This is a genomic window from Virgibacillus oceani, from assembly GCF_041521345.1.
Taxonomy (GTDB): Bacteria; Bacillota; Bacilli; order Bacillales; family Amphibacillaceae; genus Virgibacillus_N; species Virgibacillus_N oceani_A.
Genome location: NZ_JBGOHB010000031.1, coordinates 1 through 56,135 on the forward strand (window position 1 = coordinate 1; position 56,135 = coordinate 56,135).

At 37.5% G+C, this 56,135-nt stretch carries 58 protein-coding genes and 4 pseudogenes; 10 read left to right on the forward strand and 52 right to left on the reverse strand.

The features are described 5' to 3' along the window. Window positions 1–194 precede the first annotated feature (194 nt). Window positions 195–1,310: an ATP-binding protein gene (locus ACDX78_RS18555; protein ID WP_486029682.1), complete on the reverse strand. Its 1,116-nt coding sequence runs from the start codon at window positions 1,308–1,310 to the stop codon at window positions 195–197. A gap of 247 nt (window positions 1,311–1,557) precedes the next feature. Between ACDX78_RS18555 and ACDX78_RS18560 the strand changes: the two genes are divergently transcribed. Then, a complete protein-coding gene (locus ACDX78_RS18560; protein ID WP_486029684.1) occupies window positions 1,558–2,049 on the forward strand; it encodes a DUF2621 family protein in 492 nt (163 codons plus the stop codon). 33 nt (window positions 2,050–2,082) lie between these two features. Here ACDX78_RS18560 and ACDX78_RS18565 read toward each other — a convergent pair whose 3' ends face one another. The 8 genes and pseudogenes from ACDX78_RS18565 to ACDX78_RS18600 all read right to left on the reverse strand — a co-directional run bounded on the left by ACDX78_RS18565 (window position 2,083) and on the right by ACDX78_RS18600 (window position 8,366). Further along, entirely contained in the window at window positions 2,083–2,556 is a 474-nt protein-coding gene (locus ACDX78_RS18565) for a CcdC family protein (protein WP_486029686.1), read from the reverse strand. Between the two features lie 100 nt (window positions 2,557–2,656). Further along, window positions 2,657–3,018, reverse strand: a pseudogene (locus ACDX78_RS18570) (response regulator). A gap of 148 nt (window positions 3,019–3,166) precedes the next feature. After that, the gene (locus tag ACDX78_RS18575) at window positions 3,167–3,871 is read right to left on the reverse strand and encodes a cytochrome c biogenesis CcdA family protein (protein ID WP_486029688.1); all 705 of its coding nucleotides are present in this window, start codon (window positions 3,869–3,871) and stop codon (window positions 3,167–3,169) included. A 192-nt stretch (window positions 3,872–4,063) separates the two neighbouring features. Then, window positions 4,064–4,285, reverse strand: coding sequence for a YneF family protein (locus tag ACDX78_RS18580; RefSeq protein WP_486029690.1), 222 nt, complete (start codon window positions 4,283–4,285; stop codon window positions 4,064–4,066). Window positions 4,286–4,344: 59 nt separating this feature from the next. Then, the gene (sirA, locus tag ACDX78_RS18585) at window positions 4,345–4,800 is read right to left on the reverse strand and encodes a sporulation inhibitor of replication protein SirA (RefSeq protein WP_486029692.1); all 456 of its coding nucleotides are present in this window, start codon (window positions 4,798–4,800) and stop codon (window positions 4,345–4,347) included. 407 nt (window positions 4,801–5,207) lie between these two features. Then, entirely contained in the window at window positions 5,208–7,211 is a 2,004-nt protein-coding gene (gene tkt, locus ACDX78_RS18590) for a transketolase (RefSeq protein WP_486029694.1), read from the reverse strand. Window positions 7,212–7,364: 153 nt separating this feature from the next. Continuing rightward, window positions 7,365–7,598, reverse strand: a complete 234-nt coding sequence (locus ACDX78_RS18595; protein ID WP_486029696.1) for a DUF896 domain-containing protein — start codon at window positions 7,596–7,598, stop codon at window positions 7,365–7,367. A 129-nt stretch (window positions 7,599–7,727) separates the two neighbouring features. Then, on the reverse strand, window positions 7,728–8,366 hold the full coding sequence (locus tag ACDX78_RS18600) for a YneB family resolvase-like protein (protein ID WP_486029698.1): 639 nt from the start codon (window positions 8,364–8,366) through the stop codon (window positions 7,728–7,730). Window positions 8,367–8,638: 272 nt separating this feature from the next. Between ACDX78_RS18600 and lexA the strand changes: the two genes are divergently transcribed. Next, window positions 8,639–9,262 (forward strand): transcriptional repressor LexA, encoded by a 624-nt coding sequence (gene lexA / locus ACDX78_RS18605; protein ID WP_486029782.1) that lies wholly within the window; start codon window positions 8,639–8,641, stop codon window positions 9,260–9,262. Between the two features lie 107 nt (window positions 9,263–9,369). On the opposite strand, the gene glnA is transcribed toward lexA, so the two are convergent. The 5 genes from glnA to spoVK all read right to left on the reverse strand — a co-directional run bounded on the left by glnA (window position 9,370) and on the right by spoVK (window position 15,029). Further along, window positions 9,370–10,707 (reverse strand): type I glutamate--ammonia ligase, encoded by a 1,338-nt coding sequence (glnA, locus tag ACDX78_RS18610; RefSeq protein WP_486029700.1) that lies wholly within the window; start codon window positions 10,705–10,707, stop codon window positions 9,370–9,372. 148 nt (window positions 10,708–10,855) lie between these two features. Further along, the gene (locus ACDX78_RS18615) at window positions 10,856–11,239 is read right to left on the reverse strand and encodes a MerR family transcriptional regulator (protein WP_486029702.1); all 384 of its coding nucleotides are present in this window, start codon (window positions 11,237–11,239) and stop codon (window positions 10,856–10,858) included. A 207-nt stretch (window positions 11,240–11,446) separates the two neighbouring features. Then, entirely contained in the window at window positions 11,447–12,685 is a 1,239-nt protein-coding gene (locus ACDX78_RS18620) for a methionine gamma-lyase family protein (RefSeq protein ID WP_486029784.1), read from the reverse strand. Between the two features lie 12 nt (window positions 12,686–12,697). Continuing rightward, on the reverse strand, window positions 12,698–13,933 hold the full coding sequence (gene hflX, locus ACDX78_RS18625; protein WP_486029704.1) for a GTPase HflX: 1,236 nt from the start codon (window positions 13,931–13,933) through the stop codon (window positions 12,698–12,700). Window positions 13,934–14,105: 172 nt separating this feature from the next. After that, entirely contained in the window at window positions 14,106–15,029 is a 924-nt protein-coding gene (spoVK, locus tag ACDX78_RS18630; RefSeq protein ID WP_486029706.1) for a stage V sporulation protein K, read from the reverse strand. Window positions 15,030–15,244: 215 nt separating this feature from the next. On the opposite strand from spoVK, the gene ACDX78_RS18635 reads away from it, so the two are divergent. The 4 genes from ACDX78_RS18635 to ACDX78_RS18650 all read left to right on the forward strand — a co-directional run bounded on the left by ACDX78_RS18635 (window position 15,245) and on the right by ACDX78_RS18650 (window position 17,439). Next, complete coding sequence (locus ACDX78_RS18635; protein ID WP_486029708.1) at window positions 15,245–15,421, forward strand: cation transporter; 177 nt, start codon at window positions 15,245–15,247, stop codon at window positions 15,419–15,421. Between the two features lie 188 nt (window positions 15,422–15,609). After that, window positions 15,610–16,176, forward strand: a complete 567-nt coding sequence (locus tag ACDX78_RS18640; RefSeq protein ID WP_486029710.1) for a hypothetical protein — start codon at window positions 15,610–15,612, stop codon at window positions 16,174–16,176. Window positions 16,177–16,341: 165 nt separating this feature from the next. Then, a complete protein-coding gene (locus ACDX78_RS18645; protein WP_486029712.1) occupies window positions 16,342–16,719 on the forward strand; it encodes a cupredoxin domain-containing protein in 378 nt (125 codons plus the stop codon). Window positions 16,720–16,992: 273 nt separating this feature from the next. Next, a complete protein-coding gene (locus tag ACDX78_RS18650) occupies window positions 16,993–17,439 on the forward strand; it encodes a hypothetical protein (RefSeq protein WP_486029714.1) in 447 nt (148 codons plus the stop codon). A gap of 71 nt (window positions 17,440–17,510) precedes the next feature. Here the strand turns inward: ACDX78_RS18650 and ACDX78_RS18655 are convergent, their stop codons facing one another. The 3 genes from ACDX78_RS18655 to ACDX78_RS18665 form a co-directional block, all read right to left on the reverse strand. Continuing rightward, a complete protein-coding gene (locus ACDX78_RS18655) occupies window positions 17,511–18,215 on the reverse strand; it encodes a cytochrome c biogenesis CcdA family protein (protein ID WP_486029716.1) in 705 nt (234 codons plus the stop codon). Window positions 18,216–18,234: 19 nt separating this feature from the next. Continuing rightward, window positions 18,235–18,810: a thiol-disulfide oxidoreductase ResA gene (gene resA, locus ACDX78_RS18660; protein WP_486029717.1), complete on the reverse strand. Its 576-nt coding sequence runs from the start codon at window positions 18,808–18,810 to the stop codon at window positions 18,235–18,237. Window positions 18,811–19,057: 247 nt separating this feature from the next. Continuing rightward, the gene (locus ACDX78_RS18665) at window positions 19,058–20,401 is read right to left on the reverse strand and encodes a peptidoglycan DD-metalloendopeptidase family protein (protein WP_486029719.1); all 1,344 of its coding nucleotides are present in this window, start codon (window positions 20,399–20,401) and stop codon (window positions 19,058–19,060) included. Between the two features lie 397 nt (window positions 20,402–20,798). On the opposite strand from ACDX78_RS18665, the gene ACDX78_RS18670 reads away from it, so the two are divergent. Beyond that, window positions 20,799–20,942, forward strand: a complete 144-nt coding sequence (locus ACDX78_RS18670; protein WP_486029721.1) for a hypothetical protein — start codon at window positions 20,799–20,801, stop codon at window positions 20,940–20,942. Window positions 20,943–21,269: 327 nt separating this feature from the next. Here the strand turns inward: ACDX78_RS18670 and ACDX78_RS18675 are convergent, their stop codons facing one another. The 10 genes from ACDX78_RS18675 to ACDX78_RS18720 all read right to left on the reverse strand — a co-directional run bounded on the left by ACDX78_RS18675 (window position 21,270) and on the right by ACDX78_RS18720 (window position 28,758). After that, window positions 21,270–21,470, reverse strand: a complete 201-nt coding sequence (locus ACDX78_RS18675) for a thioredoxin family protein (protein ID WP_486029722.1) — start codon at window positions 21,468–21,470, stop codon at window positions 21,270–21,272. A 42-nt stretch (window positions 21,471–21,512) separates the two neighbouring features. Beyond that, window positions 21,513–22,451, reverse strand: a complete 939-nt coding sequence (gene trxB, locus ACDX78_RS18680; RefSeq protein WP_486029723.1) for a thioredoxin-disulfide reductase — start codon at window positions 22,449–22,451, stop codon at window positions 21,513–21,515. A 371-nt stretch (window positions 22,452–22,822) separates the two neighbouring features. Further along, window positions 22,823–23,101, reverse strand: a complete 279-nt coding sequence (locus ACDX78_RS18685) for a glutaredoxin family protein (RefSeq protein WP_486029725.1) — start codon at window positions 23,099–23,101, stop codon at window positions 22,823–22,825. A gap of 20 nt (window positions 23,102–23,121) precedes the next feature. Further along, the gene (locus tag ACDX78_RS18690) at window positions 23,122–24,033 is read right to left on the reverse strand and encodes a hypothetical protein (RefSeq protein WP_486029727.1); all 912 of its coding nucleotides are present in this window, start codon (window positions 24,031–24,033) and stop codon (window positions 23,122–23,124) included. A gap of 4 nt (window positions 24,034–24,037) precedes the next feature. Then, window positions 24,038–26,464: a heavy metal translocating P-type ATPase gene (locus ACDX78_RS18695; RefSeq protein ID WP_486029729.1), complete on the reverse strand. Its 2,427-nt coding sequence runs from the start codon at window positions 26,462–26,464 to the stop codon at window positions 24,038–24,040. Window positions 26,465–26,590: 126 nt separating this feature from the next. Continuing rightward, window positions 26,591–26,797, reverse strand: coding sequence for a copper chaperone CopZ (gene copZ, locus ACDX78_RS18700; RefSeq protein WP_486029730.1), 207 nt, complete (start codon window positions 26,795–26,797; stop codon window positions 26,591–26,593). A 68-nt stretch (window positions 26,798–26,865) separates the two neighbouring features. Beyond that, complete coding sequence (locus ACDX78_RS18705; RefSeq protein ID WP_486029732.1) at window positions 26,866–27,129, reverse strand: metal-sensitive transcriptional regulator; 264 nt, start codon at window positions 27,127–27,129, stop codon at window positions 26,866–26,868. A 268-nt stretch (window positions 27,130–27,397) separates the two neighbouring features. After that, window positions 27,398–27,724, reverse strand: a complete 327-nt coding sequence (locus tag ACDX78_RS18710) for a metal-sensitive transcriptional regulator (RefSeq protein ID WP_486029734.1) — start codon at window positions 27,722–27,724, stop codon at window positions 27,398–27,400. Between the two features lie 170 nt (window positions 27,725–27,894). Further along, window positions 27,895–28,434 carry a CueP family metal-binding protein gene (locus tag ACDX78_RS18715; RefSeq protein WP_486029786.1) on the reverse strand — a complete coding sequence of 180 codons (540 nt, stop codon included), beginning with the start codon at window positions 28,432–28,434 and terminating at the stop codon, window positions 27,895–27,897. Window positions 28,435–28,617: 183 nt separating this feature from the next. Beyond that, a complete protein-coding gene (locus ACDX78_RS18720; RefSeq protein WP_486029736.1) occupies window positions 28,618–28,758 on the reverse strand; it encodes a DUF2933 domain-containing protein in 141 nt (46 codons plus the stop codon). Window positions 28,759–28,857: 99 nt separating this feature from the next. Here ACDX78_RS18720 and ACDX78_RS18725 point away from each other — a divergent pair, with 99 nt between their 5' ends. Then, on the forward strand, window positions 28,858–28,995 hold the full coding sequence (locus ACDX78_RS18725) for a hypothetical protein (protein ID WP_486029738.1): 138 nt from the start codon (window positions 28,858–28,860) through the stop codon (window positions 28,993–28,995). A gap of 128 nt (window positions 28,996–29,123) precedes the next feature. Here ACDX78_RS18725 and ACDX78_RS18730 read toward each other — a convergent pair whose 3' ends face one another. The 4 genes and pseudogenes from ACDX78_RS18730 to ACDX78_RS18745 all read right to left on the reverse strand — a co-directional run bounded on the left by ACDX78_RS18730 (window position 29,124) and on the right by ACDX78_RS18745 (window position 33,686). Next, a complete protein-coding gene (locus ACDX78_RS18730; protein WP_486029740.1) occupies window positions 29,124–29,756 on the reverse strand; it encodes a nitrite reductase in 633 nt (210 codons plus the stop codon). Window positions 29,757–29,910: 154 nt separating this feature from the next. Further along, a pseudogene (locus ACDX78_RS18735) lies at window positions 29,911–30,981 on the reverse strand (IS630 family transposase). Window positions 30,982–31,114: 133 nt separating this feature from the next. Next, entirely contained in the window at window positions 31,115–33,253 is a 2,139-nt protein-coding gene (locus ACDX78_RS18740) for a heavy metal translocating P-type ATPase (protein WP_486029742.1), read from the reverse strand. Between the two features lie 205 nt (window positions 33,254–33,458). Next, on the reverse strand, window positions 33,459–33,686 hold the full coding sequence (locus tag ACDX78_RS18745; protein ID WP_486029744.1) for a hypothetical protein: 228 nt from the start codon (window positions 33,684–33,686) through the stop codon (window positions 33,459–33,461). A gap of 244 nt (window positions 33,687–33,930) precedes the next feature. Between ACDX78_RS18745 and ACDX78_RS18750 the strand changes: the two genes are divergently transcribed. Beyond that, a complete protein-coding gene (locus tag ACDX78_RS18750; protein WP_486029746.1) occupies window positions 33,931–34,257 on the forward strand; it encodes a four-helix bundle copper-binding protein in 327 nt (108 codons plus the stop codon). A gap of 57 nt (window positions 34,258–34,314) precedes the next feature. Here the strand turns inward: ACDX78_RS18750 and ACDX78_RS18755 are convergent, their stop codons facing one another. The 4 genes from ACDX78_RS18755 to ACDX78_RS18770 all read right to left on the reverse strand — a co-directional run bounded on the left by ACDX78_RS18755 (window position 34,315) and on the right by ACDX78_RS18770 (window position 37,550). Continuing rightward, window positions 34,315–35,010: a response regulator transcription factor gene (locus ACDX78_RS18755; RefSeq protein WP_486029747.1), complete on the reverse strand. Its 696-nt coding sequence runs from the start codon at window positions 35,008–35,010 to the stop codon at window positions 34,315–34,317. Then, on the reverse strand, window positions 34,988–36,391 hold the full coding sequence (locus ACDX78_RS18760; RefSeq protein WP_486029749.1) for a sensor histidine kinase: 1,404 nt from the start codon (window positions 36,389–36,391) through the stop codon (window positions 34,988–34,990). Before ACDX78_RS18760 ends, ACDX78_RS18755 begins: the two co-directional genes overlap by 23 nt. An 11-nt stretch (window positions 36,392–36,402) precedes the next feature. Then, the gene (locus ACDX78_RS18765) at window positions 36,403–37,131 is read right to left on the reverse strand and encodes a cytochrome c biogenesis CcdA family protein (RefSeq protein WP_486029750.1); all 729 of its coding nucleotides are present in this window, start codon (window positions 37,129–37,131) and stop codon (window positions 36,403–36,405) included. 206 nt (window positions 37,132–37,337) lie between these two features. Continuing rightward, the gene (locus ACDX78_RS18770) at window positions 37,338–37,550 is read right to left on the reverse strand and encodes an SHOCT domain-containing protein (protein WP_486029752.1); all 213 of its coding nucleotides are present in this window, start codon (window positions 37,548–37,550) and stop codon (window positions 37,338–37,340) included. Between the two features lie 195 nt (window positions 37,551–37,745). Here ACDX78_RS18770 and ACDX78_RS18775 point away from each other — a divergent pair, with 195 nt between their 5' ends. Continuing rightward, the gene (locus ACDX78_RS18775) at window positions 37,746–38,369 is read left to right on the forward strand and encodes a YdhK family protein (RefSeq protein WP_486029754.1); all 624 of its coding nucleotides are present in this window, start codon (window positions 37,746–37,748) and stop codon (window positions 38,367–38,369) included. Window positions 38,370–38,520: 151 nt separating this feature from the next. On the opposite strand, the pseudogene ACDX78_RS18780 reads toward ACDX78_RS18775, so the two are convergent. The 17 genes and pseudogenes from ACDX78_RS18780 to pgsA all read right to left on the reverse strand — a co-directional run. After that, window positions 38,521–38,649 (reverse strand): annotated as a pseudogene (locus ACDX78_RS18780) (FAD-dependent oxidoreductase); the annotation flags it as partial. Between the two features lie 44 nt (window positions 38,650–38,693). Then, window positions 38,694–39,140, reverse strand: a complete 447-nt coding sequence (locus ACDX78_RS18785) for an AraC family transcriptional regulator (RefSeq protein ID WP_486029755.1) — start codon at window positions 39,138–39,140, stop codon at window positions 38,694–38,696. 35 nt (window positions 39,141–39,175) lie between these two features. Further along, window positions 39,176–39,685: pseudogene (locus ACDX78_RS18790) on the reverse strand (AAA family ATPase); the annotation flags it as partial. A gap of 129 nt (window positions 39,686–39,814) precedes the next feature. Further along, the gene (gene hfq / locus ACDX78_RS18795; protein WP_486029757.1) at window positions 39,815–40,039 is read right to left on the reverse strand and encodes an RNA chaperone Hfq; all 225 of its coding nucleotides are present in this window, start codon (window positions 40,037–40,039) and stop codon (window positions 39,815–39,817) included. A gap of 37 nt (window positions 40,040–40,076) precedes the next feature. Then, complete coding sequence (miaA, locus tag ACDX78_RS18800) at window positions 40,077–41,009, reverse strand: tRNA (adenosine(37)-N6)-dimethylallyltransferase MiaA (protein WP_486029759.1); 933 nt, start codon at window positions 41,007–41,009, stop codon at window positions 40,077–40,079. Between the two features lie 24 nt (window positions 41,010–41,033). After that, window positions 41,034–41,483 carry a Dps family protein gene (locus ACDX78_RS18805; protein WP_486029761.1) on the reverse strand — a complete coding sequence of 150 codons (450 nt, stop codon included), beginning with the start codon at window positions 41,481–41,483 and terminating at the stop codon, window positions 41,034–41,036. 64 nt (window positions 41,484–41,547) lie between these two features. Further along, a complete protein-coding gene (mutL, locus tag ACDX78_RS18810) occupies window positions 41,548–43,398 on the reverse strand; it encodes a DNA mismatch repair endonuclease MutL (protein ID WP_486029762.1) in 1,851 nt (616 codons plus the stop codon). 22 nt (window positions 43,399–43,420) lie between these two features. Next, complete coding sequence (gene mutS / locus ACDX78_RS18815; protein WP_486029764.1) at window positions 43,421–45,997, reverse strand: DNA mismatch repair protein MutS; 2,577 nt, start codon at window positions 45,995–45,997, stop codon at window positions 43,421–43,423. Between the two features lie 113 nt (window positions 45,998–46,110). Further along, on the reverse strand, window positions 46,111–46,683 hold the full coding sequence (locus tag ACDX78_RS18820; RefSeq protein WP_486029766.1) for an outer spore coat protein CotE: 573 nt from the start codon (window positions 46,681–46,683) through the stop codon (window positions 46,111–46,113). Window positions 46,684–47,018: 335 nt separating this feature from the next. Next, window positions 47,019–47,447, reverse strand: a complete 429-nt coding sequence (locus tag ACDX78_RS18825; protein ID WP_486029767.1) for a YlbF/YmcA family competence regulator — start codon at window positions 47,445–47,447, stop codon at window positions 47,019–47,021. A gap of 2 nt (window positions 47,448–47,449) precedes the next feature. Then, entirely contained in the window at window positions 47,450–49,015 is a 1,566-nt protein-coding gene (gene miaB / locus ACDX78_RS18830) for a tRNA (N6-isopentenyl adenosine(37)-C2)-methylthiotransferase MiaB (RefSeq protein WP_486029769.1), read from the reverse strand. A gap of 460 nt (window positions 49,016–49,475) precedes the next feature. Next, complete coding sequence (locus tag ACDX78_RS18835; RefSeq protein WP_486029771.1) at window positions 49,476–49,736, reverse strand: stage V sporulation protein S; 261 nt, start codon at window positions 49,734–49,736, stop codon at window positions 49,476–49,478. A gap of 106 nt (window positions 49,737–49,842) precedes the next feature. Continuing rightward, a complete protein-coding gene (locus ACDX78_RS18840; RefSeq protein ID WP_486029773.1) occupies window positions 49,843–50,640 on the reverse strand; it encodes a TIGR00282 family metallophosphoesterase in 798 nt (265 codons plus the stop codon). Window positions 50,641–50,929: 289 nt separating this feature from the next. After that, a complete protein-coding gene (gene rny, locus ACDX78_RS18845; protein WP_486029774.1) occupies window positions 50,930–52,495 on the reverse strand; it encodes a ribonuclease Y in 1,566 nt (521 codons plus the stop codon). A 365-nt stretch (window positions 52,496–52,860) separates the two neighbouring features. Beyond that, window positions 52,861–53,898, reverse strand: coding sequence for a recombinase RecA (gene recA / locus ACDX78_RS18850; protein WP_486029776.1), 1,038 nt, complete (start codon window positions 53,896–53,898; stop codon window positions 52,861–52,863). A gap of 162 nt (window positions 53,899–54,060) precedes the next feature. Continuing rightward, window positions 54,061–55,332, reverse strand: a complete 1,272-nt coding sequence (locus ACDX78_RS18855) for a competence/damage-inducible protein A (protein ID WP_486029778.1) — start codon at window positions 55,330–55,332, stop codon at window positions 54,061–54,063. Beyond that, the gene (pgsA, locus tag ACDX78_RS18860; protein WP_486029780.1) at window positions 55,329–55,910 is read right to left on the reverse strand and encodes a CDP-diacylglycerol--glycerol-3-phosphate 3-phosphatidyltransferase; all 582 of its coding nucleotides are present in this window, start codon (window positions 55,908–55,910) and stop codon (window positions 55,329–55,331) included. Before pgsA ends, ACDX78_RS18855 begins: the two co-directional genes overlap by 4 nt. Window positions 55,911–56,135: the final 225 nt, after the last annotated feature.

Consider the following 56,135-nt stretch of genomic DNA (forward strand, 5'->3'; position numbering starts at 1 on the left):
TCTCAAAAAATCAAATTTGAGAGAGCTGCTTTCCTGTTGTCTTTTTAGAGCAATTTTCATAAGTGTTTTCATACAAATGTTAGTTGAACGAATCGGGCCGTTACTGGCTGTTAGATCTCCCACTTAGAATTTTCATGTTTCCTTCATTCTTGAAGTGGGAGTCTTACAGCCAGTTACACTGCGATAAACTTTATTTACATATTAGCAGGAAAGCGAATGAGAAATGTGCTCCCTTTCCCTGTGTTTTGCTTGATATCCAGCATAGCGCCATGCTGTTCCAATATTTGTTTGGAAATCATAATTCCGAGGCCTGTTCCGCTCTGTTTCGTAGTGAAAAAAGGTTCTCCTAATTTATGTATAATTTCTTGAGGTATACCGGAACCTTCATCAATAATGCTTAAGCTTATAGCGGAATCATCAATTACAGCTTTTAATTGAATCATACCCCCTTCATCCATAGCTTCTATCGCATTCTTTACCAGATTAATTAAAACCTGCTTAATTTGAGAGCGGTCACAATAAACCATAATACTCTCGGGGATGTCATATTGTATGTCAATTCCTTTCAGCTCTGCCTGGGGCTTTAACAGCACAGTAATATCCTGCAGCATGGTCTCTAATGATTCTTCCTTTTTATGATCTGTCAATGGCTTCGAAACAAAAAGTAATTCTGAGGTAATGTTCTCCATTTTTTCAATCTCTTCAATCATAATTTTATAATAGGCTTCTTTACGGTTTACCCCTGCCTGAAGCAACTGAATAAATCCCTTTAAGGAAGTTAACGGGTTGCGAATTTCATGGGCTACCCCTGCAGCAAGCTGTCCTGCAATCGACATTTTTTCCGAACGTATCATCATTTCTTCTGCTTCTTTTTTATCTGATATATCTTTAAGGGTTGCAATATAATAATGTTTCTCATTTTTTTCATCATATAACTTTGCCGCAGTGCACTCTGTCCAAATATACTTTCCATCTTTATTAATCAGATGGATTGAAAAGGTCTGGCTTTTGCTGCTGTGATAATTAAATTTGCTTTTGATATATTGTTTATCATCTTTAGAAATTTTCTCGTACCATTTTGTACCTGCAAGATCCGCTTTTTTGTAACCCAGCAATTCCTCTACGGTTTTGGATATGAATATGACTCTGCCTTCACGATCCCAAACCGCTATCAAATCATGATGATGATTTTCAATCCAGGAAAGCATAAATGCAGGCAGATCCTGAAGTTCAGAAAAATTATCTGCCCATTGCTCAGAAACAATTGAATTATTGTCCCTCTCTCTGCTATTACCGTGATTCAACCCCATAACATCTCCCCCTTTATTTACAAAATCTAACATCCTTTTCCCTCTAATTTATAGTTATGACACATTCTGCTCATATATGACGCTTGTTTCCATAACTAATAATTACTATAATAGTATTAAATGATGTAAAATAAATAGCCAATTATTAGTTATATTACTATAACTATTTCAAAAAATAAATTAATTATGCAAAAATAATGTCATCTCTTGTAATTTTTTAATACAAAAACGAGAAAAAGGTGAGATCATGTCGATAATTGTAGATTACTTAATTGTTATATGGGGTCTCCTTATGATTGGTTTTATGGCAATCGGCGGATACTTTATGTTCAGGAAATTCCTCAAGCAAATTCCAAAAGAAGACGGCAAATCGGATATGGACTGGGAAAATTTTTATTTGGAAAAAACAAAACATATGTGGGATGATAAAGAGAAAGAATTGCTCGAAGAATTAGTCTCGCCAGTACCGGAGTTATTTAGAGACGTGGCCAGAAATAAAATTGCCGGTAAAATCGGAGAAGTGGCGCTGGAAAAAAACATAAATACCATCTCTCAAGAGATTCTCATTGAAGGATACATTGTTGCAACACCAAAAAAGGACCACCGGTTTTTAAGAAAAAAATTGAAACAAAAAAATATCGATGTGGCACCATATGAGCCTTACTTCAAGCAATCGCGGGAAGATTATAGAAAGAATTGGAAAATAAAATATAATGATCCCAAAAGAGATAGTTCTTAATATAAAATGCGTCCCTTAAAAAAGAGACGCATTTTATGTCTTTAAACCCAATTTACTTTCAAGCTGGAGGAATTTATAAAGCATGGAAATTCTCCATGTGATAATCATGCCAAAAGCTAATACAAAAAACATTCCACTCGTTTCTCCAAACGAAATAGTGTTGCCGATCAAAAGCTTAAGGATAATCCGGAAAACCAGAAGCCCAATTAGTATAAATGTAAATGCCTTTGAAGGTATTAAATAGATGGCGTGATCCCGAATTTCAAATTTGGATGTTTTTATTAAAAATACTGAGCAAATAACTCCAACCGTAATCGCTTCAAAAAATTGTAACCAAGTAATTTGAAATACAGGAAATAAAAACATAAATGCACCAGTACTCATAAATAAGGGTGGTAAAATAATTCTTTTTGCGTTGGTTGGTTTTTTTGCAGCTTTTAAACGAACAATAATCATTGCCAGCGCCATCACTCCAGCAACAACTGTACTGGCTGCTAGCCAAAACATGCCGATCACACTTTCTGAATTGCTTTCCAGTAGTTTAAGATACTCAAAGAATAAATATGTATACGCCGTTAAAATCTAATTTTCTAATGCCGCAGGATGATTATTTTTGTAATACTCGATCAACGGTATCAAGTATCCTGCTTTCTTCAAAAGGCTTCACAATAAAATCCTTTCCACCTGCTTCAATGGCCTGAAGAACCACCTTTTGCTGCTCAATCGCTGAACAGACGATGATCTTTGCTTCATCGTCTATTTTCATTATCTCTGTCATTGCATCAATACCATTCATTTCTGGCATAGTAAGATCCATGATAACCAAGTCCGGGCGTAATTCATTGTACAATGTAATGCTTCCTTACCACTCTCAGCTTCACTAATGATTTCATGCTGATGTTCCTCTACTATATTTTTCAGTATTACTCTCATAAACTTAGCATCATCGACTACAAGGATTGTTGCCATTTCTAACCCCCCTATTGACACCTATACTATTTATAATAAGGGAAGACGACGTTAATTACCAGAAAGCATCTAAGTTGCTCGTTAATCCTCCCTCCCTGCACATTATTATTATAAGAACGGTGCAGAGGGGGAGAAGGAAATAATGTAATCAGAATCCGTAAAATCCAAACCAGCCGGCCAAAAATGATGTTAATTGCGTCATCCAGTCAAAGAACAAGGCAATTCCTACAAATATCATTAAGTAGCCGCCTATTTTAACAATTTTCATGCTGTGCTTTTTTATCCAGTTCATGCGGCCAATAAAGAATGCCATCACTAAAAACGGAATGGAAAAACCTAAAACATAACTGATCATCATCACCATTCCGATTTGCGGTTCATTAGCAGCCAGTGTAAATACAACGGCTAATATAGGACCGGTACAAGGTGTCCAGCCCAGAGAAAAAGCGAGTCCGATAATAAATGAGCCAAAAAATCCAGCAGGCCTATTTTTAATAGAAATTGATCTGTTTTTGATTAAAAATTTAAAGTTAAGTACGCCGACAATAACCAAACCAAAGAAAATAATGACAATTGCTCCTACTTGTCTGATCAGATCCTGGTAAGTGAGCAGGAAATCAGAAATAAATGAAGCGGTAAAACCGATCATAACAAACACAGCTGAAAAACCAAGCAAGAAGAAGATTGTGTGTAATAGTGCCTTCTTATTCATTTTGTTGTTCTCTTCTTTTAGTTCGTTAACACTCATCCCTGTTATATAAGATAAAAATGCAGGGTAAAGCGGCAGTACACAGGGTGAAATAAAAGATAAAAATCCTGCTCCGAAAGCAAGGAATATATTAATTTCAGGCATTGCAGACCCCCCCTTAGAGACCTTATTATCTCTATTGTAGCAGAATTCGATTGCTATAAATGGAATGAATTTGACAATAAACTGAAACTTGTATGGTATTCATTGTTTTAAACGTGTAATAAATATATTTTTACCCCTTACATGAAACTGTAAGGGGTGTTTCACCGCCATTTTCATCGTATAGCGACAAACTTATTTGTCTTGTTGATTGTTCATTGACCGCATCATTTGATTGATTTTCTTTTGAGACGGCTTCTGTCCCATTTGCATCATTAACGTTCGAAGCATTTGCTCATTAATAGGCGGATTCTTTTTTAAGTAATTCATCATATATTTTCTTGCAATAAAAAATCCAAGAGCAACACCAGCCAGTAACGCTGTGATAGCAATTAAAACAACCCAAATCGTGCTCATGCCCTGCTCTCCTCCTTCGTGTTGTCTCTTTTTCAGTAATCCCTATATAGTATAGTAAATCATGGATTAGAATACAATAGGTGATTTATTTCATCTTTATTTGCATACAAAACGGGGGAAATCCAGCCAAAATCATTGACTCCAGTTATAAAAAGCAATGGCTGATACCTGCGTAGCATGGGGAAGATCAGTTCTTCCGCTTCCTGTAATGTATTACAACGAAATTCTATATCTTTTTCTTTTATAAGTAAAGAAATACAGTCTCCATTCTGGCTAATAGTTATATATGAACCATTAATATGTAATTTTGTATTAGTGTTGAAATAATACTTTTCCATATGACTGATCAGCTTCTCATAGGAGAAATAATGGGTTATATAGTTAAATTGCATTTGCAGATCTTTTCTTGCCTTATTAATTTGATAGCTTAAAATAAAACGATATAATATATCACTTTTGTGAAAGTAGTGGTTTGCAAACTCCTCTTTTATACAATAAATAGAATACGTATACATAAAGAATTCCTCCTTTACCCTCTATTATACGTACTCTATTTCAGAATAATGTCACTTTACATTGAAAATACATACTATTTTTGTCGAGATTTTAGAAAGAGGCTGGGACAGAACCATTGAAGTAAACAAAAATCCGAATATCACTAACTGGCATTTAAAAACCGCTCCGGAAATATACTACGCTTTCACCACGGGCACAAGTGCGACATCACTTCAAACTTCCTATGGTCGGTTTCAGCGTGTCTTCTTTGCCGCGGGCGGCTGGTGAGCCCCTTCGTGCTGCCGCACTCCCGGGGTCTCACCGATGCCTTTCCTCCCACAGGAGTCTACGTATATTTCCGGAACTACCATAGTAGAACACTCGTCTTTTCAATGTTTCCTCAGGTTCTGTCCCAGGCTCTTTTCAGTTAATTCAGGAGAGACTCAACGTGCTTTACCACATTTTCAACTGTAAAACCATATTCCTCTACTACTTTATCCCCTTTTGCAGAAGCACCAAAAGTATCAATGCCAAGTACGCCGCCTTCATCACCCACATAGCGTTCCCAGCCAAATGGAGAAGCCATTTCAATAGCTAGACGTTTTTTAATGTGAGGAGGCAGTACCTTATTTTTATATGCCTCATCCTGCGCTTTGAAACGATCCCAGGAAGGCATGCTGATCACATTGACTTCTATGCCTTTTTCACTTAATTCTTTTTGTGCAGTTATTGCCAACTGGACCTCGGATCCTGTGGCAAGCAATAATGCATCCGGGTTCTCTTTGTGAGATTTACTGATGACGTATGCTCCCTTTTTAACACCTTCATAGGCCATTTGTTTTGTACCTTCAAGTGTTGGCAGGTTTTGTCTTGTTAACACCAGTGCTGTTGGCTGTTTTTCGGATTCAAGAGACAAGCGCCAAGCTGCCTGTGTTTCATTTGCATCAGCTGGACGAATGAGCGATAAACCCGGTATTGCCCGCAGTGCTGCCAAGTGTTCTACAGGCTCATGTGTAGGCCCATCTTCACCTACAGCAATGGAATCATGTGTAAATACATATGTGACAGGCGTCTGCATGATCGATGACAAACGAACAGCCGGTCTTAAATAATCACTGAATACAAAGAAAGTACCTGCATATACTTTCAAGCCTCCGTGTAATGCCATCCCATTCAAAGCTGCTCCCATAGCATGTTCACGTACGCCAAACCAGATATTTCTTCCTTCATAGTTTTTACGAGTGAAATCTTCTTCTTCATTTATCGTTGTTTTATTAGAACCAGCTAAATCCGCACTTCCGCCAAATAAGTTTGGAACCGACCCTGCTATAGCATTTAACACTTTCCCTGAGGCTGCCCTTGTTGCAAGTTTATCTTCACCCGGTTCAAATACCGGAAGATCTTTTTCCCAGCCTTCAGGGAGTTTGCCACTAAGCGCAAGTCCAAAATCATTTGCAGCTGGAGTATGGCTCTCTTTATAGGATTTAAGGAGCTCATTCCAGTCATTTTCAGCCTTTTCACCACGGACTCCGATTTTTTCTTTAAAATCAGCATATACTTCATCAGGTACATGAAAATCCTCATGTGTCCATTTGTAGTATTCCTTTGTCAATGTAACTTCATCGCCACCAAGCGGGGCTCCATGGGAAGCTGCTGAAGCGGACTTGTTTGGTGAACCATATCCGATCACAGTCTTTACTTCAATCAGTGTCGGCTGGTCTGTATTTTCTTTTGCTTTTTTTATTGCATTTCTTATTTCTTCAATGTTATTTCCGTCTTCTACTCGAATTACCTGCCAGCCATATGCCAGGAATCGGTCCTCTACATTTTCTGAAAAGGAACGGTTTAAATCACCGTCTAAAGAAATATCATTAGAGTCATATAAAGCAATTAATTTCCCTAAACCAAGATGACCGGCGAGTGATGCGGCTTCATGAGAAATACCTTCCATGACGTCCCCATCACTAATAAGTGCATACGTATGATGGTCCACGATAGATATATCATCTTTATTAAATTTCCCGGCAAGGTGAGCTTCAGCCATTGCCATACCTACTGACATGGCAATCCCTTGTCCTAATGGGCCAGTAGTTGCTTCAACTCCATCTGTATGATGTACTTCCGGGTGACCGGGAGTTTTTGAATCCCACTGCCGGAATCCTTTTATATCATCCATCGTTACATTATATCCAGACAAATGCAGTAAACTATACAGCAGCATGGAACCATGACCAGCCGAAAGCACAAAACGGTCTCTATTAAACCATTTGGAATTACCTGGATTATGATTCATAAACTCTGTCCACAGCGTATAAGCCATTGGTGCGGCGCCCATAGGCAAACCGGGATGGCCTGAATTTGCATTTTCAATTGCATCAATGGACAATGTGCGTATCGTATTAATGGATAACTGTTCAATATTTTTTGACATGTTTATTTCTCCTTTCGTTAAACAGAAAATGATAACCTTCTTCATTCTATAACGAATACTAGCTTGTCACAAGTAAAGACACAGACGGTTGCATGGGAATTCGGATAAAGAAAATACATTTCGATATTTTTTTCATACTGCTACCAGCAGTGTCTAATCTTTCTTATTTCTTTTTTGCATATCCTTTACTTTTTGCGGTGTTACATCATTTCCCTTAGGGTCAACTACCTTCATGGTTTTAAACTGATTCTTAAATGAACTGCGGACATTTTGTAAATAGGCTTCCCTTAGTTCTTTCTGTTCATTTTTTTCTTTCTCAGTCAACCCTTCTTCCTTTGCTTTTCTAGCCAGATGATTAATCCGTTCTAATTTATCTTTTGACAGCATGGGAAAACCTCCATTGGATGTAATATAAAACGCTTTAAAGCTATTGAGCCTATATATAACCTCAGCATGTAAAAAAACAGGAGTAAGATACTTCCTGTTTTCTAATGGTAGCGTGCTTATTCAACTGAATCAAGTATTTTGGGTTTCTCTATATCTTCTATGTACGGTGGCCTTTGACACATTGTAGCCCATTCCATTTAATATATTTGCTATTTCCTCAAAAGTCATATTATTATCCCGCAGCCGTATGACTTCGTTAATTGGGAATGAAACCCGTTCCCTGCCTGGCGCTTTTGTCAAATTGGATAAATTTCTGCCCGGATCATAACCTTCTTTTATAGCTTTTTTCATACCCCTTTTGATCTTTGCGTTATGCAGTTTGCGCTGGTATTCTTCCACTACTGATATTATTTGCAATACCATCGAATCTGATTCTGATACTTCCAGTTCATCTTCAGTGACAGCTGTATAAATAGGAACCTTCAGCTTTTTCAAATGATGAAACAAGGCAATTTTTGCATTGCCTCTTCCAAGCCTTGTTTCATCCTGGATCAGCAGGCAATCTGCCTGATTATCTGAGAACATATCAAGCATCTTAAGTATTCCTTCCCGTTCAATCTCATAACCGCTCTTTCGCTCCTGGATATTTGCAGCAATAGTGAAATGATATTTTTCTGCTAGCTTTGTCAATTCGGCTTTTTGTCTAAATAGGGAAGTTTCCTGCTGCGATTTATCGGTACTCACGCGACAATAAATAATAGCCCTCATCCTGAACACCTCTATTAACTTGTAATCATTGCAATATATAAGAATAACAGAGACAGCCCAAAAATTGTGATATAAAATAAATCCACCTTTGAAACTCTATTAAACATCATCATTTCCCCCCTTACGGTTCGAGAACCTTTGTTCGTATATTCATTATTTCACGAACATACGGTCTTGTCAAGCTTTTTTTAGAACGAACGTTTGCTTATATTTCAAAAAAATGCTAGACTAGTATTAACAATTAATATGTGCGAGGGGTTAACGACATGACAATTATAAAGCTATCCAAAAGACAGCAAGCAATTATGGATTTTATTAAAGATCAAGTGGAAGAAAAAGGGTATCCGCCTTCTGTAAGAGAAATTGCACTGGCTGTAGGTCTTGCATCCAGTTCCACAGTACACGGGCACCTTTCCAGATTGGAAGAAAAAGGTTACATCAGAAGGGATCCTACTAAACCAAGAGCAATTGAAATTTTAGGCATCATTGGAGAAGGTGATATCCCAAGGGAAAAAGCCCGTTATGCCCCGTTAATCGGTAAAGTTACTGCGGGGCTTCCGATCACTGCGGTGGAAAACATTGAAGAGTTCCTCCCTATACCAGATCATACGAGCAATCCGGATGATAATATATTCGTTTTGGTTATCGAAGGGGAAAGTATGATTGAAGCTGGGATATTAGACGGGGACATGGTCATTGTAAAGCAGCAAAACACAGCTCACAATAATGATATTGTCGTTGCTATGACAGATGAGGATGAAGCCACAGTTAAACGGTTCTTTAAAGACAAGAATCAAATTCGTCTGGAACCTGAAAATGCAACAATGGAACCACTGATTTATGATAATGTAACTATACTTGGAAAAGTAATCGGTTTATACCGTACCATTGATTAAAATAACGTATGTATACTGCTATAATCAATAATACATATAAAAAACACTCCTGTACCACATTAGTAGTGAGTACAGGAGTGTTTTTTTATAAAATTTACAGGTTTTTCTTAGTAACTTGTTAAATACTGTTCTCTTTCCCATGGGTGAACAGTCGTTCTAAACATATCCCATTCTATCTCTTTTGCTTCTACGAAATGTTCATATAAGTGCTCACCCATTGCATTTATAATTAGTTCATCCTTTTCTAATTCTTCTAAAGCAAGCATGAGCGTAGGAGGAAGGTTTTTAATACCATTTTCTTCACGTTCTTTTTTCGTCATGACATATATATTTTGGTCCACAGACTCAGGCGGTGTTAATTTATTTTCAATGCCATCAAGGCCTGCCGCAAGCAGTACTGCTAAGGCTAAGTACGGGTTAGCGGAAGGATCCACACTGCGTACTTCAATCCGGGTGCTCACCCCTCTTGAATAAGGAATCCTGACAAGCGGACTGCGGTTTGCAGTCGACCATGCTACATAGGAAGGTGCCTCATAGCCCGGTACGAGTCGTTTATATGAATTCACAGTAGGGTTCGTTACTGCTGTATAATTTGTTGCATGCTTAATCACGCCGGCTGTAAACTGATAGGCCGTTTCGCTTAATTGCTCGACCCCATTCTCATCAAAAAATTTATTATCTCCATCTTTGAAAAGAGACATGTTTACGTGCATACCGGAACCATTCACTCCGAAAAGGGGCTTGGGCATAAATGTAGCATGCAGATTATGCTTTCTGGCGATAGTCTTTACAACCAGTTTGAACGTTTGTATATCATCAGCATGTTTTACGGCATCAGCATATTTAAAATCTATTTCATGCTGACCTGGTGCAACCTCATGATGGGATGCTTCAATTTCAAATCCCATTTCTTCCAATTCAAGAACAATATCCCTGCGGCAATTTTCACCAAGATCTGTAGGAGCCAAATCGAAATATCCGCCGTGATCATTCAGCTCAAGTGATGGGTCTCCCTTTTCATCGAGTTTGAATAAAAAGAATTCAGGTTCTGTACCAATATTAAATGAATCAAAACCAAGCTCTTCCATTTTTTTAAGATTTCTTTTTAGATTATAGCGCGGACAGCCCTCAAATGGTGTGCCGTCCGGATTATAGATATCACAGATAAATCTGGCTACTTTTCCTTTATCCGAGGTCCATGGAAATACAACGAACGAATCCAGGTCAGGATATAAATACATATCGGATTCCTCGATACGCACAAATCCTTCAATCGATGACCCGTCAAACATCATTTTGTTATCCAGAGCCTTATCCAGCTGGCTGAGCGGAATTTCCACATTTTTAATTGTACCAAGCATATCCGTAAATTGGAGACGTATAAATCTCACATTCTCTTCCTCGATCTGTTTGAATATCTCTTCTCTTGAAAGGCTTTTTCCCATCTGAACTCCTCCTGTTTAATTGTTTATATGAATGGAAAATGAATCACACTATCGCACCCATTCCCCAATTCTAATGATTAATTTGAAAATTCAAGCCAATATCTGTGCTACAGTTATGTATACAGAGACAATGGTTATATATATTTTCTCAGTTGAAAAACCGTGAAAGCTCTCCCTGTCTTAAGCTTGTTTTCCCGTATCTACCTGATTCATTAAGTTCTTGTTTCAAGAACTCCTTCAGTTCCTGTCTGGTTATCTTTGTTTTCTTTTTATTTTCCCTGGTTTTCTGCTCTTCTTCCGATATCATGAGCTTTATACCTGCAATATTCAGTCCTTTATCCAACAGGTTTTTAATTTCCAGTAACCTGTCCACATCCTTAAATGAAAATAACCGCTGATTGCCGCTTGTCCGCTCCGGATCAATTAAATCATGTTTTTCATAATACCTTATTTGCCTGGCAGTTAATTCTGTCAGCTTGATTACAATACCAATCCCAAAAAGAGGCATGGAACGCCGTTCTTGATCATTCAATTCATAACCTCCCTTTTTTAAGATATATCTAATTATAATGTTAGGTTACTTGACATGTCAAGAGTTATGTTAGGTTACTTGACATGTTTTGTTCAATTAATTTTATAGATGGTTATTTTCAGTTTTAAATACTGCTCGTAATGATAAATATGAAGGGAAAGGAGCCAATTAAAAAAGAATGGAATAACCTACCTTTTGTATACTCAGTTAACGGTTAGCATAATCACTTTTTATTAGCGTTTTTACTGCTTCTGTTAAAGCGATTTTGACATGTTCATACGTTAAGCCGCCTTGTACAAAGGCTATGTATGGGGGGCGTAATGGCCCATCAGCAGATAATTCAATACTGGAACCTTGGATAAAGGCACCTGCAGCCATAATAACTTCATCTTCATATCCGGGCATTGGACTTGGATATGGCTTTACAAATGAATTAACTGGGGAGTTTTTTTGAATAGCCTGGCAAAAAGCAATCATTTCTTCTGGATTATGAAAAGTGACTGACTGAATTAAATCCGTTCTTTTTTCCTGGTAGTGCGGGCTCGTTTCATAACCAAGCAACGCTAATAACCTTGAAGTAAAGACTGCCCCTTTCCAAGCTTGCCCTACTATATGGGGTGCCAGAAAAAAACCCTGATACATCTCTTGCAGTGTATCCAATGTTGCACCGGCTTCCTTCCCTAAGCCCGGAGCAGTCAGCCTGTTTGCACATGAGTGAACAAGCTCCTCGTTGCCGCAAATATAACCGCCGGAACGCACAATCCCGCCACCGGGGTTTTTTATAAGTGACCCGGCCATAATATCTGCTCCCACATGCAATGGTTCTTTATCCTCCACAAATTCCCCATAGCAATTATCCACAAAAATAATAATATCTTTATTTATGTTTTTAATAAATTGCACCATTTCCTTTATATCATCAATTGTAAATGATGGTCTGTCATCATAACCTTTGGACCGCTGTATACCAATAACCTTCGTTTTTTCCGTGATCGCATTTTTAACAGAAGAAAAATCCACGGAACCATCATCTTTTAACCCTACTTCTTTATAATCAATATGATAGTCTTTCAGTGAGCCTTCATAGCTTCCAGACTTCCCTATAACGCCAGTTAATGTATCATATGGTTCCCCTGTAATATAAATCAGTTCATCCTCTGGCCTTAATAAGCCAAATAAAGCAATCGTTATGGCATGTGTGCCAGAAACGATTTGAGGCCTGACAAGTGCATCTTCCCCGCCGAAAACTTCTGCATACACCGCTTCCAGCGCTTCCCTGCCCATATCATCATAACCATACCCAGTCGTTGAGTAAAAATGGCTTTCGCTAATCCGATGATTCCTGAATGCCTGCAAAACTCTCCTTTGGTTTATTTCTGTCATTTTTTGAATTTCCTTATGAGGAACAAAGCAATCTTCCTCTGCTCGTATGATGATTTCTTCCAGCTTCAATGATAACTACCTCTCTAATAACATTTTTAATGGATGATCGCTCCGCATATAACCCTTGAAAATATATTGATTTTTGTCTTCAGCAAAGTCCTTGTCTATGACAATCGTTTCCTGTTCCAGCCTTTGCAGTAATTTTCCATCATCCGGATTTAAATGAACAGTATATTCATCCCAATTCTCCTTTAATAAATCCTGTATCTTTTGAAGCAATGTTTGGATGTCTTCCTGCTGATAAGCGCTGATGCGTAAATAAGGATGCTGCAATGGTATGAAATCTTCAGAAAACGCGTCCCTCTTATTATATACGGTTAACATCGGAATTCTGTGGGCATCCAGTTCTTCAAGCAATTCCATGACCGTATGCTGCTGCTGCTCCATATCCGGATTTGAACCATCTACCACATGGATTAAAAAGTCAGCTACCGTCACTTCCTCAAGCGTAGAGCGGAAAGCTGCGATTAGCGAAGTAGGCAAATCCTGAAGAAATCCAACGGTATCTGTAATAAGTGTCTGAAAGCCCGATGGTAATTTAATCTCCCTAGTTAATGGGTCCAGCGTTGCAAACAACTGATTTTCCTCTAAGGATGTACTGTTGGTAATCCGGTTGAATATAGTAGATTTCCCTGCATTTGTATAACCGACAATGGCAATTTGAAAAACTTCATTATTTTTTCGTCGTTGTCTGTACTGGTCACGTTGTCGAATAGCTGTTTCCAGCCTCCGCTTTATATCATAAATCCGTCTTCTTATATGGCGCTGGTCGGTCTCTAATTTTGTTTCACCAGGCCCTCTGGTACCTATACCAGCACCAAGCCGGGACATTTCTACACCCTGTCCTCGAAGTCTTGGCAGTAAATATTCCAATTGGGCAAGCTCCACCTGCAGCTTGCCTTCCTTTGTCTTTGCACGCTGGGCAAATATATCCAGTATAAGCTGACTCCGGTCTATAATGCTTACTCCGAGTATATTGCCGAGGTTTCTTAATTGGCCGGCAGACAGTTCATCATTGGAAATGACAAGATCTATATCCAAGTTCACAATTTCTTCTTTCATTTCCTCTACTTTTCCGGAACCAATATAATTAGCAGGGTGAATATGCTTCCTTGTTTGTGTCATAATCTTTATTACAGCCCCTCCTGCCGTTTCACTTAAGGAAATCAATTCTTTCAGAGAGGATTGAAACTTTTCATTTTTTTGTTCAGGATTTTTTACTGCAATGATAAGTATTTTTTCTTCTTCCATATATTTAAACCTTTCTTTAACATATAATTAAAAATCCAGTCTTTACAAAATTTATTAGTGAAAACCTGAGATTTTTGCTCAGCTGAGGGTTTTTCATTTAACAATGTAGACAATTCAAAAACGATTCATGTTAATCATAGCAAATAAAACTTTGATATTAAAACAGAATCACTTACAGGTGATCTGTCACTACATCCTGTTTTGTCAGCTTGAGTAAATCTTCGGCAGAAAATCGGGATGTACTGAGTAATCTGACTGCTTGTTTTCGAATGGCATTTTCGATAATGTTTCTCACATAGCGGGCATTTGAAAAATTGCTTGATTGCTGGTATTTCTTTATATACAAGTGGGATTGTAAATGAGATATCGCCTCTTTTGTAAAATGGTATTCCTTCTCTGTTGCCATTTGTACAGCAATTTCCATTAATTGAGTTACTTCATAGTCCTGAAAGTCCATAATGAAAGGAAATCTTGACTGAAGACCAGGATTTAGAGATAAAAACCATTCCATTTCATTTGGATAGCCCGCCAGGATCAGTACAAAATCGTTGTGGTGGTCCTCCATATGTTTTACAATACTGTCTATCGATTCCTTTCCAAAGTCTTTCTCTCCGCCACGGGCTAAAGAGTATGCTTCATCAATAAATAATACCCCGCCCATTGCTTTTTGAATCATCGCTCTTGTTTTTTGAGCGGTTTGCCCAATATACTCACCAACTAAATCGGCTCTTTCCGCTTCTATGAAATGACCTTTTGATAACAACCCCATATCAAAATATAATTTGGCTAACTTTCGGGCTACCGTCGTTTTGCCTGTACCCGGATTCCCTTTAAACAACATATGGAGTACCTGCTTCGGAGCTTTCAAACCGAATTGCTCCCTTTTTTCATTGATCAAAACGGTTGCATAGATTTCCTTTATTTTATCTTTTAATTCCTTCATGCCAATAAAAGAAGAAAATTCTTCATCAATATGAGAAAAAGGTCTATTGTCAATGGTGTACAATGAATGATTTGTTTTTGGCTGTTCATTATTTTTTTCACTTAAGACAATGTTTATTTGACCATTCCTGTTTCGCTTCAATTGGGTCTCCATGTCATCACTCCTTCATCAATGTATTATACGTTCTTATAAAAAAGGTGTGACATATGCCCATGGGGATCTGTTTTTCTTCCGACTATTTAAATAGCTGGAAATATTTTCTCACGAAATGCCGGTTGCATGTCGGTGCGTAGATAAAACCTGCTTAATTGCAAAATACAGACGCGATGGCTAAGTTTTGACTTTTAATTTAACAAGCGAGGAAATACATGTCAAAAACATTTAATGTAAATGGTATGTCTTGTGGACACTGTGTTAGCTCAGTTGAGGGTGCTCTTAAAGAATTAAATGGTGTAAAAGATGTTCAAGTTAGTCTTGAAAATGGAAAGGTTACCCTAGATTATGATGAAAACCTAGTTAATGATAATCAGATTACAGCAATTTGAAGGTTAAAATATGTAAGTTAATTGAATTAGTTACACCATAAGGAATATAGTTGTAATTGCTAACTTATTCTGCAGGAAAAAAGTATCCATTTGCTATGCATTATATATCTCAATATTTTCAATAGAATATTACTATTATAAAGCACATATAGTTAATTATAATGGACAAGACATGGAGGAGGGAAATAGTGGAAACACCTCTGCTTTTCATATTTATAACGATTTTCATACTCTCAGTGTTGATTATTTTTAAATCAATCATCTTCAGAAGTAAAATTACAAATATGGTTGGCATGATGATCGCTATGTCAATCGGCATGAGTGCCGGTCTAACTGTAGGGGTTATTTTTGGAATATTAATTCCAGATAATTTTTTCATTGCAACGGTTTTGGGAATTATTGTTGGAATGTCTATTGGATTTATCGCTGGTATCCCAGTCAGTATTATGGCAGTATTGGATGGATTGTTGGCGGGAGTTATGGGAGGAATGATGGGAGCCATGCTCGGAAATATGGTTGAAATAGAATATCAAAATGCAATCATAAAAATAATGTTCTTTTTATTCCTTACCGCTTTACTAATGTTGCTTTATATGATCCAAAAAGAAGTAAATAAAAGCAAGCCAATATTCTACACCAACCCTTTGTTCATCGTGTTCATTTTTGGATTATTTTTTATTTTATTTAATCAAATGGGACCTATTATTACCCATGAGGAGTCCCCAAATAATAATCATGTAGAAGATCATCATTAAAATGGATGGTACCATATCAATCACCGTTAGGTTCTTTTAATTAATGTACCCAGCTAAAATGTTCATATATTTGTCTCTTTGTCTTCATAAAAAATGCATATTTACCAAGTAATATAATTGTTGAAAGTAAAATGATTAAAAGAAATAGGATTGGAGTTTTTATTTTTGAAAAAAGCTTTATTAGCAGCAATCTTTTTAGGTGTCGTGTTATTTCTCGCTGCTTGTGGCGGGGATGACACAGAGGAAACAGGAGACACTGGTTCTTCTGATGATTCATCTGCCACTACTCAGATTGATATTACAGCATCCAACTTTGCACTTGATCCGGCCGAACACACCGTAAATGCAGGTGAAGAAGTTAAAATATCTTTAACAAATGATGAGGGAATGCACGGGATTGCAATAGATGAGTTAGATGTGAATATTGAGGGTGAGGGTGAAGCAACATTTACGCCGGAAGAACCAGGAGAATACACAATTTATTGTAACATTCCTTGTGGTCAGGGACATGATGATATGATATCAACATTGATTGTACAATAGTATAGAGAGCCATTGCTCAATAAAACGTCTGGATTTTTTTAATTATCCAGACGTTTTATTGTTTCACTTGAAAAAAATCTTTCTTTAAGTGAGGAACCAAATGAACCCCTTATTTACTTTTGGACCGACAATTTATTTTTAAAAATAGGGTTCAAGGGTAATCAGCAAACTGCCAAACCATTTATAAACACTAATTATTCACCAAAAATGCACAGGACCTGCAAAAATATAAATCATAATAATAAATAGCCCCACCAAGGAAGAGATTAAGATATGCGAAAAATAGGAATTGGAATAGGATCTACAGTTATTATTGTCTTAACACTTTTTATATTCATTGGAAATTCCGGTAATTCCCAAAGTGCAGATCAAGATGCAGGCAAGATGTTGGAAAATGAGGATGTTGGCTTATCCCAGGAAGAAATTGAAAAAGGGTTGGACCTTCATGAAAACGGTGCTAATGGTACGTATGTTGTCAATCTGTTATCTGGTAATTTTAAAGGAGAAGTTGAAGGAACAGTACTCACAGATACGGACTGTGTAGCTGACGATGAAGGAATAAGCCGTTGCAATAATGAAATAGAACTTGATGATCAAGAGAAAGTAACCCTCATCAAACCGCATAACATGCAAAACTATCGCTGTTTAAGCCCTGGTGAAAAAGTCCTTTTATCCAGAAATGAAAAAGGTAAAGTCATCGTTCAGTTATTGGAAGTATAGAATAAGGAAACTATCACTAAGATATACGAGGTGATAGTTTCCTTTTTTAATAGACGATATCCAGAAAAATTTTAAAAACCGGAAAAGCCAAACCATGCTACTAAGAAGGACGTTAATTTAGTGATCCAGTCAAAGAATAGGGCAATTCCCATGAAAATCATGATATACCCACCGATTTTGATAAGTCGTATACTATGTTTTCTAATCCACTTTAATTTACCGATAAAGAATGATAGTAATAGAAATGGAATCGAAAATCCTAATATATAACTAATCATCATAATCATTCCAATATCCGGATTGGTTGCGGCTAGTGACAGTACAATTGCAAGTATAGGACCCATACAAGGTGTCCACCCTAATGAAAATGCCATTCCTATAATAAAGGAACCAAAAAATCCAGATGGCCTGTTCTTAAATGTAACCTTTCTATCTTTCATAAGGAAATTAAAATTCAATACGCCTACAATTACAAGACCAAAGAAAACAATGAGGACCGCACCTATCTGTCTTATAATATCCTGGTAAGTTAATAAGAGCTCTGAGACTGCAGACGTGGTAAAACCTATCATGATGAAAATACTTGAAAATCCTATAAGAAAGAAGATGGTATGTAATAATGCCTTTTTATTCATTTTTGTGTTTTCTTCTTTTATTTCACTGACACTCATCCCTGTAATATAAGATAAAAATGCCGGATATAGTGGTAAAACACAAGGTGAAATAAAAGATAAAAAACCGGCGCCAAATGCTATAAATATATTTATTTCAGCCAACATTTATCCCTCCGTATTTCTATTGTTCCGGCACTATTTCCTGTAAATATTCCTCCAGTCTTTCTAAACTGAGACCCCCGGCTACTACCCTTTCAATTATTCCATCAGAACGAATAAAATAGCTGCTCGGAAGTGGTCCCACTTTATATAGATCCTGAACTTCTCCAGTCTTATCATGCGGAATGGGAAAAGTTAAATCATATTTATCAATAAAGCGTTCCACCACAAATTCGGTACTATCTAAACTGACTGCAATAATTTCAATGCCTTTTTCTTTATACTTTGGATATAATTCTTCCATATAAGGCATTTCCTCCTCACATGGTTTGCACCAGGTCCCCCAAAAATTCAGCATTATTCCTTTCCCTTCATAATCGCTTAGCTGTATCGTTTCTAATTCGTTATTGTGGTTAATTTGCTTTAATTTAAAGTCAGGTGCCACATCTCCTTCTCCGTATACTGCATTATCTGCCTGTAAATTGGAGACAAGTGCAAATATAATAGCGCCTAATAATACAGCTAAAATTGATGTTCTAAAGATTAAACGATTTCTTTTTTTGTTTTTCTTATTTTTTTTGGCTTGTTCCAAACTCATATATGTCACTCCTACAAAAATATTTTAATATATCGTTTATCTAAAATTTGCAACCTACCTTTAAATATAAAACAATTATGTGCAGAATTTGTGTAGATTGAATAACCTAACAAAATGGACACAATATTTTCAAACATTGTACACAAACAATCTATCAGCAATTAACGGCTTACAGGCACGCATAAAAAAAGAAGACATTATCCCATGAAAAGGGTAATGCCTTTCTATTTATTACTGTGATCATTTATTAAGGTAAATATTGAAGTGGATTCTGCGGATTTTTATATCCACCAGGATGAACTTCAAAGTGTAAGTGCGGTCCTGTAGACACGCCAGTATTTCCCATTTCACCAATATTTTGTCCCTGGCTAACAGTTTGACCAGCAGATACAGAAATACTGTTTAAATGTGCATATAACGTTGTATACGTTTGTCCACCAATCGTATGTGTAATCAAAATTGCATTTCCAAAGCCGCCCATAGTACCTGCAGAACTCACTACACCGGATGCGGCTGCTTTTACCGGCGTTCCTATAGGAGCCGCTATATCAACGCCACCATGCAATCTTTGTGTTCCGTAAACCGGATGTGTACGATTTCCAAAATCAGATGTGAAAGTTCCGGATGCAGGCCAAATAAAGATCGCATCCCCGCCGCCTGAACCTACATTTGGTGTATTACCGGAACCGCCTGTGCTAGTGGCTTGTACCTGCTGCTCAGTTTCTTCTTTCGCCTTTTGTTCCAAATTACCTTTTTCCGATTCAGCAAGCTGTTTTGATCTTTCTACTGCTTCAGCTTGTGCAGCAATAAGTTCCTGCTCTTCATTTAAAGTAAGCATTTCCTCTTCCAGACTTTCATATTCTTCCTGAAGCTGTGCCATTAATGATTCTTTTTCTGCCATTTGCTCATCAAGCTGCTCCACTAATACAACCAGCTCATCTTTTTGCTCTTCCAGAACAAGCTTTTTCTCTTCTACTTCTTGTTTGCTTTCTTCTACTTCTCTTTTATTTTCTTCCAGTTCTTGTTTATCCCTGGTCTGCGCTTCCATGATTGATTTGTCTTGGTCCATGATGGTGTTAACTGCAGTAGCTCTGCTGATAAAATCACCAAAACTTTGAGAGCCTAGGATTACTTCTATGTAGTTCATGTTCCCGCCACTTTTTTGAATGGAGCGAAGCCTGTCTTTCAGTAATTCATCCCGCTTTTCAATTCTTTCCTCAAGAACCGTGATTTGATCATTCAATTCTTCTATTATATCTGCTAATTCTTGCAGTCTATTATTCGTGTCTGTAATTTCATTTTCCTTTTCTTCTATGTTTTTTGTTGTTTCTTGAAGACTATGATTAATGTCATTAATCTCTTTTTCAACGTTACTCTGTTCACTTAAATTTTCATCAATATTCTCTTGGATATCATCCCTGCTGCTATTTAAGTTACCTCTTTGATTCTCCAATTCCTGTCTTTCTTTTTCCAATTCACTAATCTTTTGTTGTAAACTGTCAATGGACTCTGCCTTCACCGTATCTGTTTGAAATGCTCCTATAGTAATTACAAGAACTACGGCAAGCATAACTGGAATAAATCTCTTCATTAACCCGCATTCCCCTTTCCCTGGATAACTTTTTTCTCTAATATGTTTTGGTTCTAGTGAGTTTGAAAGGACAAAGGATCTAAACTGTGTCCTGTTTTTTTTTTAAGTAAGAAAGTAAAGCCTTCTTACCTCAATATAATTTTTAATTTTCCACTTTGTGGTTTCCTATAATTCAACTAAACTTTTAAAAACTTGCGGACGTTCATAACACTTCCCAAATGCAAATAATGTTGTAAATCTGAAATATCAGTTCCTTTCTATGTATTTTGAAAAAACAACGCAGACTCTCACATTCAAGCTCCCTAAATAATTCTTTATCATTATAACAATAAAATTGTCGATTTTTTGCTGAATTTACATTACGTTTATGTTTCAAAGTAGAGGATATTGAAATATTATGTCATATTACGATTATGTTCCACATCTTACCATCGATTTAAATGGTGTTGCACGAATGGCCGGGGATATGGAGTCATTAAAACTGAGGGATGGACAGAAGAAGGATGAAGAAGATACAACAGTAGCTAAACGGCCACAATAAATGTTTTAAAGTAAGCATAAAAAGGAAGATATATGCCTCGAATGGCTCTATCTTCCTTTAATTTATTCAACATTATGATTTGCGAGATTGCTGATGTATTACTCCAAATATAATTAAAGTTAAAACACATTTATTATACATCGCTACATCTATAGCCATTACAGTAAAACCAATAAACAATGAAACAATTCTGCAATCTGGTTCCTAACTCATCTACTGCATAGCAAAAGAAATAATCGCATCCTCACTCGCTTCCGGAGCGGTTACTCGATCAACCTCTTCTCCATTTTTAAAAAGAATTAAGGTGGGAATGCTCATCACGCCATATTACTGCTGTGCAAACTCTAAGTTGTTATCCACATCAACATTATAAAATATCACATCCTGCAATTCTTTTGCTACAGCTTCAACAACAGGAGCCACTTGTTGACAGCCCGGGCACCAGTCCGCAGTAAATTTCAGTACAACTGGTTTTTCTTCCTCTTTTACCAATGTTTCAAAATTACTGGCCACTAATTCCTTTAGCATATTAAATTCCTCCCTTCGATTCTCAACAATGACAATAACTTCTCAAGGTAATACAATCAGCGGATTGATTTCAATAAATTTTTCTGCATCCATGGCAGCCATACAACCTGTTCCAGCTGCTGTCACAGCCTGCCTATATCTCTGGTCTTGGACATCACCTGCCGCAAATACACCAGGTACATTGGTATTTGTCGTTCCAGAATCAACCTTAATATACCCATTCGGATAAATATCAACTGCCTTATTCAGAAAATCGGTGTTTGGAATATGCCCAATCGCCAAAAAGACGCCATCCACTTCGATAAGCTGTTCTTCATTCGTAAGCTTATTCTTCACTTTAAGACCTGTTACCTGTTTGTCATCAGAGATAATTTCAATCGGTATACTGTCAAAATTCCAGTATATTTTCTTATTTCCCCTAGCTCGTTCCTGCATGATTTTGGAAGCCCGCAATTGATTTCTGCGGTGAATCACATGCACTTCTTTGGCAAATTTGGTAAGAAACAATGCTTCCTCCATGGCGGAATCTCCTCCACCAACCACAATAACTTTCTTGTCACGGAAAAAGAATCCATCACACGTGGCACAAGTGCTTACACCTCGGCCGAGGTTTTCTGACTCACCGGGAATTTCCAACATTTTGGCTCTGGCACCAGTAGAAATAATCACTGATTCTGCTTGAATTTCTCCAAGACTGTCGACCTTAAAACGAAAGGGGCGTCCGGAAAAATCTACATTCTTCACCAATCCAGTTTCAAACACAGCGCCAAATCGTTTGGCTTGTTGGCGCATTGTCTCTATCAGTTCGGGACCCATAATGGGATCAGAAAATCCAGGATAGTTTTCCACAGCTGTAGTTAGTGTTAATTGTCCCCCTGGTTCAGGACCTTCAAGAACAAGTGGTTTCATATTCGCTCTAGCTAAATAAATAGCAGAAGTCAAACCAGCAGGACCCGTTCCTAAAATGACCGTTTTATACATAGTTCACCTCTTTTTTCCCAACTACTTTGAGTATAATAAACTGAAATGTCATTCAGTGGGGGATGAGAACTTTCCCCCACTGGTGTTAGTAAACCCTATTTCCCCGTCTAAACAGATTTATTTTCGTATTTTTTTAGAGTGGAAATCTTGTGGATCTTTTACCCGTGAAGTGTTTCTTTGTTTTACTTTTTATGCATTATTTCTTGGAAGATTCTTTTTGTTGACCTGCTTTCAAATCATCAGACTTATTGGACTGTTTTGGTGTACAGCAAGAACATGTTGGTTTTGTCATCATCATCACCTCCTCGTGAAATGATATATCAAAAAACCCTTACATTTTACAAAACTGAGATTACAAGGCTTAACATAAACTATCCAACTTCTAAAAGCTTTTTGATTTCTTCTTTATTCTGCTCAAATCCGGTCATGCTTTTTTTCTTTTTCCATAAGCCTAAAACGGGGGGCTCCGAGAAGACAATTCCGGGAACAATTCGGTTACCTGTCAGCTTTTTCATTTCTTTTTCTTTAGCTGGCTGCTTCTCTAAGTCATATTGCTTATGCGGGATTTGATACTTGTTCAAGAATTTTTTCAAGTCTTGGCAATCCGAGCAAGTAGGTCTTGTATAGATTTCAAGCTGATAATTACCCATTGGACCTGCCTGCCTCCTTTCTATGATTCTTTCACTTCCAAGATAAACGAATAGACATGAATCCGGTCATCAAATTTAAACTCCGCCCATATTTTATACATGCCTGGGTAAGTGAAATGGGCATTAAATGTCGTTGTATCCTCGGAAGCTGGGTGAACGTGAATATATTCTTCCACTGCTTCATCGACAATCACTACATGACCTAAAGCTCCGAGATGTGTCTCTGGCTGTTCTCCATGCGTATCAAAAACTAAAGGTACTTCCTCTCCAACTATTGCCTCCACTTCCTCTAAGGTGACTGTCATGCCGTCGATTTCTATTGTCCAATCCTCTTCAGCATTTAAACTTGTTTTTGCTGTTTCTCCTGCCCCAATTTGTACTAGATTAGGAGTAGCTTGATACTCTTTGTTTATTGGAACAATATCAACAAATGCTTGATACGTTCCTTCATTTAAATCTTGACTCGCCCTAAATATTCCCTCTTTTTCCTTTTCAGGGTGTAAATGATAATACTCCTCTAGATCATTGGAAATCACGATTAAATGCATCTCTTTTTCATGTTCGACAGCCAGTTCTGGTGCTGCTCCTGTATCATCTTCTAATGCAATGAAAAATTCTTCGTTTTCATAGGTGATGTTAGTTTTAATTTCAGATTCGACTTCGTGATCATGCTCGTGATCCATGGATTCGACCTCCTTTTGATTATCTTCGGTATCGTGATCATCCTGTTCCGTTGTTTCTGCTTTTGAAGCTTCTTCGTTATTGTGTTCATCATGACCCAATGTTTCTTCTTCCTGTGTGTCTTCGCTAGTATGTTCATCATGATCCATTTGACCGCTCGCTAAAGGATTTTCACCTGTAAACAAACTATATCCTGCGACAACCACTACCACATAAAGAATACCTATAGAAACCCATTTCTTTATTGACATGACGCTACTGACCTCCTTTTAGCTTCAAGCGCTGTAATCGTAAAGCGTTAAGCACAACAGAGACAGAACTGAACGCCATCGCTGCCCCGGCAACCCATGGTGCAAGTAAACCAATAGCGGCAATCGGAATGGATGCTGTATTATAAACAAAGGCAAAGAATAGGTTTTGCTTAATGTTACGCATAGTCTTGGCACTTAATTGCACACTATCTGCTACACTATGCAAATCTCCTCGCATAAGAGTAATATCTGCTGCTTCAATGGCAACATCTGTCCCTGTACCAATGGCCATCCCAATATCTGCTACAGCTAGTGCAGGGGCATCATTCACGCCATCGCCTACCATCGCTACTTTTTTATCCATTTGTTGTAATAACTTAATCTGATCTGCTTTTTGTTCCGGAACCACTTCAGCGATAACATGATCAATCCCGACTTGTTTCCCGATCGCTTCTGCTGTCCGCTGGTTATCCCCAGTCAGCATAATCACTTCCAAGCCAAGTTTATGCATTCGGCGTATTGCTGCTTTTGATGTTTCTTTAACTGTATCAGCAACTGCAATTACACCTGCTAACTGTTTCTCTACACCGATAAGCATCGCTGTTTTTCCTTCTGATTCTAGTTTTGCCATCTTGTTTTCTACGGAAGAGACATCAATATTCTGTTGTTGCATCAGTTTTCTGGTGCCGACAAAAATCGTTCTCCCTTCAATAGAGGATCGAATACCGTATCCCGGTATTGCCTCAAAAGAATCAGCTTCTTTTATCTCAATTCCCATTGCTTTTGCACCTTTTACAATCGCTTCTGCAAGCGGGTGTTCTGAACTATTTTCAGCGGAAGCTACTAAAGCAAGTACTTCTTCCTCTGAAAACCCATGTTCTGTGAGAACGTCTGTTAATTCTGGTTCCCCTTTTGTTACCGTTCCAGTTTTATCTAATACAATGGTTGTTATAGAACGTGTATTTTCTAAATGCTCTCCGCCTTTAAATAAAACGCCTAATTCTGCAGATCGTCCTGAACCAGCCATGATAGATGTTGGTGTCGCCAACCCAAGTGCACATGGGCAAGCAATGACCAGGATGGTAATCAAAGGGACAAGTGCGGAACGCAATTCACCAGGATCGACAATGAAATACCACACAAGGAAGGTTACACTCGCTATCCCTACCACAATGGGAACAAATATACCCGATACACGGTCAGCCACTCGCTGAATATCTGCTTTGCTGCCCTGTGCTTCCTCAACAACTTTGACAATTTGCGAAAGTGCTGTATCTTTTCCAACTTTGGTCGCCTCGATGGTTAAGAGACCATTTTTATTAATTGTTGAGCCGATGGCAACATCACCTGTTTTTTTATCAACTGGGATACTTTCACCTGTAATCATCGATTCATCTACTGCGGATTCCCCTTTGATAATTTGCCCGTCAACAGGGATTTTTTCACCTGGTCTTACAATAATCGTGTCACCAACAATTACTTCTTCAATTGCTATTTCTTGCTCGTTCCCATTACGTATGACACGTGCTGTTTTCGCCTGCATGCCAAGCAATTTCTGAATCGCTTGGCCAGTGCGCCCTTTGGCACGTACTTCAAAGAGCTTTCCAAGAATAACTAACGTAATAATCACCGCTGCTGCTTCAAAATACAGCTCTGGCATCCCTGGTTGACCTGATGTTTGCCATTCAATTCCCAGAAAAATACTATAAAAGAAGGCTGCAGAAGTACCAAGAGCAATCAGTACATCCATATTTGCGCTCTTATTGCGCAATGCTTTATATGCACCTCTATAGAATTGTGCTCCGACAATAAATTGTACCGGAATGGCTAAAGCTAACTGTACCCATGGGTTCATTAACATATCCGGAGAGTAAATAAAAGACGTAAATTCAAAGTGTGTCACCATCGTCCATAATAATGGAAACGTTAGAATCGCTGAAAAGATAAACTTTCCCGTCTGATGGCGTACTTCTTTCTCTTTACTATTTGTTGTTTCTTCCTTGGATGTTTTTGTTTTAAGTGAATACCCCAGCTTTTTTACCGCTTCAATCATATCGCCAGTTGTCACTTGACCTGCATCATAGTCAACCATGACATTCTCTAAAGCGAAATTTACTGTAGCGTTAGAAACACCATCCATTTTGGAAAGTCGTTTTTCAATTTTAGTTGCACAAGCGGCACACGTCATACCTGAAATATCAAATGTTTGTTTATCATGTGCCACGTGATAGCCTAATTTCTCAATTTTATTTTCAAAATCTTGTACTTTTGTTTTCTCGGGATCGTAAACTACCTTAGTTTTTTCGATTGCAAAGTTGACATTTGCCTCAACCACGCCGTCTAGCTTATTTAATCCTTTTTCAATTTTATTGGCGCAAGCGGCACAAGTCATACCCTGAATTTGCAAGCTTACTTCTTTTTGTGCTTCCATAGCTTTTCCCTCCCTCATACCTAGTGGGGGTATATTAATAGTTAAAAGGAAATCGTGCTAATAAAGCACGATTATCCTGATTGCTTAGCAAGAAATGATTAACTTATGTGCTCTAAACATTTTTTCTTAAGCAACGTCGTAGCCATGTTCTTCAATCGCTTCTGTAATATCTTTCAAGTCGATCTTTTCTCCATCAAAGGTTAAATCAACTGTTCCCTCTTGTAAATGAACTTTTACGGTTTCCACACCGTTCAATTCTCCTACGCTGCCTTCAATAGAATTGACGCAATTTCCACAGGACATGCCTTGTACGTTCAATGTTTTATTGGTCATCTATAATCCCTCCTTTCTTATTGCTCTTACATATTACTATACCCCGGTTGGGTATGTCAAGTAAAAATTTATTTCAATATTTTAGAGATCGTCGTCATGAACTCAGAAACAATTTCTGGATCTCTTTTTTCCAACTTTTCGATAACACATGTATTAATATGACTCTCTAACAATAATCGTGAAACGGAATGTAATGCTGATTGTACCGAGGCCATTTGATTCAAAATATCATCGCAATATACATTTCGACCAATCATTCGTTTGACACCGTTAACTTGTCCTTCAATCCGATTCATTCGATTCATGAGTTGTCTTTGAAGTTGATCTGACATATCAGATACCTCCGTTTGAGAGCAGCACTTTTCCACCTGTTCTATTGGTTTTGTCTAGTTGGCTTATCTCCTTCATGTAATGCTCCTTTCTAAAAGAATAATGTAAAATCTTTTCTTACACCACTATACCATACCCCCATATGGTATGTAAATATTTTTTTATTGCAACTTACGAAAAGAAGAAAATAAAAAAGCTTATAGAGAGTAAAGCATATTGTCTCTATAAGCCAATTACAATGAGGCGATGATCCCCTATTCCGTTAAATTCTTACTTTGAATATTGTTGAATAACTTCTAATAATTCATCAATGACTTCTTCTTCATATCCATTCTTAATGGATTCTGTCATACATGTTTTTGCATGACGTTCCATCACTGAAAATCCAACTTTTTTTAACGCAGACTGTACTGCTGACAGTTGAATAAGAATATCCATACAATACCGATCATTTTCAATCATATTTTGGAGTCCTCGAACTTGCCCCTCTACTCTTTTCAAGCGATTGATCACTCGTTCCTTTTCTTGATCCGTCCTCGGTTCCAATGTCTTCTTGTCGCCCGTTACAGTTTGTTTAACTTCCTTCGATTCCGTCATGCTAATTGCCCCTTTTATTCATCCTTTATACGTTATTATATAGCATTTGCCTACCTTTACTCAATTCTTATATGGTAGGGTAGCTAAATTGTAAGATACACTTAACAACTAGCCTTATTACGAAATAAGTTCGTAAGCGTGGATGTAACACCTTAGGTAAGCACGTTTTTTTAAGCACTAACTTCATCTGTTAATTGAATCGTAGTAATACAAGTATTATCTCCTTCAAATGTGGAAAACGTGGATTCTGCAGTTTTTTCTGCATTTGAAATTGTAACGTTATAATTTCTGTTACGTGGCAGCCATAGATCTATAAAACCGTTCGCTTGAGATGTCATAGTTTCATCCACAACGATATTGCCTTCTTCATCTTCAATATAGACTTCAAAATCTTCTTCTACCATTTCGCCCTGGCAGCCTGTTAAGCTATGATCCGCACAAGGATGTGTTTGCTCTATGTATGGTGCAATAGATACAAAAAATTCATCTTCAGGCATTTCATAGACTGACTCGCTGCCATCGCTTTCCGTTACTATCAGTTCCTCGGATGTAGTAGAAGCGTTTTGGGCTTGGATGTTACCTAAGGTATAATCATCTACCAACTTTTTAATATCTTGTACTTCCTCTATATCTTGATTAGCAGTATTATTTCTATCAGTCAATACAAATAATGCTATAAGTGCAACAACAACGATTCCTGTAATCATCATAATTTTTTTATTCAATTATATCAGCTCCTATATAATACTTAGGTTTTCATATTGTATTATACCATTGAATCTCAGTTAAAATTCAATCTGTCACATAAAATTCATGGTACAGTTTAAGAAAAGCAGTATTCCCCCCTTATCCAACAGCATTAATCAAAATAATATGTTTTCTTATATTCCTTATTAAATTCTTTTCGTTCTTTCAAGGTAATTGTCGTTGTGTTGTGAACCATGACTATGATGCCCTCCATGATTATGTCCTTTCATCATAACTAGCATCAAAATTGGACAAATAAGCAGTAATAACAGTAATCCCCATTCCATAAGTAAGCACCTCCAAACGATATATTAAGATTAATACAATCGTTCATTAAATAATAACCTGTAATTTTCAAGAAAGTATGCATATATGATGTTATTTTTATGAACATCCATATTGTGCATACTAAAATGCTTCGTTCTGAACAAATACCTTCATTGTCGTATAACCTGCCTGCCTTGATTGAAAGAGGTATTTTACTATCTACTTTATCTGCTTTTCCTACTATTGATCTGGATTAATGGCTGCAATTGAATACGATAAACAATAATACTAAACTTTAAACAAAGAACAATGCCTGCCATTATTGTAAAGTCAGGCACTATTTCTCAATTCCCGGAATAAAACTATACCAGTGCAATTTATAATATCAAATAATCCCAATCTCTTCTTTTATTTGTTCAAAACCAAACCGGTCTACAAATCGATAAAACTTCTCCCTTTTCTTGCCATTCTCCCGATAAATACTCAAAATCTGGTCAACAAGATGATATAATTCCTCTGGCTGAAGGTTTGCTTTAACCAGTTTGCCTGGTTTTGCTTCCCTCCCTTTTGAAAGGCCACCTATATATAATTCATAAGTGTCTCCATCCTTCATCACGCCTATATCATTAATTAATGGTTCTCCGCAACCTATTGGGCAACCAGTATAAGCAGGGCGCAATGTAAATGGTACATCCTGACCAGCAATACGCCTATTTAATTCCTTAGCAACAGGCATACCCTCTTCTTCTTCACCTTTGCAAAAGTTACATGTACGTAGGCTTTTTACATATTTACCCACTTTATAATAATATAATTCCGCTTCATCAAATTTCCTTTTGGCCGTTTCTAATTCTTCTTCCGGGATTTGAACTACAAGTTGTTGTAAAGTGGTTAATTCTATTTCCGTGCCTTCATCTAAATATTCCCCTAGTACGGCTAGTTGCCTTGGTTTAAGTTTGGCTCCAAAGCCTATACCTCCATTTACAGCTAGTGGAATATACTTCTTGGTTTGCACCATTTTACCTTCCCCTTTTAAGTGGAAATTAAAATTTTTTTACACTATACATTATGTTATACCCCCGTATAGTATTCAATGCTTCTTTAATTCAGGAGATTTTTCAAATACTTGACAGCATAAAACCTATACATGATATATAAATGGAATTTAATAATTACAGCTTAGTACACAGTCTACGAACTATGGTCTCAGTACGCTTACTGATTTCTGAAATAAAGGTTTGAACGGCTTCACGTATCTCATCAACAGTTTTGTAGAACACGTTATAGATTACTGATTTTTTTAACCAGCCCCATAGTCCTTCAATTAGATTCAATTCCGGGCTATATGGCGGAAGAAACAGTAATTCCAATTGTTCGGAGTGTTCATTTAAAAAGGGTTTAATTAGATTGGCGTGATGAATTCTGGCATTATCAAGGACCATAAGAATCTTTTCATCTGGATAGCGATTAACTACTTGCTCCAGAAAAGATAGAAATTCCTTTGCATCATACCGTTCTCTTTCAATGCAAAAGATATCGCCAGTTTTGTAATCCAATGTACCAATTAATTTGACACCATGGTGCTTTCCATATGTTGGTATCTTCTTTTGTTGGCCTTTTGGAAACCAGGTTTTTGCAATGGCCTGATATCCCTTATCATGGATTCATCTTGAAACAAAATTCGATCAATCTCGCCATCGTTCATTTTTTTTAGCCGTTTCAAATTCTTCCTTGAATGCTTCCTGTTTTTCGGGATCAGCTTTTGCTAACGTGTATGTCGGCCTTGTATAACTGAGTCCTAAACGATGCAGCAAAGCACGCACGCCTCGATCTGTGAATGTGACATCATATTCTTGCTTGATCCAATCACGAATTAAAAAAGAGGTCCAGTTCATTTCAGCAGGAAAGTCAAAATCAACTGGCATTTTATTAACAATTACCTCGTAAACTTCTTGTTCCTGTTCTTCTGTAAGATGACGAGGACGACCCGGTGATTCACCTGGAATCAATCCTGCCAAACCATTGGACTTATATGTGTTTACGTAATTGTATATTGTTTTCTCGCTACAACCTATTAAGTCCGCAATCTCGCTTATTGGCTGTTCTTTTATATACTGTAAAATTGCTTGATACCGTTTAAATAAACGAAGATCTTTTGTATCTCCCATGGCTCTTTTAACAGCTTGAATTTCAGGGTTCAGATTGTCATATGGATAAATATTTTTCACTTTGTCCGCCTCCATAGGTAAAGATTCTATTACCTATATTAATTAGACAAAAGTGCTTGAAATCCTTTTTTTCCATTTATATAGAAAACCTTAGGAACATCTGAAGAAAATATTCCTAAGGTTTTTGTTAACACAATTTAAATTTCATTTATGCTTTTAATAACCTCGCATTAATAGCTACAATAATGGTACTTAAACTCATTAATACCGCACCTACTGCCGGGCTTAATATAATACCAATTGGAGCCAGAACACCCGCGGCCAATGGAATGGCAAAAATATTATATCCAGTTGCCCACCATAGGTTCTGAACCATTTTACGATACGTTTTTCCTGATAAATCCATTAAAGATACTACATCATTAGGGTTGCTCTTCACAAGTACTACATCCGCTGTTTCCATTGCTACATCTGTTCCTGCACCAATTGCAATTCCTAAATCAGCTGTTGCCAAAGCCGGGGCATCATTTACTCCATCACCGGTCATGGCTACTTTCCATCCTTTTTCTTGTATCTTTTTCACCTGATTCGCCTTATCATCCGGCAAAACTTCAGCATACACTTCGTCGATACCTAATTGTTTCGCTACCCAGTTGGCAACCTTTTTATTATCCCCCGTTAACATAATGGAATGAACCCCATTTTCTTTTAAGGTTGCAATTGCCTCTTTTGCTGTTTCACGGACGATGTCTGCTAATGCAATCATCCCGATCAATTCGTCTTCAAGTAAGACAAATACAACGGTTTTTCCTTCCTCAGACATCTCATTAAATAACTGCTGATCGTAATTTAAATTGTTATTATTCACATATCCTGGACTGACAACATTTACTTTTTTGCCGTCTACTTTCCCCTGAATACCTTTTCCGGTAATGGATTCAAAATCTGTTACTTTACCTAACTGTACCTTTCTTTCTTTAGAAGAATGAACGATTCCAGTTGCGATTGGATGTTCAGAGTTTTGCTCCAAACTTGCTGCAAAACCAAGAACATCCTCTTCATTGTAACCTTTACCAGGAACAATGTTAGTTACACCAAATTCCCCTTTTGTCAGTGTTCCGGTTTTATCAAAAACCACTGCATCCAGATTGCGCGCCAATTCGAAATTCGCACGGTTACGGATTAACAACCCTTTTCTGGCTGAAATAGTTGTGGAAACTGCAATAACTAGCGGTGCTGCCAATCCAAGGGCATGCGGACATGCAATAACCATTACGGTCACCATTCGTTCAATGGCAAAATCTAAAGATTGACCAAGAAGTAACCATATAATTAAGGTTGCAAATCCGGCAAACAAAGCAAGATAAAATAACCATTTAGCAGCACGATTAGTTAAATCCTGTGTTCTCGACTTGGATTCCTGCGCTTCTCTTACCAACGTAATTACCTGGGATAAAAATGATTCTTCCCCCATTTTTTCTACTTGTATTGTAAGCGATCCTTCACTATTAACCGAACCCCCGATTACTTTGTCGCCTTTAAACTTTTCGACAGGTACGGATTCACCCGTAAGCATTGACTCATTTACAGCCGATTTTCCATCAAGGATTGTTCCGTCAACAGGAATCTTTTCATCTGGCTTAACAAGTACCCGGTCATTGTTTTTTAACTCCGATAAAGGGACATCTTCCACATTACCATTTTCATCTACGCGGTGTGCTTCATTTGGCATGAGTTTCACAAGCTGCTCCAATGCATTAGATGCACCCATAACAGAACGCATTTCAATCCAATGACCTAGTAACATAATGAGAATCAATGTTGCCAATTCCCAAAACAACTCATGACCTTCAAAGCCAAACACAACTGCGGTACTGTACCCATATGCAACTGTAATAGCAAGTGCAATTAACGTCATCATTCCTGGGTTCTTATCTTTTAATTCGCTGATTCCACCTGTTAAAAATGGCCAGCCTCCATAAAAGAATATTACGGTTGATAATGCAAATAGAATATACATATCACCAGTAAAACGCCAATCTACCCCTATCCAACCTTGAAGCATTGGTGATAAAGCAAGAATTGGAATGGTAATGATTAAAGAGATAAAGAACCGTTTCTTAAAATCGTCCACCATGTCTCCATGGTCGTGGTGACCATGACCTCCGTGACTGCCGTGGTCATGCCCGTGACTGTGGTGGTGATGATTATCTTCATGTTCATGATGTTTGTGGTGTTCATGATGTTCATGGTTTTCTTTGTGATGATGTCCGTGATTATGATGATCATGGTGTTTGTGGTGTTCATGTTCATTGTGTGTATGTTTTTCGTCATCATGTTTTGCCATTGAGTTCACTCCTTCTAATATTATAGCTTCTTTGTCTATACATATTTTGTCCCATGTATATTTTTTCATTTCTACTATAACATATCATACCCCGGTAAGGTAATTTTAAATCTTAATAATAAAAATAGAACTATCATCACTTTTTGACAGTTCTATTTTTCACTATTTCGGCTAAGGTTAGGGGGATTTAGCCGATTATATTAAATTAAACCCTATTCCCGTTATTCTTAGGAACCTTTTCATCACTTGAACCATGACAATCTTGATACATTTGCTCCATTTGCTGTTCATTCATTTCCGGGTGCATTTCCTTCATGAATGGAAGCATTTCTTCAAAACTCCATACATTTTCTGCCCCACTGGCATATACTGCATTACCAATTCCTAAAACCAAAACAACAACTATCCCAAAAGAGATTAGTTTCTTTTTCAATAATGATCCTCCTTTCCTGTTGATTTGGCACAAATTAAAAGAAAAGATCTTTTCTTTATGATCTAAATATACATTAAAACTTTCGAGAATTTATCAAGAAAAGGTTAATATTTGATGAATTATACATATATGATTGTAAAAAAATTGTGCAGATTTTATGGAGTTTTGGAATTTCAGTTTATATTATAAAATAGTGGGAAACTTATATTCTGTAATAAAAATCAATTGAATGGAGGTTTTATTAATGGCTCACGAACAACATCAACAACTTATTCAAACTTTGCATGAATGTATGACAGAATGTAATCACTGTTATGATGCATGTTTAAAAGAAGATGATATTCAAATGATGGCTGAATGCATCAGGCTGGATAGAGAATGCGCTGATATTTGTGCTTATTTAGAACAGGCAATCTCAAGGGGCACGCCATTTGTTTCTGAATTAGCTGCCGTATGCGCTACTATTTGTGAGGCTTGCGGGAATGAATGTAAGAAACATAATCATGATCACTGCCAAAAATGTGCGGATGCTTGCTTTAAATGCGCAGAAGCTTGCAGAAGTATCGCTTAACTTGCAGTTAAAAGTCTACATCCAGAAATTTAAAAAAATGCTCACAATGATAACAATTCAATTGTGAGCATTTTTTAATGTAACTATTGATGTGAATTTATAACCTACACCCCAAACCGTTATAAGATACTCATCAATCGGAAAACCGGACTGACGGATCTTATCCCTTATGTTTCTTACATGGGAATCGATCGTCCTTCCACCAGTTTCGGCCTCAAATCCCCAAATTAAATCAATTAATTTTTGACGTTCAAATACTTGATTAGGATGTTTCATTAAATGACCAATCATTGAAAATTCTTTTTTAGTTAACCTGATTGGCCTTTTTTCAAAGAAAAGTTCATACCGGGATTGATCCCAAAGCAATCCATCTATTTCAATAGAACTTGTCGGGTTTCTTCTGCGTAACAATGCTTCCATTCGGGCTAATAGTTCACCCTCATTAAAAGGTTTAGTAATATAATCATCTGCACCCAGTTTTAATCCCTTAACGATATCCTCTTGTTGTTCGCGGGCGGTTACCATAATGATAGGAACGTCAGATATTTGTCTGATTTCCTGGCAAAGCTCCCACCCATCCATCTCCGGCATCATAATATCAAGTAGGACAATATCAAATTCTTCCTTTTTTATAAAAGACAGGGCTTCAGTCGCACCAAGTGCTTTCCTGCATGAATAACTATGAGGTGTTAGGTACAAAGCTAATAAGTCTAACATTCGCTTCTCATCATCAACTAATAACACTTTTTTCATCTTTGCCACCCCTCCATAACGATATAACAACACTTGTTCCTTTCCCTAATTCACTTTGCACTTCGATTGTTCCGCCATGTGATTCGATAATTTCTTTAGCAATTGCTAATCCCAACCCAGTACCGCCACTTTTTCGTGACCTTGATTTTTCAACCCTGTACAAACGGTCAAATATATATGGAAGGTCTTTCTTTGGAATACCCTCTCCATTATCCGTAATGGTAATTTGAACATATTGTTTCGTTTCATTTACCTCTAATGTAACCTGGCTGCCGGTAAATGAATGTTTTCTTGCATTATCCAATATATTTAGCAACACTTGTTGAAATCGTTCCGGATCAATATATGCAACTGTATCTATAGGGCAATTTACTAACAATGATATGTCTTTCTCCGCGTAAGCCGGTCTCAAACGATCAGCTAAGTTTTGGATCAGTCCCTCCAGTACCACTTTTTCGCGTTTAATAACAAACTTATTGTGGTCTATTTTCGCTAATTCAAATAGGTTCTTGATAAGTACATTTAACTGATCTGTCTCCTCACGAATAATATCAATATACTGCTCCCTATCCTCCTCTTGAATATTCGGACGACTAATTATATCCGCGTACCCTTTAATATAAGTCAACGGGGTTCTAAGTTCATGCGATATATTTGCCAAAAATTCATTTCTCTCATTTTTCAGCCGGTCCAGATCTTGCGATAATTGTGTAATAGCATTTGCCAACTCTCCAAGTTCATCTTTGCGTTCAGTGGATAACCCCACCTTGCTTCTTCCCTTACCTAATTGCTCAGTAGCCTCTTTTATTTTGATTAATGGAAGTGTAATAAACCGTGACAGTATGAAAATCGTTATTATTGTTAGAAATACCGTAATGATACCGATAATGAAAAATTGCCTGCTTATTTGACCGACAATTTGTTTAATTTGACTTGTATGAGCAAACATAAAGACATGACCTTGATGCGCTCCATTAATAGTGATTGGACTGTCCGTTACAATATATTCTTTCTCAGCCCATCGTTCTTCAACTATTTTACCTTCGCTTGGTATATCTTCAAAATGCGTATGATCGATTGCTTCCTGCATTTCTTTTTCAACAGGATCAGAGTTAACCAGGATATTTCCGGTGGCATCAGTTATTATAACAACAAAATCAGAAGCCGATTCCATCATTCCTACATGTTCTAATGTCGGATTTTCAAAATTATCCTCAAGGACATCTCTATGACTATTACCTCTTGCCAGCAGATTATCCATTACTTCTTCAATTCGGTCGTTGGTCAGATTCGTATATAGAATAAAGAATAAAAAAGACTCAATTATTAAGATAAACACAAAGAATAGTAATCCAATTTTAAAAGATAATTTATTAAGCATAATAGCCCTCTCTAAAACCAATAAGTTAGTGTATCAAATATACCGATTAAAAGTAATAATACCCCGGCCACCTTTTGGGTAATCGCCCCAATCTTTCTGCTTTTCTTTAAGATAGCACCACTTGCTCCAAAATACCAGATTAAAAAGATGACAAGCAAAAGCGGGAGAGAAGTGCCAATCCCGAATATCGAAGGAAGAATAATACCATAGGATGTTGTCATAACAACAGGCATTAAAGTTAATATAAACAAAACAAACATCGTTGGGCAAAAGGCTAGGGTAAAGCTAACCCCCAATAAAAAACTTCCAAAATAACTATCTTTCAACTTATCCGGGATTTTAATCATTCCTATTGATTTACTAAACTGAAATAATCCAATCATAAATAATCCAATTATGATTAGTAATGGACCAATCGCTTTACGCAGGATTGGGAATATTTGTGATAAAACAGCGTTAGCTTCTTGTCCCAATTGCCAAATAATAATCCCAAGTACAGAAAATACGACAAGCTTCCCCAGTATAAATAATAGTACATGCAGCCAGGGAACCTTGTCTACTAAAGATTTATTCCCATAAATAGTAATGGCACTAATATTACTTGTAAGCTGACATGGGGCAACTGCCCCTACTAATCCTAAGAAAAAGGCGAATAATATCGGCATATGCTCAAATCCATATGACAGTTCATGAATTGGTCCACTTAACATCCTGCTGATTTCATTGAAAAGGTCAAACATATTTATTCAACTCACTATTGCTTAATTTATTTTTCTTTCTGTATCATCTTCATTACTGTTACATCCCTGCTATAATTATTGCAATAACCATTTTTTATTATATTAGACTTGTCTCCACCTGATTACCATCCTGTCAATCCATACTTAAGGAAATAGGTATTCTTAATATATAATACAAAAAAAGTATCCATTTTTTGTGCAGATGTTTATTCTTTTAATATTGATTTTAACCGTTCGTACTCTGATTCATCTATCTCCCCTGTTGCTAGCCTTTCTTTTAATATCTCTTGCGGATTTCTTTTACGTCCCCCATTAACATAATTAGAGACCAGGTAATAACCAATAATAATCAAGCCTACCCAAAATATAACCATAACTACCATTGGCCAGATTGAACCATATCCATGCATAAAATTCATTTTTTCACCTTCCTATATAGTAGTTTCCATAAAGTATACACTTAATTTATCAAGATAATATGCAATTTGATAAATATATTTTTAATGAGAATAAAAGAAGCAATTTAAAGAAGATGTAATAAACACTGCATATAATTTGCATATTTTTTGGGTAGTTTATTAAGGAGTTACAACAAAAACGGAAGGAGAACTAAAATGAAAATTAAAAAGTTATTGATAGTATTTATTTCTCTGGGCTCAGTATTTGTTTTATCCGCGTGTACTGGAGATAATGAGGAGCAGAATCCAGAAGAAAATACAGAAACAGAGTCTGGTACAAATGAGGATATGGATAATGAATCTAATTCAAATAATGATATGGAGGGTATGGATCATTCTGGGATGAATATGTCTGGCAGTGGTGAAGTTCCTGAAGATTTACAAGAAGCGGAAAATCCTACTTATGAGGTTGGAAGTCAAGCAATCATCCAGTCAGATCACATGGAAGGTATGGAAGGTGCTGAAGCAACGATTGTTGGTGCCTATGATACCACTGTCTATACGGTTTCATATACTCCCACAACTGGCGGAGAAGAAGTAACGGATCATAAATGGGTAATTCATGAAGAATTTGAAGCTGCCAGCGAAGAACCTCTAGGGCAAGGTAATGAAGCAACCCTAAATGCAGATCATATGGAAGGTATGGAAGGTGCTACCGCTGAAATTGATTCTGCTGAAGAAACAACAGTGTATATGGTTGACTTTGTTACAACTACTGGTGGAGAAGAAGTAACGAATCATAAATGGGTAACAGAAAATGAATTATCGCCAGCTGAATAAGTTTTTTAAAATATTTTTATCAAAAGGAGCTTATTCCATTGGATAAGCTCTTTTACATGCATTTTTTCTAACTTGCAATCGAAAGTTTGTATTCCTATAAAACTATAAAATACCACTTTTTTTACTTGATTTATATAGTTTGTTATTATTGTTGAGGTACAAGCGTAACACCCCCAGCAGCATAAATTCGCGAGTTGCTCGTTTTACCATATTCATCAATAACGATTTCACCACGAGAACCAACTTCAACACCAGCAACATGTAGATTTAACAACTCTGTTTGTACAATTACACAATAGCACATAGAACAGAAAATAGATTTAATCATTTTAATTGATTCACAAATCCTAAATGATCAATCCCCTTATCCTTTAAAACTCTCTTAGAATACAAAGGCGAATACCGATAATTTCTGTAAATTTCATTCAAACTTAATTTTTGATTAATATGTAAATCATAAATAATCTCAAAATCCTTGTTTCTTTTCAAAGCAGATATTTTTTTGTGTTTAAAAACCTCAACATTGTTCGCTTCAAATAACTGATCTAAGTCTTTCACATAAACACCTGTTTCAGCTTGTATTTCATAAGCGGTTTTTAATTCAACGTGATTCATTTTAACAAGCTCGTCCAATTTGTCTTGATACTTTTTCCATTGGTAATCCTGAAATTCAGGCTTGGGGATTTTGAACTTGTCACTGGCATAAAAAACAAAACCATGACCGTTTATATTGTTTTGGTTTTTATGTGAGTGAGCTTGATTTGTAGCCAAAACATCAGGCGTATTATTGGCATAAAAACTAAAACCATGACCTTAACAAGGGTGTCGATAGCTTCTTTGCCAAAATCCTTTTCTCCCCCGCGTGCCAAAGAATATGCCTCATCTATAAATAAAATACCGCCCATTGCTTTTTGGATCATTGCTCTTGTTTTTTGGGCGGTTTGCCCAATATACTCACCAACCAAATCCGCCCTTTCTGCTTCAATAAAATGTCCCTTTGACAATAGACTCATATCAAAATATAATTTGGCCAGTTTCCTGGCAACAGTGGTTTTTCCTGTACCGGGATTACCTTTAAACAACATATGAAGTACCTGGTTTGGAGCTGTTAAACCAAATTGCTTTCTTTTTTCATTGATCAAAACGGTTGCATAGATTTCCTTTAACTTTTCTTTTAATTCCTTCATGCCAATAAAGGAAGAAAATGCTTCATCAATATGTGAAAAAGGCCGATTTGCTTTTGGCTGGTCATGGTTTCTCTCCGTTAACACAATGTTTATTTGACCATTCCTGTTCCGTTTTAATTGAGTCTCCATGTCATCACTCCTTCATCAATGTATTATACGTTTTTATAATAAAGGTGTGACATATGCCCATAAACCTGCCAATCATTTGAAGCTGATAATCGAAAAAGACAGACGCCCGAAAGCGTCTGTCTTTTGGAATCACTCTTTTTCAAGTGTAACATTTTTCACAGGAGCAAATGTGGATATTGCATGTTTGTAAATTAATTGCTGCTTACCGTCGGTTTCCAATAAAACGGTAAAATTATCAAATGCTTTCAAAACCCCTCTTAACTGGAAACCGTTAGTTAAAAATACGGTAACAGGAATGTGATTCTTTCTTATTTGATTTAAATACTGATCCTGAATATTTACATTTTGTGGCATGATTCTTCCTCCCTTTTCTATCTATACCCTTTTATTTCTATCTTTCTTTGAAAAATCCTGCTAAATCCTCCAAAATGATTCGAAATTTTTTATTAATTGCTCCTTCATCCATATGATACCATGTTATGTCCATCTTATTTTTAAACCATGTATATTGTCTTTTCGCATACCTTCTGGAATTTCTTTTTAATAGATGAATCGTTTCATCAAGATTTGTATGTCCTTCAAAATATGGAATAAATTCTTTGTAGCCGATAGCCTTCATTGATTGCATATCTTTATCACCGTTATTATATAATTCTCTTACTTCCTGTATAAGTCCATTTTCAATCATTTGATCCACCCGTTTATTTATCCGTTCATATAATAGCTCCCTTTCCATTGTCAACCCAATAAAATATACCTCGTAAGGTGCATTTTGCTTCTGTCTTTGCTGGAATTCCGTCATCGTCATTCCAGTTGTTTCATAAACTTCTAAAGCCCTGATCACTCTTCGCTCATTATTGGGATGTATTTTTTCAGCCTGGTTTGGATCTATTTCTTTTAAATAATCATATAACGATTCAATTCCTTTTTTTCGAACCTGCTCTTCCAGTTGCTCTTTAATATGGACATCCTGCCGGCTGGAAAAATGATAGTTGAAAAGCGCTGCCTGTATATATAATCCACTGCCGCCGACAATAATCGGTATTTTTCCCGATGATGTAATTTCTTCTATGTGATTCTGTACCAAGGTCTGAAATTCAGCTGCTGAAAAACTTTCATCAGGGGACTTTATATCAATCATATGATGGGGAACTTCCTGCATTTCCTCTTCGGTTATTTTGGCAGTACCGATATCCATTCCTTTATAAATTTGCATAGAGTCCCCGCTGATGATTTCTCCGTTAAACTTTTTTGCAGCTTCAATACTTAATTTTGTTTTTCCGACTGCTGTGGGACCCACAATGGCAATTACTTTTTTTTTCATTAGTATTCCCCTGTAAACAATTCTTTATTCATAGGCTCGGTATGCTTTTAGCATCCAAACGTATTTTTCAAGTTTTCCTTGTAATGAGATGAGGAGATCTATTGTAGGCTCGTCATTTTCATTCTCGGCATAACCCATTCCCTCATCTTTTATTTCTAAAATAATCTGTTTATAATCCTCTAAGAGCTGATTGATCATTTCATCTTCTTTATCATCTGCGTTGGCTTCTGTTAATGTTGTTTCTTTTAAATATTTTACCATAGTTGCAAGCGGTTTTCCGTCTATCATTAAAATGCGTTCAGCGATTTCATCGAGATCTGCTGCAACCATATGATACATCTCTTCAAAGATTTGATGTAATTGAAAAAAGTGCCTTCCTTGTACAAACCAGTGGTATCTGTGAAGTTTTACATACATGACAAAGTAGTTTGATAACAATTGATTCATAAAATTAATCAGCTTTTGATTATCCATGTTTATCCCACCTCACTATTTTGTCATTAGCTTGTACAGTGAGCATGCGGTTTATACATAATCGCTACATGACACGCTTGAACATCTTTTCCAGTTCATAGGAAGAAAAATGAACTATAATCGGCCTGCCATGCGGACATGTAAACGGATCCTTTGTTTTGCGCAAATCTTCCAGCAATCGAAACATTTCTTCCTGACTTAAATAGTGATTTGCTTTAATGGATCGCTTGCATGACATTAAAATAGCTGCTTCTTCCCTGATCGATTCGACGTTCACTTTTTCTTTATTGATTACTTCATCAATCATTTCCCTGATTACTTCTTCTTCAAAGTCTTTAGGGAACCAGCGGGGGTGGGATCGAATAATGAATGTCTGCTGACCAAAAGGTTCAAAAAACAGGCCGACTTTTTCCAATTCCTCTTTATATTGGTCAATTAATATTGCTTCTTGAGCTGAAAATTCAAAGGTTAATGGGAAGAGCAATTCCTGTAATTCATTTGTTGTGATGCCAAGCTTTCGTTTGAAAAACTCATATTTAATTCTTTCTTGTGCAGCATGCTGATCAGCCATATACAAACCGTTTTCATTTTGTGCTAATATATAGGTTCCGTGCAGCTGTCCAATTGGATACATCTGAGGAATGCGTTCTTCTGTGGTATCATCGTATGATGCCGCAGATTCCGGTGATTTTGGTTTGTCTTCCTCATTATAATTAATTTCAGCATATTCAGGACCAGGTTCCTGGGACTGCTCAAACATTTTATCCATTTGTTGTTTCAGAGATACCTGGTCACGTTCCAGCTCAGGCTGATGTTCATTTACTTCATTTCGAACAATTGCCCCTTTTCTATTTGCCGGCTCATCAAAATTCATTGTGTGCTGCACGCTTTTTTCTTTCTGCACAGGCTTTTGCTTCATTTCCGGGATAAGTGTTAGCTCCCCGAACTTATTACGTATCGTTTCTTCAATCGCTGTATATAGTTCTCTCTCCTTGCTGAACCGGGCTTCAAGTTTAGCTGGGTGTACGTTTACATCTACCAGAATAGGATCCATGGTAATCGATAGAACAGCAATTGGTTTTTTCCCTATCGGAAGCAATGTGTGATAACCGTCTATAATCGCTTTAGTTAAGGGAATACTTTTAACATATCTCCCGTTGATTAAAATCGTAATATAATTACGTGATGACCTTGTAACTTCAGGTTTGGAAATGTATCCTGTAATAGCAAAATCAAGCGTATCATGCTTAATAGGGATCATTTGTTTTGCAGCATTCATTCCGTATACTTGGGCAATAACTTGAAGAAGATCCCCTTTTCCTGATGTTTTAAATAATTCTCTCCCGTTATGTGTTGCTTCAAACCGAATATTGGGATGGGAAAAAGCCAAACGATTTAAGTGGTCTGTAATATGACCAAGCTCCGTATGGATGGTTTTCATATACTTCAGACGTGCAGGTGTATTGAAAAAAATATCATCCACAGTAATTTCTGTTCCTTTTCTTGCATCACTTTTCTTTCTTTCTATTACCTTTCCACCTTCAAACTTTAAAAGTGTTCCAGCCTCATTACCCTGTGATGTTTTCACTGTTAATCTGCTTACAGAAGCAATACTTGCTAAGGCTTCACCGCGAAATCCAAGTGTTTTCACATGGAATAAATCATTTTCGGTTCTTATTTTACTGGTCGCATGACGTAAAAAGGCTTTTTCACAGTCTTCTTCAGCCATGCCGTTACCATTATCGGTAATCTTAATTTGCTCGAGTCCTGACTCTTTTAATTCAACCTTTATCCAGTTGCTGTCGGCATCGATACTATTTTCAATTAATTCTTTTACAACAGATGCTGGGCGTTCCACTACTTCACCTGCTGCAATTTTATTCGCCAGGCTATCAGGCATCTGTATAATGCTCATGTACAGCATCCTTTCCGCATGATTATTTTTTGATCTTTTTTTGCAGATGATATAATTCATTCATTGCTTCCATTGGTGTCATTTCAAATAAATTTAATTGCTGTAAATCATGGATTATATTTTTATGGCTTGATGGTACAGTTTCTTTATTTTTTTCTTTTGGTTCCTCCACAAAAAAGGACAGTTGTCCTGCTTCCATTTTTTCTGTATTCGGCGCTGGTTTATCATCATTTTCCAATTTCTCCAGTATAGTACCGGCCCGTTCAATAAGGGCATTCGGAAGCTCCGCCAGCTTGGCTACTTGAATTCCATAACTTTCATCGGCGGCCCCTTCTTTTATTTGATGAAGGAAAACAATATTGCCTTCGTACTCTTCCGCACGAACATGTATATTTTTTAAAGTGTTTAACGATTCTTCCAGAACGGTCAGTTCGTGATAATGGGTGGAAAACAGCGTCTTTGCCTGAATGTTGTTATGAATAAACTCTACAATTGCCTGGGCAAGTGCCATCCCGTCATAAGTGCTTGTCCCACGACCTATTTCATCCAATAATATTAAACTATTGTCAGTAGCATTATGAATTGCGTGATTGGCTTCCAGCATTTCCACCATAAAAGTACTTTGTCCCGAAACCAGGTCATCTGCAGCACCAATACGTGTAAATATTTTGTCAAACAAGATGAGTTCCGCATGTTCACAGGGAACAAAGCACCCAATTTGTCCCATAATAACAGTAAGAGCAAGCTGGCGCATATACGTGCTTTTTCCGGACATGTTGGGCCCTGTAATTAATAAGATGTTCTTTGAATCATCTAATTCTATATCATTTGGCACAAAGGAACCATCCTTCATAACCTGCTCAAGCACGGGATGCCTGCCGTCTTTAATCGTTAATTTTTTATCAGCAAAAACTGGACGTGTATAGTTATTTTTTTCACTGATCTCGGCAAATGATTGCAATACATCAATTTGACTTACAATGTCTGCGATTTGTTGAAGTACGGGAATATACGCTTTCATCTGTTCGCGGATTTCAATAAATAGCTGGTGCTCAAGGTCAACACTTTTTTCTTCCGCCTCTAAAATCAATTGTTCTTTTTCTTTTAACTCGGGAGTAACATAGCGCTCCGCATTGGTTAACGTTTGTTTCCGTTCGTATCTTCCCTCCGGCAGCAGGTGTAAATTGGCCTTTGTTACTTCAATATAATAGCCAAACACCCTGTTATAGCCAATTTTCAAGGATTTTATTTTTGTTTCCTGCTTTTCTTTTTGTTCTAACTCCGCAATCCATTTCTTTCCGTTCCGCGATGCATTCCGGTATTTATCCAGCTGTTCATTATACCCGTCTTTAATAATGTTTCCCTCTGTTATAGATATAGGAGGATCTTCTGCAAGACTCGAAGTCAATAATTCTGCTATCGCCTCTGGGAAAACAAGCTCCATAGCTAACTTGTTTATTTCTTTATGTTCGATTTGCTGCAATATTTTTTTTAGATCAGGAATTTTTTCCAAAGATTGCTGTAACTGTAGTAAATCTCGCGCATTCACGTTGCCAAATGCTATTCTTCCCGCTAATCTTTCCAGATCATAGACCGTTTTTAGAGCTTCCCTTAATTCATCTCTTTCCATAAAGCCCTGGTAAAAACCCTCTACAATTTCAAGCCGGTTTTCAATTCGTTTCTTATCAAGCAGCGGCCTTTCCAGCCATTTCTTCAGCATTCTGGAACCCATTGCTGTCACTGTTTGGTCAAGCACCCATAAAAGACTTCCGTGCTTCCCTTTTTTCATAATCGTTTCTGTTAGTTCCAGATTTCGTTTTGAGTACATATCAAGACTCATATAAGACTTTAATTCAATGACTTCTGCCGGCTTTAAATGGTCAAGTGAACGTTTTTGCGTATTTTGTACATAGTTTAGTAATCTGCTAAATGCCTTTACAAGCCTTTCATCATTTAAATGCCCGCACAGATCCCGGTACTCTCCTTGAAAATTAACCTCATCCTGGTAAGACAAGGTTACATTTAATCGTTCACGCAAGTGTTTTTGTGTTTCTTCAGGCAGTCTGGAATCGATCACCATTTCTTTGATGGACTGATTATATAATTCATGAATGACCGCATCCAATCCCTGATTTATAAGCGCAAGCCGATTTTCACCTGTTGACAAATCATGATAAACGACCACATATGAACCATCATTGAAATGTGAAAGACTTACAATATAGTTATTTTCTCCTGCTTCAAGCATCTTGCTTTCCATAACCGTTCCCGGGGTAATTAATTGAACGACTTCTCTTTTTACTACACCTTTTGCGTTTTTTGGATCTTCCACCTGTTCGCAAATGGCTACTTTATAACCTTTTTCTATTAATTTTTTTATGTAATTTTCTGATGCATGATAAGGAACGCCGCACATGGGAATAGGATCCTTTTGATTAGCATCACGTTTTGTCAGCGTAATTTCCAGTTCTCTTGCCGCCAGTATGGCATCATCAAAAAACATTTCATAAAAATCGCCTAACCTGAAAAACAAAAACGCATCTTTATATTCAGCTTTTATCTTTAAATATTGTTTCATCATCGGTGTATTTTCTGCCATGAATTATCCTCCAAAACCGCCAAATTATACTTACATTATTATAGCATACCATACTCCGGTTGTTCGAATAGGGAGAAAGAAAAAATTACGAGGAAGTACTTCCTCGTAATCATCTAATCCTTTTCATGAAGGAATTCTGGCTCTACATCGCTTAGTTCTTCATCGGTTAATTCAAAATCCCACCCACTGCTCTCATCAAAATCTTCATCGTCTTTTTTCGCTTTCCGAGTCACTTTTACTGAAATTTTTGTTTCACCAATGACCTGAACAAGAAATTCTCTTTCTACCTCTACTATAATTTTATTTCCTTTATTGGAAATTTTGCATTCCAGGCAATTAGGCTGCTGTATCACTTTAGCAATGACATCAAACTCATCATTGATGGTATTGTGGTCCTTCACAGAAAGCGGCACCACATCCGTGTACGTTACTCTTTCTGTTACCACCTCTGTTTTTGTATTATCATTATACGAATACCAGATGTTAATGTCATAGCTGCCGTGTATTTCTACCGTATCCTCTGATTTTTTCTTGGCATTGTAGAGATGGTTAATAATCCAGCAGCCCAGAATGCTTGTTGGTTTATGTGAAGGGGATACATTATGAGTTGCCTGCGTAAACTTTTTCCCTTTGCCACATACAGCTTTTGTAATAATTTCTCTGTATTCTTTATCTAGAAAAGTCATAATTACGTTTACCTCCTCTTTTTCATAGTCATTTTATGCAAGACAAATACCTAAAGTGCATAATGAAATCACGATTTCGAGGAAAGGAACTTAATGGAACGTTTATTTTGCATTTTATTTATTCGAAAACAGTATAAATCCGGGGACAAAAAAGGAGCAGCGAAACTTACTGCTCCTTTTTTATCCTCGTCCGGCTCCAGCGCCCAGCGACTAGCGGACTTCCTTCACCTCCGTACATAAGTCAACGTCGGTTTCTTTCGTCGCCGTGTTTCCTATATCTCCTCCGGCTCAGTCCAGTCCGTACGTCGCTAATCGGGCACTTCCGCCTTTGTTCCTTAATGCCCACAACCTGTACTTTTTTTTGTTTTAGATCCGGTTTCTCCTGATAACAGGTCACCGCCTGTAGATTCGATGACATTGTTTGTAACCTCTCTGGCAATTGTTCCTGATATTAATTGCAGTACATCATTTACAACAATCTGAGTTTCTTTAAACTCTTGAACTACGGGAATATCATCGATTTCTTCCTGCAAACGATCAATTTCCGCTTCAACCTTTTTCAATGCCTCTGTTTTTTCATATGCCTGGAAATTTACTGCCTGTTTTTGCAGTGTTTTAATTCGCTGTATTAATTGCTGTACTTTTTGATTATCATTAATTTTTGCTTCAACTTGTTTAAAGCGGTCTATTTCTTCTGTTTCAGCCAGCATTCCGGCTAATTTTCTTGCTTCTTCCAAAATTTGTTTTCGTGTATATTCTGCCATCGTTAGTTCACCTCTACTTTATTTTCAACCATTACCCCGTCCAATGACCAGGTTTTTGCTTCGGTAATTTCTACCTCCACAATACTTCCTATGGCCGATTTTGGCCCTTTAAAGTTAACCAGCTTATTCTTTTCTGTATATCCCGCCAATACATCGGGATCTTTTTTACTTTCACCTTCAACAAGTACTTTAACAATCTGCTTATCATACTTTTTCATGGATTCTGCAGATTGCTTATTTACTAACTCATTTAAACGGTAGAGGCGCTGCTTTTTCACTGCTTCCGGTATATCATCATTTTTGCGGGCAGCAGGTGTGCCTTCTCTTGGAGAATAGATAAATGTGTAAGCTGCTTCAAACCCGACTTCTTCCATAAGTGTCATTGTTTCTTCAAATTGCTCATCTGTTTCATTTGGAAAACCGACGATAATATCCGTCGTTAATGTCGCATTAGGCATCGCTTTCCGGATTTTGCGCACCAATTCCAAATATGATTCTCTTGTATATTTCCTATTCATTTTTTTCAGTATTTCACTGCTTCCGGACTGTACAGGCAGATGAATATGATCCAGCAGATTGCCGCCTTTTGCCAGCACTTCAATCAGGCGATCATCAAAATCCCTTGGATGAGAGGTAGTAAACCTTACACGCGGAATATCAATTTTATGCAAATCATCCATCAGATCCCCAAGTCCATATGCCGTATCATCAAAATCCTTTCCATATGCGTTGACATTCTGCCCCAGCAGTGTGACTTCCTGATACCCTTGTGCTGCCAAGTGGCGCACTTCCTGAATGATATCTTCAGGTCTGCGGCTTCTTTCTTTTCCGCGGGTCATTGGGACAATACAATATGTACAGAATTTATCACAGCCATACATGATATTTACCCAGGCTTTTATTTTTCCTTTTCTTGCTTTAGGAAGATTTTCAATAATATCTCCCTCTTTGGACCACACTTCTACGATTTTCTCTTTACCAAACATCGCTTCCTTCACTAAATGCGGCAGGCGGTGTATATTATGTGTACCAAAAATCAAGTCAACATGCTGATGTTTTTGCAAGATCCGGTTTACTACTGATTCCTCCTGTGACATACAGCCGCAAACGCCAAGAATTAAATCAGGATTTTCCAGCTTTAACGGCTTTAAATGGCCGATTTCGCCAAATACTTTATTCTCCGCATTTTCCCGAATCGCACAGGTATTCAATAAAATGATATCAGCCTCATTTGTATCGGTTGTGGATTCATATCCCATTTCTGTTAATATTCCGGCCATTACTTCTGTATCATGTTCGTTCATTTGGCAGCCATATGTACGGATAAGAAATTTTTTTCCTTCTCCAATGGATTGCATGTCTTCCGGAATGGAAAAATCATAATGGAACTGAATATCTTCTTTTCGGCGCTTTCTTGCTTTATTAATATTCGGCGGCTGATAATTGGATTGAAAATATTTGGCTATCATATCATCGCTCGTTGTTTCTTTTATTCGATTCATATTCTCTCCAGATTTTCCATCTGGTTGTTTTATTTGTGATTGTTCTAAACGCTGGTCTTCGTTCATTGCGGAGACTCCTTTCCATTAAGTGAAACTTCATTTAGTGGGGATATCTTTTCCCTGCTGCATGTTAGTACCATAAGGGTATGAATTAAAGGTTGTTGAACAGCATCATACCATTACAGCCAGTTGCGTTCCCACTAATCCTTCTTGATTTCCCTGAAATTTTAAAGTGGATGTCTTACTGCCCATTAAGGCGGTATAAAACTTATTCAAACTGATAACTATCCATTCTTACAGTATAAAGCTTATCATTAAATTAAACAATATATCGAGTAAAATTACCTCTTCTGCAAACAGAAAGGTTACTAAAATTGTCATTTTTTATTTCCATTTGGATTTATACCTATTTCCCGTAAAAAATAGTGCTGCGCAAACACGCAACACTTTTTGGGATTCCATATGTCAATAATGGACAGGTTGTCCGACCATTTCTTCCTCCAAACTGCAATCTGGTTTTCGTCATTCACCTTGGTTCTACAATCAATTTTATTGCTGTTCTCTCTTCATTATCAATCATAATATCAGTAAAAGCCGGGATGCAGATAAGATCAACTCCACTTGGTGCTACAAAACCTCTGGCAATAGCCACAGCTTTAACTCCCTGATTTAAAGCTCCTGCACCAATTGCTTGAATTTCTGCTGAACCTCGTTCTCTTAGCACATTTGCAAGTGCTCCTGCTACTGAATTGGGATTCGATTTTGCTGAAACCTTTAATACTTCCATTACTGGTACCTCCCTCGTTAACTATTGGTTTTCTACTGCTACTATATTCCCGGAATGGTTAGCTTATTACCTTATTACGCATTAATAATTCCAAAAATTCAATTAGTCAAGAAAAGAAGGGGTGATCTTCATTGATTAGTATTCGCTCAATAGCTGTTGCTTCCCCATTTTCAGCATTTAACGTAATTAATACACCATTTAGTTGATGTCTTCCCTTTTTGGTAATTTCAAAACGTACTGGCATGGAAGTTAAAAATCGTTTTAATACGGCTTCCCTTTCAACACCCAATATACCATCATATGGGCCTGTCATACCTGTATCTGTTATATATGCAGTTCCCTGTGGCAAAATTCGCTCATCTGCCGTTTGTGTATGTGTATGTGTTCCAACTATAGCACTTACCCTTCCGTCGACATACCAACCCATCGCCTGTTTCTCGCTGGTTGCTTCAGCATGAAAGTCCACAAAAATAATATTGGTTCTTTTTTTTGCTTCTTCAATTAATTCATCCATTTTTCGAAAGGGGTCATCAATTGCCGGTAAAAAAGTACGTCCCTGCATATTAATGACAGCAGCTTCAGTGCCATTTATATTCACAAATGCTATTCCTTTACCCGGGTTCCCTTCCGGAAAATTAGCTGGCCGGACCATATTTTTTGCGTCATCAATAAAGTCGAAAATTTCTTTTCTGTCCCATGTATGATTGCCCATTGTTATAACCTGCGCGCCCCACCCTAAAAACTGCTTATAAATGGATTCCGTAATGCCTTTGCCTGAGGCGGCATTTTCACCATTGACTATTGTTAAATGAGGTTTGTATTTACTTTTTAGTTTAGGCAGATATTCTTCTATCATGGATCTGCCTGGGGAGCCGACCACATCACCTATAAATAAAATTTTCATGAATCCAATCATCCTATCTTTTTTATTATGTTAAGTTTTTCATAATGGTTCGTGATTGTCAAAAAAATGCCTAAAGGCAAGAGTGCCCGTGTTTAGCGACGTACGGACTACGCCTTGAGGCTGCGCTAAATTCTCTCGGCAAAGGCATAGCAGCAGTTTCAAGGCAGCACCTTTGCTATCACTCGGTCTCGAGCCCGACGAAGCTGAATAATTTGGTCAATCCACAGCTTATGCATTTTATAATTCCCTGTAAAAGTAAAGAAAAAAAGCGGGGCACAAAGGCTCCGCTTTATTTAGCATATTCAACTGATCTCGTTTCTCTTATAACAGTTACTTTAATATGTCCCGGGTAATCTAGCTCATCTTCAATACGCTTTCTTATATCTCTGGCGACACGTACCGATTCAATGTCATCAATCTCATCGGGGCTAACCATGATGCGGATTTCTCTCCCTGCTTGAATAGCAAATGATTTTTCCACACCTTCAAATGTCTCTGATATTTCTTCAAGTTTTTCAAGACGTTTGATGTAGTTTTCCAGCGTTTCACTGCGTGCACCCGGTCTGGCTGCAGATAAAGCATCTGCTGCAGCTACTAATACGGAAATAACTGATGTTGGCTCCTCGTCCCCGTGATGGGATGCAATCGAATTGATAACAACTGCATGTTCTTTATATTTTGTTGCCAGTTCTTTTCCGATTTCCACATGGCTACCTTCTACTTCATGGTCAATTGCTTTACCGATATCATGGAGTAATCCGGCTCTTTTTGCCAGTGTTTCATCTTCTCCTAATTCTGCTGCAAGTAATCCTGCAAGAGAAGCAACCTCTGTTGAATGCTTCAGGACATTTTGTCCATAGCTTGTACGATATTTTAGTCGACCAAGTATCTTGACCAGGTCCGGATGCAATCCATGTACACCAACTTCAAAGGTGGTCTCTTCACCAATTTCACGAATATATTCATCGACTTCTCTTCTGGCTTTGTCCACCATTTCTTCAATTCGTGCAGGATGAATTCTGCCATCCTGAACCAGTTTTTCCAAAGCGAGTCGTGCAGTTTCCCTGCGTATTGGATCAAAACCTGATAGTATAACTGCCTCCGGTGTATCGTCAATAATTAAGTCAATACCCGTTAAGGTTTCCAGTGTACGTATATTGCGTCCTTCTCTCCCAATTATCCGACCTTTCATTTCATCATTTGGAAGATTTACCACAGATACTGTCGTTTCAGCAACATGGTCTGCAGCACAGCGCTGTAAAGCCAATGAAAGTATATTTTTCGCCTTTTTATCGGCCTCTTCTTTTGCCCGGTTTTCAGCTTCTTTAATCAATAATGCTGATTCATGTGCTACTTCCCGTTCAATTCGCTCTAAAATAACCTGTCTGGCGTGATCTGTAGTATATCCTGAAATGCGTTCAAGCTCGGTTTGCTGCTCTTTTACCATAGCTTCCACTTTGCTTTCCATTTCTTCAATTTGTTGTTGTTTTTCTGTCAGTGATTGCTCTCTTCCTTCCAACATAAGTTCACGCTTATCAAGTGTTTCACTTTTTCTGTCCAGATTTTCTTCTTTTTGCATCAGACGATTTTCCTGCTTCTGTACCTCAGATCTTCGCTCGCGCAATTCTTCTTCAGTCTGCTGACGAAGCTGGTGGTTTTCTTCTTTCGCCTCAAGAAGTGCCTCTTTTTTAGCGGCATCTGCATTTCGATGTGCTTCATCAACTATTTGCTTGGCCAAAGTTTCTGCGCTCGAAATTTTAGCTTCTGCAATAGATTTACGAATCAGATAACCAACAACAATACCGACGATTAGGATTAAAGCAAGCAAAATGGAGATGATTATAGGATTGTCCATGATTTCACCTCCTATTGCTATTAAGTTGTTTTACAATTCATTATTGTCGGCATGTAACATGTTCAAGTGCATAAATAACAATAAATAAATCATATAATATAAATTATATTTATACATTATTAATTGTAATTGTCTGTATTGGGAATGTCAAGGAAACGTCATACTTATCAGGACAATTTTAAACTAAAACATATCGGGGGATTTTTTATTTTATCAGGGTGTATTGTATTACAAACTCATGTAATCTATCAGTGGAATAAATAAAAAAGATAGTGACATTCAATTCAGCGGAATGCTTCAAGTGAACTCACTATCTAACTGGCTTTTATGATTTTTTTTATTTTACACTATCATTCTAGTAATTACTATACATTCAAACTGCCTTGTTCAGCTTCCTCGTCTACTTCTTCATTTTCTTCACTCATATTATGATGAGCTCGTACTGCCTGCTGTATTTCTGCCATCATCTCTTTATGTTCTTTCAGGAACTGCTTGGCATTTTCCCGGCCTTGTCCCAGCCGTTCACCGTTATAGGAATACCATGCGCCGCTTTTATCGACGATATCTAATTCAGAACCGATATCAAGAATCTCTCCCTCTTTGGATATACCTTCCCCGTACATAATATCTACTTCAGCCTGCTTAAATGGGGGAGCTACTTTATTCTTTACGACTTTAAGTCTCGCTCTGTTCCCGACCATCTCATTTCCCTGCTTCAGGGTTTCTGCCCTGCGCACTTCCAGTCTGACTGAGGAATAAAACTTAAGCGCACGGCCGCCCGGTGTGGTTTCCGGATTACCGAACATGACACCGACTTTTTCACGTATCTGATTAATAAAGATAGCTGTCGTCTTTGACTTATTAATTGCTCCCGACAATTTACGCAATGCCTGGGACATCAGTCTAGCCTGCAGGCCAACATGAGCATCACCCATTTCGCCTTCAATTTCCGCTTTTGGCACAAGAGCTGCAACAGAATCTACTACCACCAAATCAACGGCACCACTTCTAACGAGTGCTTCAGCGATTTCCAATGCTTGTTCCCCTGTATCAGGCTGAGATAGAAGCAGCTCATCTGTATCCACTCCTAAAGCACGGGCATATGTTGGGTCGAGCGCATGCTCTGCATCAATAAAGGCAGCTTGTCCACCTTTTCTTTGAGCTTCTGCAATTGCATGCAAGGCAACTGTTGTTTTACCTGAAGATTCCGGTCCATAAATTTCAACGACTCTCCCTCGTGGGTAACCTCCTATGCCTAAAGCTACGTCCAGTGCCAGGGAACCACTTGGGATGGTCGCCATTTTTTGCTCCGCCTGTTCTCCAAGCTTCATGATCGAACCTTTGCCAAATTGCTTCTCTATCTGTCTTAACGCCATATCCAATGCTTGTTTTTTATCGCTCAAAACAACTTCCTCCTTTTTTCAACTAATTACATCATACTACTTTTTTCTTCATTTGCCAAGAAAAACACGAATGGATGTTCTTGTGTTTTCAGACTTGAATTTTTGCCGAAATTAAAAATCTGAGGGTAATGTGATAAGTGAAATGCAAAATCCATATCTTTTTCAGCTAAGATTTTTATTTTCCATCCCTTTTAAAAAATTTAATAAAAGTTCAAACCCCTTTAACATTGTCCTTCTTCTAATGGTATTCCGGTCACCCTGAAAGGAAAATTCTTTACTCACCTGATTTCCACGCCGGTCACATATAGCAATGAATACGGTGCCGACCGGTTTTCCTTCCGATTCAACCGGGCCTGCTATCCCGGTAAAGCTGATGCCTATATCGGAATCAAGCTTTTCATACACATTGGCTGCCATTTCAATAGCACATGCTTCACTTACGGTTCCCTCTCTCTGTATCGTTTCTGCAGATACACCCAGCAAATTTTGTTTAACGTTTGTATCATAAGAAACAATTCCTCCCCGGCATACTTGGGAAGCTCCTTCAACTGAAACAAGCTTTTCCGTGAACATACCACCTGTTAAACTCTCCGCAGCAGCCAATGTTACATTTTGATTTTTCAACATGGAATATACACGGCGTTCTATTGTTTCTTCATCTGCTCCGTAAAAGTAGGCCCCTACTCGCGCTAAAATTCGATTCTTTGTATTTTTTATTAAATGATTTACCTCTTCAATCGAACTGGCTTTAGCTGTCACCCGTAAGACTACACCGTCATTTTGGGCAAGTGGCGCAATTGTCGGGTTCGTTTGCTCCTTAATCATATCCTGCAGATCATGTTCCAAAGCAGATTCGCCAATACCTATAAATTTGAGCACCGTTGATTGAATGATTTCTTCCTGTCCGGTCAATTTTTGCAAATAGGGAAATACATCATTGCGTGATAAAGATTTCATTTCCCTTGGCACCCCTGGTAAAAACACCCATGTTTTATCTTCATAGGTTGTAATCATCCCCGGTGCCATCCCTGCTCTGTTATACAGGACTTCTGCACCTTCAAATACGCGTGCTTGCCTTCGGTTATTCGGTGTCATCACAGATTTTTGTTTTTCAAAAAATGCCTTTATTTTTTCCATTGAGGGACCGTGTTCGATTAGTTCCAGACCGCTCATTGATTGAAATGCTTCCCTTGTCATATCATCATCTGTCGGGCCGAGTCCTCCTGTCACGATAATAATATCTGACCTGCTATGAGCAAGTTTAAAAGCGTTTAATACGCGGGATAAGTTATCACCGACCACTACATGCTGGTAAACGTTAATCCCATAGTTCGCAAGTTCCCTGGACAGCCATTGTGCATTTGTATTAACAATCTGCCCTAATAACAATTCCGTACCTACTGCGATTATTTCCGATTTAAATTGCTTCGTCATTTTGAATCCCTCATCACATGCCAATTTTTCACAAAATAATCATACCCCGAAATCACGGTAAATACTAAAGCAGCATACAGCATAATCGTTCCAAAAGGAAATCCTATATAAGAAAATGGAAAGTTATTTAATAATAAAACTGCAATAGCGATCATTTGTGTTGCTGTCTTTAATTTCCCCATACTTCCGGCTGCAAGTACGATCCCCTCACCCGCCGCAACTAAACGCAGGCCAGTTACAGCCATTTCTCTGGAGATGATGATAATAACAATCCAGGCCGGGGCTAGACCCATTTCCACCAGCATAATTAAAGCGGCTGCTACAAGCAATTTATCGGCAAGTGGATCTAAAAACTTGCCAAGATTTGTAACGAGGTTATATTTCCTTGCATAATACCCATCTACCCAGTCTGTTACAGCAGCAATTATAAAAATAATAGCAGCTATAAAATGGGTTATCGGGAGCTCCCTTTCTCCAATATTCCATTGAGGTCCCCATTCAAAAGGGATCGTTAATACCAAAATAAAAACTGGAATCATTAATATCCGGGATAAGGTTAATCTATTCGGTATGTTCATCTTGTTTTCCTCCAACATTATTCAAGGTATAAAACCCTTCCAATCTGAACAATTCGGAAGGGTTTTATAAAGTGAGACTTCATTCAGTGGGGGCTTTGTTCATCTCCCACTGAAACAACCATGGCTATGCTACGCATCGCCACCAACTACCATGAAAATGAATTTCTAAACGAAATAGAAGTATTCATTTAGAAAAATATGGAGATATAGTTAATAACAATACGA

Coding starts and splice junctions, on each gene's coding strand:
- ACDX78_RS18555 (WP_486029682.1), bottom strand. CDS start 1,310: ATGGGGTTGAATCACGGTAATAGCAGAGAGAGGGACAATAATTCAATT.
- ACDX78_RS18560 (WP_486029684.1), top strand. CDS start 1,558: ATGTCGATAATTGTAGATTACTTAATTGTTATATGGGGTCTCCTTATG.
- ACDX78_RS18565 (WP_486029686.1), bottom strand. CDS start 2,556: ATGTTTTGGCTAGCAGCCAGTACAGTTGTTGCTGGAGTGATGGCGCTG.
- ACDX78_RS18575 (WP_486029688.1), bottom strand. CDS start 3,871: ATGCCTGAAATTAATATATTCCTTGCTTTCGGAGCAGGATTTTTATCT.
- ACDX78_RS18580 (WP_486029690.1), bottom strand. CDS start 4,285: ATGAGCACGATTTGGGTTGTTTTAATTGCTATCACAGCGTTACTGGCT.
- sirA (WP_486029692.1), bottom strand. CDS start 4,800: ATGTATACGTATTCTATTTATTGTATAAAAGAGGAGTTTGCAAACCAC.
- tkt (WP_486029694.1), bottom strand. CDS start 7,211: ATGTCAAAAAATATTGAACAGTTATCCATTAATACGATACGCACATTG.
- ACDX78_RS18595 (WP_486029696.1), bottom strand. CDS start 7,598: ATGCTGTCAAAAGATAAATTAGAACGGATTAATCATCTGGCTAGAAAA.
- ACDX78_RS18600 (WP_486029698.1), bottom strand. CDS start 8,366: ATGAGGGCTATTATTTATTGTCGCGTGAGTACCGATAAATCGCAGCAG.
- glnA (WP_486029700.1), bottom strand. CDS start 10,707: ATGGGAAAAAGCCTTTCAAGAGAAGAGATATTCAAACAGATCGAGGAA.
- hflX (WP_486029704.1), bottom strand. CDS start 13,933: ATGGAAGAAGAAAAAATACTTATCATTGCAGTAAAAAATCCTGAACAA.
- spoVK (WP_486029706.1), bottom strand. CDS start 15,029: ATGGAGACCCAATTGAAGCGAAACAGGAATGGTCAAATAAACATTGTC.
- ACDX78_RS18635 (WP_486029708.1), top strand. CDS start 15,245: ATGTCAAAAACATTTAATGTAAATGGTATGTCTTGTGGACACTGTGTT.
- ACDX78_RS18650 (WP_486029714.1), top strand. CDS start 16,993: ATGCGAAAAATAGGAATTGGAATAGGATCTACAGTTATTATTGTCTTA.
- resA (WP_486029717.1), bottom strand. CDS start 18,810: ATGAGTTTGGAACAAGCCAAAAAAAATAAGAAAAACAAAAAAAGAAAT.
- ACDX78_RS18665 (WP_486029719.1), bottom strand. CDS start 20,401: ATGAAGAGATTTATTCCAGTTATGCTTGCCGTAGTTCTTGTAATTACT.
- ACDX78_RS18670 (WP_486029721.1), top strand. CDS start 20,799: ATGTCATATTACGATTATGTTCCACATCTTACCATCGATTTAAATGGT.
- ACDX78_RS18675 (WP_486029722.1), bottom strand. CDS start 21,470: ATGCTAAAGGAATTAGTGGCCAGTAATTTTGAAACATTGGTAAAAGAG.
- trxB (WP_486029723.1), bottom strand. CDS start 22,451: ATGTATAAAACGGTCATTTTAGGAACGGGTCCTGCTGGTTTGACTTCT.
- ACDX78_RS18685 (WP_486029725.1), bottom strand. CDS start 23,101: ATGGGTAATTATCAGCTTGAAATCTATACAAGACCTACTTGCTCGGAT.
- ACDX78_RS18690 (WP_486029727.1), bottom strand. CDS start 24,033: ATGTCAATAAAGAAATGGGTTTCTATAGGTATTCTTTATGTGGTAGTG.
- ACDX78_RS18695 (WP_486029729.1), bottom strand. CDS start 26,464: ATGGAAGCACAAAAAGAAGTAAGCTTGCAAATTCAGGGTATGACTTGT.
- copZ (WP_486029730.1), bottom strand. CDS start 26,797: ATGACCAATAAAACATTGAACGTACAAGGCATGTCCTGTGGAAATTGC.
- ACDX78_RS18705 (WP_486029732.1), bottom strand. CDS start 27,129: ATGTCAGATCAACTTCAAAGACAACTCATGAATCGAATGAATCGGATT.
- ACDX78_RS18710 (WP_486029734.1), bottom strand. CDS start 27,724: ATGACGGAATCGAAGGAAGTTAAACAAACTGTAACGGGCGACAAGAAG.
- ACDX78_RS18715 (WP_486029786.1), bottom strand. CDS start 28,434: ATGATGATTACAGGAATCGTTGTTGTTGCACTTATAGCATTATTTGTA.
- ACDX78_RS18720 (WP_486029736.1), bottom strand. CDS start 28,758: ATGGAATGGGGATTACTGTTATTACTGCTTATTTGTCCAATTTTGATG.
- ACDX78_RS18725 (WP_486029738.1), top strand. CDS start 28,858: ATGAACATCCATATTGTGCATACTAAAATGCTTCGTTCTGAACAAATA.
- ACDX78_RS18730 (WP_486029740.1), bottom strand. CDS start 29,756: ATGGTGCAAACCAAGAAGTATATTCCACTAGCTGTAAATGGAGGTATA.
- ACDX78_RS18740 (WP_486029742.1), bottom strand. CDS start 33,253: ATGGCAAAACATGATGACGAAAAACATACACACAATGAACATGAACAC.
- ACDX78_RS18750 (WP_486029746.1), top strand. CDS start 33,931: ATGGCTCACGAACAACATCAACAACTTATTCAAACTTTGCATGAATGT.
- ACDX78_RS18755 (WP_486029747.1), bottom strand. CDS start 35,010: ATGAAAAAAGTGTTATTAGTTGATGATGAGAAGCGAATGTTAGACTTA.
- ACDX78_RS18760 (WP_486029749.1), bottom strand. CDS start 36,391: ATGCTTAATAAATTATCTTTTAAAATTGGATTACTATTCTTTGTGTTT.
- ACDX78_RS18765 (WP_486029750.1), bottom strand. CDS start 37,131: ATGTTTGACCTTTTCAATGAAATCAGCAGGATGTTAAGTGGACCAATT.
- ACDX78_RS18770 (WP_486029752.1), bottom strand. CDS start 37,550: ATGAATTTTATGCATGGATATGGTTCAATCTGGCCAATGGTAGTTATG.
- ACDX78_RS18775 (WP_486029754.1), top strand. CDS start 37,746: ATGAAAATTAAAAAGTTATTGATAGTATTTATTTCTCTGGGCTCAGTA.
- hfq (WP_486029757.1), bottom strand. CDS start 40,039: ATGCCACAAAATGTAAATATTCAGGATCAGTATTTAAATCAAATAAGA.
- miaA (WP_486029759.1), bottom strand. CDS start 41,009: ATGAAAAAAAAAGTAATTGCCATTGTGGGTCCCACAGCAGTCGGAAAA.
- ACDX78_RS18805 (WP_486029761.1), bottom strand. CDS start 41,483: ATGGATAATCAAAAGCTGATTAATTTTATGAATCAATTGTTATCAAAC.
- mutL (WP_486029762.1), bottom strand. CDS start 43,398: ATGAGCATTATACAGATGCCTGATAGCCTGGCGAATAAAATTGCAGCA.
- mutS (WP_486029764.1), bottom strand. CDS start 45,997: ATGGCAGAAAATACACCGATGATGAAACAATATTTAAAGATAAAAGCT.
- ACDX78_RS18820 (WP_486029766.1), bottom strand. CDS start 46,683: ATGACTTTTCTAGATAAAGAATACAGAGAAATTATTACAAAAGCTGTA.
- ACDX78_RS18825 (WP_486029767.1), bottom strand. CDS start 47,447: ATGGCAGAATATACACGAAAACAAATTTTGGAAGAAGCAAGAAAATTA.
- miaB (WP_486029769.1), bottom strand. CDS start 49,015: ATGAACGAAGACCAGCGTTTAGAACAATCACAAATAAAACAACCAGAT.
- ACDX78_RS18835 (WP_486029771.1), bottom strand. CDS start 49,736: ATGGAAGTATTAAAGGTTTCAGCAAAATCGAATCCCAATTCAGTAGCA.
- ACDX78_RS18840 (WP_486029773.1), bottom strand. CDS start 50,640: ATGAAAATTTTATTTATAGGTGATGTGGTCGGCTCCCCAGGCAGATCC.
- rny (WP_486029774.1), bottom strand. CDS start 52,495: ATGGACAATCCTATAATCATCTCCATTTTGCTTGCTTTAATCCTAATC.
- ACDX78_RS18855 (WP_486029778.1), bottom strand. CDS start 55,332: ATGACGAAGCAATTTAAATCGGAAATAATCGCAGTAGGTACGGAATTG.
- pgsA (WP_486029780.1), bottom strand. CDS start 55,910: ATGAACATACCGAATAGATTAACCTTATCCCGGATATTAATGATTCCA.